The organism is Mycobacterium sp. pUA109 (assembly GCF_041287095.1).
Classification (GTDB): Bacteria; Actinomycetota; Actinomycetes; order Mycobacteriales; family Mycobacteriaceae; genus Mycobacterium.
In genome coordinates this window covers 1-57,437 of sequence record NZ_JBGGKS010000003.1, presented here as the reverse complement: position 1 = coordinate 57,437, position 57,437 = coordinate 1, and the positions used below count along the sequence as shown (strand labels likewise).

General features: G+C 67.7%; 51 protein-coding genes, 2 tRNA genes and 2 pseudogenes. 29 read left to right on the top strand and 26 right to left on the bottom strand.

All coding sequences use genetic code 11. The features are described 5' to 3' along the window. Positions 1–112 precede the first annotated feature (112 nt). From ACAG26_RS04260 to ACAG26_RS04240, 5 genes are read left to right on the top strand one after another with little or no spacing between them, the layout of a single operon-like run. Positions 113–4,015 (top strand): Pls/PosA family non-ribosomal peptide synthetase, encoded by a 3,903-nt coding sequence (locus ACAG26_RS04260; protein ID WP_370479776.1) that lies wholly within the window; start codon positions 113–115, stop codon positions 4,013–4,015. Next, positions 4,012–5,361, top strand: coding sequence for a M1 family metallopeptidase (locus tag ACAG26_RS04255; RefSeq protein ID WP_370479774.1), 1,350 nt, complete (start codon positions 4,012–4,014; stop codon positions 5,359–5,361). Before ACAG26_RS04260 ends, ACAG26_RS04255 begins: the two co-directional genes overlap by 4 nt. Next, positions 5,358–6,599 carry a hypothetical protein gene (locus ACAG26_RS04250; RefSeq protein WP_370479771.1) on the top strand — a complete coding sequence of 414 codons (1,242 nt, stop codon included), beginning with the start codon at positions 5,358–5,360 and terminating at the stop codon, positions 6,597–6,599. The genes ACAG26_RS04255 and ACAG26_RS04250 overlap by 4 nt, the downstream gene beginning before the upstream one ends. Before the next feature lie 23 nt (positions 6,600–6,622). Further along, positions 6,623–7,333: a glycosyltransferase family 2 protein gene (locus ACAG26_RS04245; RefSeq protein ID WP_370479768.1), complete on the top strand. Its 711-nt coding sequence runs from the start codon at positions 6,623–6,625 to the stop codon at positions 7,331–7,333. Between the two features lie 2 nt (positions 7,334–7,335). Beyond that, positions 7,336–7,674: a DUF2304 domain-containing protein gene (locus tag ACAG26_RS04240; RefSeq protein ID WP_370480382.1), complete on the top strand. Its 339-nt coding sequence runs from the start codon at positions 7,336–7,338 to the stop codon at positions 7,672–7,674. Positions 7,675–7,783: 109 nt separating this feature from the next. On the opposite strand, the gene ACAG26_RS04235 is transcribed toward ACAG26_RS04240, so the two are convergent. Next, positions 7,784–8,731 (bottom strand): GDP-mannose 4,6-dehydratase, encoded by a 948-nt coding sequence (locus ACAG26_RS04235; RefSeq protein WP_370479766.1) that lies wholly within the window; start codon positions 8,729–8,731, stop codon positions 7,784–7,786. Between the two features lie 32 nt (positions 8,732–8,763). On the opposite strand from ACAG26_RS04235, the gene ACAG26_RS04230 reads away from it, so the two are divergent. From ACAG26_RS04230 to ACAG26_RS04220, 3 genes are all read left to right on the top strand, one after another. After that, the gene (locus ACAG26_RS04230; RefSeq protein WP_370479763.1) at positions 8,764–10,551 is read left to right on the top strand and encodes a hypothetical protein; all 1,788 of its coding nucleotides are present in this window, start codon (positions 8,764–8,766) and stop codon (positions 10,549–10,551) included. Positions 10,552–10,654: 103 nt separating this feature from the next. Continuing rightward, a complete protein-coding gene (locus ACAG26_RS04225; protein WP_370479761.1) occupies positions 10,655–10,945 on the top strand; it encodes a YiaA/YiaB family inner membrane protein in 291 nt (96 codons plus the stop codon). A gap of 154 nt (positions 10,946–11,099) precedes the next feature. Next, positions 11,100–12,278 carry a Fic family protein gene (locus ACAG26_RS04220; protein ID WP_370479759.1) on the top strand — a complete coding sequence of 393 codons (1,179 nt, stop codon included), beginning with the start codon at positions 11,100–11,102 and terminating at the stop codon, positions 12,276–12,278. 109 nt (positions 12,279–12,387) lie between these two features. Here the strand turns inward: ACAG26_RS04220 and ACAG26_RS04215 are convergent. Both ACAG26_RS04215 and ACAG26_RS04210 read right to left on the bottom strand, forming a co-directional pair. Continuing rightward, positions 12,388–12,463: transfer RNA gene (locus ACAG26_RS04215), tRNA-Thr, on the bottom strand. 56 nt (positions 12,464–12,519) lie between these two features. Continuing rightward, complete coding sequence (locus tag ACAG26_RS04210; RefSeq protein ID WP_370479757.1) at positions 12,520–13,734, bottom strand: DNA polymerase III subunit delta'; 1,215 nt, start codon at positions 13,732–13,734, stop codon at positions 12,520–12,522. A 49-nt stretch (positions 13,735–13,783) separates the two neighbouring features. Between ACAG26_RS04210 and ACAG26_RS04205 the strand changes: the two genes are divergently transcribed. Beyond that, on the top strand, positions 13,784–15,439 hold the full coding sequence (locus tag ACAG26_RS04205; protein WP_370479755.1) for an adenylate/guanylate cyclase domain-containing protein: 1,656 nt from the start codon (positions 13,784–13,786) through the stop codon (positions 15,437–15,439). Between the two features lie 23 nt (positions 15,440–15,462). Here ACAG26_RS04205 and ACAG26_RS04200 read toward each other — a convergent pair whose 3' ends face one another. The 4 genes from ACAG26_RS04200 to ACAG26_RS04185 all read right to left on the bottom strand — a co-directional run bounded on the left by ACAG26_RS04200 (position 15,463) and on the right by ACAG26_RS04185 (position 19,883). Further along, positions 15,463–15,816, bottom strand: a complete 354-nt coding sequence (locus ACAG26_RS04200) for a hypothetical protein (RefSeq protein ID WP_370479753.1) — start codon at positions 15,814–15,816, stop codon at positions 15,463–15,465. A 222-nt stretch (positions 15,817–16,038) separates the two neighbouring features. After that, entirely contained in the window at positions 16,039–18,831 is a 2,793-nt protein-coding gene (topA, locus tag ACAG26_RS04195) for a type I DNA topoisomerase (RefSeq protein WP_370479751.1), read from the bottom strand. Between the two features lie 150 nt (positions 18,832–18,981). Beyond that, the gene (locus ACAG26_RS04190; protein WP_370479748.1) at positions 18,982–19,560 is read right to left on the bottom strand and encodes a hypothetical protein; all 579 of its coding nucleotides are present in this window, start codon (positions 19,558–19,560) and stop codon (positions 18,982–18,984) included. A gap of 119 nt (positions 19,561–19,679) precedes the next feature. Then, positions 19,680–19,883, bottom strand: a complete 204-nt coding sequence (locus tag ACAG26_RS04185) for a cold-shock protein (RefSeq protein WP_003925183.1) — start codon at positions 19,881–19,883, stop codon at positions 19,680–19,682. A 315-nt stretch (positions 19,884–20,198) separates the two neighbouring features. Here ACAG26_RS04185 and ACAG26_RS04180 point away from each other — a divergent pair, with 315 nt between their 5' ends. Continuing rightward, on the top strand, positions 20,199–22,532 hold the full coding sequence (locus ACAG26_RS04180) for a DEAD/DEAH box helicase (RefSeq protein ID WP_370479744.1): 2,334 nt from the start codon (positions 20,199–20,201) through the stop codon (positions 22,530–22,532). 36 nt (positions 22,533–22,568) lie between these two features. Here the strand turns inward: ACAG26_RS04180 and ACAG26_RS04175 are convergent, their stop codons facing one another. Continuing rightward, positions 22,569–23,924, bottom strand: a complete 1,356-nt coding sequence (locus ACAG26_RS04175; protein ID WP_370479742.1) for a hypothetical protein — start codon at positions 23,922–23,924, stop codon at positions 22,569–22,571. A gap of 59 nt (positions 23,925–23,983) precedes the next feature. Then, a complete protein-coding gene (locus ACAG26_RS04170; RefSeq protein ID WP_370479740.1) occupies positions 23,984–24,196 on the bottom strand; it encodes a hypothetical protein in 213 nt (70 codons plus the stop codon). Positions 24,197–24,774: 578 nt separating this feature from the next. Between ACAG26_RS04170 and ACAG26_RS04165 the strand changes: the two genes are divergently transcribed. Further along, on the top strand, positions 24,775–25,815 hold the full coding sequence (locus ACAG26_RS04165) for a PAS domain-containing protein (protein WP_370479737.1): 1,041 nt from the start codon (positions 24,775–24,777) through the stop codon (positions 25,813–25,815). A 3-nt stretch (positions 25,816–25,818) separates the two neighbouring features. Here ACAG26_RS04165 and ACAG26_RS04160 read toward each other — a convergent pair whose 3' ends face one another. The 5 genes from ACAG26_RS04160 to ACAG26_RS04140 are packed head-to-tail and all read right to left on the bottom strand — an operon-like array spanning position 25,819 to position 28,061. Then, positions 25,819–26,121, bottom strand: a complete 303-nt coding sequence (locus ACAG26_RS04160) for an Rv3654c family TadE-like protein (RefSeq protein ID WP_370479735.1) — start codon at positions 26,119–26,121, stop codon at positions 25,819–25,821. Between the two features lie 16 nt (positions 26,122–26,137). Then, complete coding sequence (locus ACAG26_RS04155) at positions 26,138–26,428, bottom strand: TadE family type IV pilus minor pilin (protein ID WP_370480381.1); 291 nt, start codon at positions 26,426–26,428, stop codon at positions 26,138–26,140. Between the two features lie 35 nt (positions 26,429–26,463). Then, the gene (locus tag ACAG26_RS04150) at positions 26,464–26,670 is read right to left on the bottom strand and encodes a DUF4244 domain-containing protein (RefSeq protein ID WP_370479732.1); all 207 of its coding nucleotides are present in this window, start codon (positions 26,668–26,670) and stop codon (positions 26,464–26,466) included. 24 nt (positions 26,671–26,694) lie between these two features. After that, on the bottom strand, positions 26,695–27,276 hold the full coding sequence (locus ACAG26_RS04145) for a type II secretion system F family protein (RefSeq protein WP_370479730.1): 582 nt from the start codon (positions 27,274–27,276) through the stop codon (positions 26,695–26,697). Next, positions 27,273–28,061: a type II secretion system F family protein gene (locus tag ACAG26_RS04140; protein ID WP_370479728.1), complete on the bottom strand. Its 789-nt coding sequence runs from the start codon at positions 28,059–28,061 to the stop codon at positions 27,273–27,275. Before ACAG26_RS04140 ends, ACAG26_RS04145 begins: the two co-directional genes overlap by 4 nt. Before the next feature lie 26 nt (positions 28,062–28,087). Between ACAG26_RS04140 and ACAG26_RS04135 the strand changes: the two genes are divergently transcribed. The 6 genes from ACAG26_RS04135 to ACAG26_RS04110 all read left to right on the top strand — a co-directional run bounded on the left by ACAG26_RS04135 (position 28,088) and on the right by ACAG26_RS04110 (position 34,475). Further along, entirely contained in the window at positions 28,088–29,113 is a 1,026-nt protein-coding gene (locus tag ACAG26_RS04135) for a hypothetical protein (RefSeq protein ID WP_370479726.1), read from the top strand. 70 nt (positions 29,114–29,183) lie between these two features. After that, on the top strand, positions 29,184–30,416 hold the full coding sequence (locus ACAG26_RS04130) for an ImmA/IrrE family metallo-endopeptidase (RefSeq protein WP_370479723.1): 1,233 nt from the start codon (positions 29,184–29,186) through the stop codon (positions 30,414–30,416). Positions 30,417–30,432: 16 nt separating this feature from the next. Continuing rightward, complete coding sequence (locus tag ACAG26_RS04125; protein WP_370479721.1) at positions 30,433–31,638, top strand: tyrosine-type recombinase/integrase; 1,206 nt, start codon at positions 30,433–30,435, stop codon at positions 31,636–31,638. Beyond that, entirely contained in the window at positions 31,625–33,856 is a 2,232-nt protein-coding gene (locus ACAG26_RS04120) for a tyrosine-type recombinase/integrase (RefSeq protein WP_370479717.1), read from the top strand. Before ACAG26_RS04125 ends, ACAG26_RS04120 begins: the two co-directional genes overlap by 14 nt. Beyond that, positions 33,853–34,254 carry a DUF6262 family protein gene (locus tag ACAG26_RS04115; RefSeq protein ID WP_370479715.1) on the top strand — a complete coding sequence of 134 codons (402 nt, stop codon included), beginning with the start codon at positions 33,853–33,855 and terminating at the stop codon, positions 34,252–34,254. Before ACAG26_RS04120 ends, ACAG26_RS04115 begins: the two co-directional genes overlap by 4 nt. Positions 34,255–34,398: 144 nt before the next feature. Next, positions 34,399–34,475 (top strand) — tRNA-Ala (locus ACAG26_RS04110). Positions 34,476–34,660: 185 nt separating this feature from the next. Here ACAG26_RS04110 and ACAG26_RS04105 read toward each other — a convergent pair. Then, positions 34,661–35,530 carry a hypothetical protein gene (locus ACAG26_RS04105; protein WP_370479712.1) on the bottom strand — a complete coding sequence of 290 codons (870 nt, stop codon included), beginning with the start codon at positions 35,528–35,530 and terminating at the stop codon, positions 34,661–34,663. A 13-nt stretch (positions 35,531–35,543) separates the two neighbouring features. After that, positions 35,544–36,227 carry a hypothetical protein gene (locus ACAG26_RS04100; RefSeq protein ID WP_370479710.1) on the bottom strand — a complete coding sequence of 228 codons (684 nt, stop codon included), beginning with the start codon at positions 36,225–36,227 and terminating at the stop codon, positions 35,544–35,546. 363 nt (positions 36,228–36,590) lie between these two features. Here ACAG26_RS04100 and ACAG26_RS04095 point away from each other — a divergent pair. Further along, a pseudogene (locus ACAG26_RS04095) lies at positions 36,591–36,917 on the top strand (helix-turn-helix domain-containing protein); the annotation flags it as partial. Between the two features lie 178 nt (positions 36,918–37,095). On the opposite strand, the gene ACAG26_RS04090 reads toward ACAG26_RS04095, so the two are convergent. Both ACAG26_RS04090 and ACAG26_RS04085 read right to left on the bottom strand, forming a co-directional pair. Further along, complete coding sequence (locus ACAG26_RS04090; RefSeq protein ID WP_370479707.1) at positions 37,096–38,526, bottom strand: hypothetical protein; 1,431 nt, start codon at positions 38,524–38,526, stop codon at positions 37,096–37,098. 6 nt (positions 38,527–38,532) lie between these two features. Continuing rightward, entirely contained in the window at positions 38,533–39,420 is an 888-nt protein-coding gene (locus tag ACAG26_RS04085) for a tyrosine-type recombinase/integrase (protein WP_370479705.1), read from the bottom strand. A gap of 173 nt (positions 39,421–39,593) precedes the next feature. On the opposite strand from ACAG26_RS04085, the gene ACAG26_RS04080 reads away from it, so the two are divergent. The 4 genes from ACAG26_RS04080 (at position 39,594) to ACAG26_RS04065 (ending at position 42,222) form a co-directional block, all read left to right on the top strand. Then, a complete protein-coding gene (locus ACAG26_RS04080; RefSeq protein WP_370479702.1) occupies positions 39,594–39,923 on the top strand; it encodes a helix-turn-helix domain-containing protein in 330 nt (109 codons plus the stop codon). Positions 39,924–40,058: 135 nt separating this feature from the next. Next, positions 40,059–40,652 (top strand): hypothetical protein, encoded by a 594-nt coding sequence (locus ACAG26_RS04075; RefSeq protein WP_370479699.1) that lies wholly within the window; start codon positions 40,059–40,061, stop codon positions 40,650–40,652. A gap of 102 nt (positions 40,653–40,754) precedes the next feature. Beyond that, positions 40,755–41,249: a hypothetical protein gene (locus ACAG26_RS04070; protein ID WP_370479697.1), complete on the top strand. Its 495-nt coding sequence runs from the start codon at positions 40,755–40,757 to the stop codon at positions 41,247–41,249. Next, entirely contained in the window at positions 41,236–42,222 is a 987-nt protein-coding gene (locus ACAG26_RS04065; protein WP_370479695.1) for a hypothetical protein, read from the top strand. The genes ACAG26_RS04070 and ACAG26_RS04065 overlap by 14 nt, the downstream gene beginning before the upstream one ends. 35 nt (positions 42,223–42,257) lie before the next feature. On the opposite strand, the gene ACAG26_RS04060 is transcribed toward ACAG26_RS04065, so the two are convergent. Next, the gene (locus tag ACAG26_RS04060) at positions 42,258–42,521 is read right to left on the bottom strand and encodes a hypothetical protein (protein ID WP_370479692.1); all 264 of its coding nucleotides are present in this window, start codon (positions 42,519–42,521) and stop codon (positions 42,258–42,260) included. A gap of 288 nt (positions 42,522–42,809) precedes the next feature. Between ACAG26_RS04060 and ACAG26_RS04055 the strand changes: the two genes are divergently transcribed. From ACAG26_RS04055 to ACAG26_RS04030, 6 genes are all read left to right on the top strand, one after another. Then, the gene (locus ACAG26_RS04055) at positions 42,810–43,991 is read left to right on the top strand and encodes an AAA family ATPase (RefSeq protein ID WP_370479690.1); all 1,182 of its coding nucleotides are present in this window, start codon (positions 42,810–42,812) and stop codon (positions 43,989–43,991) included. Positions 43,992–44,019: 28 nt separating this feature from the next. Next, the gene (locus ACAG26_RS04050) at positions 44,020–46,347 is read left to right on the top strand and encodes a S8 family serine peptidase (protein ID WP_370479688.1); all 2,328 of its coding nucleotides are present in this window, start codon (positions 44,020–44,022) and stop codon (positions 46,345–46,347) included. Positions 46,348–46,350: 3 nt separating this feature from the next. Next, positions 46,351–47,583, top strand: coding sequence for an SIR2 family protein (locus ACAG26_RS04045; RefSeq protein WP_370479685.1), 1,233 nt, complete (start codon positions 46,351–46,353; stop codon positions 47,581–47,583). A 444-nt stretch (positions 47,584–48,027) separates the two neighbouring features. Further along, positions 48,028–48,561 carry a hypothetical protein gene (locus ACAG26_RS04040; protein ID WP_370479683.1) on the top strand — a complete coding sequence of 178 codons (534 nt, stop codon included), beginning with the start codon at positions 48,028–48,030 and terminating at the stop codon, positions 48,559–48,561. 45 nt (positions 48,562–48,606) lie between these two features. Continuing rightward, positions 48,607–49,866 carry an IS21 family transposase gene (gene istA, locus ACAG26_RS04035; protein ID WP_105369391.1) on the top strand — a complete coding sequence of 420 codons (1,260 nt, stop codon included), beginning with the start codon at positions 48,607–48,609 and terminating at the stop codon, positions 49,864–49,866. A gap of 135 nt (positions 49,867–50,001) precedes the next feature. Then, positions 50,002–50,496, top strand: a complete 495-nt coding sequence (locus tag ACAG26_RS04030; protein ID WP_370479679.1) for a hypothetical protein — start codon at positions 50,002–50,004, stop codon at positions 50,494–50,496. Here the strand turns inward: ACAG26_RS04030 and ACAG26_RS04025 are convergent. Continuing rightward, positions 50,490–50,816: a hypothetical protein gene (locus tag ACAG26_RS04025; RefSeq protein ID WP_370479677.1), complete on the bottom strand. Its 327-nt coding sequence runs from the start codon at positions 50,814–50,816 to the stop codon at positions 50,490–50,492. The genes ACAG26_RS04030 and ACAG26_RS04025 overlap by 7 nt on opposite strands. 91 nt (positions 50,817–50,907) lie before the next feature. On the opposite strand from ACAG26_RS04025, the gene ACAG26_RS04020 reads away from it, so the two are divergent. Beyond that, complete coding sequence (locus tag ACAG26_RS04020) at positions 50,908–52,218, top strand: site-specific DNA-methyltransferase (protein WP_370479674.1); 1,311 nt, start codon at positions 50,908–50,910, stop codon at positions 52,216–52,218. 237 nt (positions 52,219–52,455) lie between these two features. Here ACAG26_RS04020 and ACAG26_RS04015 read toward each other — a convergent pair. The 6 genes and pseudogenes from ACAG26_RS04015 to ACAG26_RS03990 form a co-directional block, all read right to left on the bottom strand. Continuing rightward, positions 52,456–52,677: pseudogene (locus ACAG26_RS04015) on the bottom strand (transposase); the annotation flags it as partial. A gap of 54 nt (positions 52,678–52,731) precedes the next feature. After that, a complete protein-coding gene (gene add / locus ACAG26_RS04010; protein ID WP_370479672.1) occupies positions 52,732–53,712 on the bottom strand; it encodes an adenosine deaminase in 981 nt (326 codons plus the stop codon). 1,059 nt (positions 53,713–54,771) lie between these two features. Next, on the bottom strand, positions 54,772–55,128 hold the full coding sequence (locus ACAG26_RS04005) for an HIT domain-containing protein (RefSeq protein ID WP_370479669.1): 357 nt from the start codon (positions 55,126–55,128) through the stop codon (positions 54,772–54,774). Positions 55,129–55,149: 21 nt separating this feature from the next. Continuing rightward, positions 55,150–55,986, bottom strand: a complete 837-nt coding sequence (locus ACAG26_RS04000) for a class I SAM-dependent methyltransferase (protein ID WP_370479667.1) — start codon at positions 55,984–55,986, stop codon at positions 55,150–55,152. Further along, positions 55,983–56,756 carry a maleylpyruvate isomerase family mycothiol-dependent enzyme gene (locus ACAG26_RS03995; RefSeq protein WP_370479664.1) on the bottom strand — a complete coding sequence of 258 codons (774 nt, stop codon included), beginning with the start codon at positions 56,754–56,756 and terminating at the stop codon, positions 55,983–55,985. The genes ACAG26_RS04000 and ACAG26_RS03995 overlap by 4 nt, the downstream gene beginning before the upstream one ends. Then, positions 56,746–57,303 (bottom strand): hypothetical protein, encoded by a 558-nt coding sequence (locus tag ACAG26_RS03990; RefSeq protein ID WP_370479662.1) that lies wholly within the window; start codon positions 57,301–57,303, stop codon positions 56,746–56,748. The genes ACAG26_RS03995 and ACAG26_RS03990 overlap by 11 nt, the downstream gene beginning before the upstream one ends. Between the last annotated feature and the right edge of the window lie 134 nt (positions 57,304–57,437).

Sequence of the window (57,437 nt, the reverse complement as noted above, 5' to 3'; positions counted from 1 at the left end):
TGATGACGACACCGCGGCGAAGGAATACTCCCCTCCGCCCGTCGAGTCTGCCATATCGCGGCGCGGCGTGCTGTTGGGCCGACTCCCCGTCTGCTGGGTAGTTTCTACAGGCGTGCCGATACCGGAGGTCCCCGCGCAGTACCTGCGCTCGTCATCGGCTCCGCAGCCGCGCACCCTGGTCGACATCCTGCACGCCACCGCGGCCCGCTACCCCGACGCCGCCGCGATCGACGACGGCACCGTGGTGTTGACCTACGCCGAGTTGATCGCCGACATCGAGGAGAGCGTGGCGTGGCTGGCCGCCCGCGGCATCGGCCGCGGCGACCGGATCGGCATCCGGATGCCGTCGGGCAGCTACGCGCTGTACATGGCGATCCTGGCGGTGCTGGCGACCGGCGCGGCCTATGTGCCCGTCGACGCCGACGACCCGATCGAGCGGGCCGAGCTGGTGTTCAACGAGGCGCTGGTGACGGCGGTGATCACCGAGCAGGGGCTGGTGCGCGGGCCCGGCTCGTCGCGGGGCTGGCGCGCCGCGGCGCCGCTGAGCCGCGACGACGCCTGGATCATCTTCACCTCCGGCTCCACCGGCACCCCCAAAGGGGTGGCCATCACCCACCGCAACGCGGCCGCGTTCGTCGACGCCGAAGCGCAGCTGTTCGTGCAGCACCAGCCGATCGGGCCGGGCGACCGGGTGCTGGCCGGCCTGTCGGTGGCCTTCGACGCGTCCTGTGAGGAGATGTGGCTGGCGTGGCGGCACGGCGCCTGCCTGGTGCCGGCCCCGCGGTCGCTGGTGCGCAGCGGCGTGGACCTGGGTCCGTGGCTGGTGGCCCGGGACGTGACCGTGGTGTCGACGGTGCCGACGCTGGCGGCGCTGTGGCCGGCCGAGGCGCTGGAAGCGGTGCGGCTGCTGATCTTCGGCGGTGAGGCCTGCCCACCCGAGCTGGCCGAGCGGCTGGCGGTCGACGGTCGGGAGGTGTGGAACACCTACGGGCCCACCGAGACCACCGTGGTGGCTTGCGCGGCCAAGCTGGGCGGAACCGGGCCGGTGCGCATCGGGATGCCGCTGCCCGGCTGGGATCTGGCCGTCGTCGACGCCGACGGGGCGCCGGTGGGCTACGGCGAGGTCGGTGAGCTGGTGATCGGCGGCGTCGGCCTGGGCCGCTACCTCGACGCCGCCAAGGACAGCGACAAATACGCCCCGCTGCCGACGCTGGGCTGGCGGCGCGCCTACCGCAGCGGGGATTTGGTGCGGCTGGAACCCGGCGGGCTGCTGTTCTGCGGCCGCGCCGACGACCAGGTCAAGGTCGGCGGCCGCCGCATCGAGCTCGGTGAGGTGGATGCCGCGCTGATGGCCCTGCCCGGGGTCGGCGGCGGCGCGACCGCGGTGCGCCGCACCGCGCGCGGCACCCCGCTGCTGGTCGGCTACATCGTCAGCGCCGACCCGGGGTTCGACCTGGCCGCCGCGCGCGCCGCGCTGGCCCATACGCTGCCGCCGGCGCTGGTGCCGCGGCTGGTGCTGGTCGACGAGCTGCCCACCCGCACGTCGGGCAAGGTGGACCGCGACGCGCTGCCCTGGCCGCTGGCCGAGGAGCCGGCCGCCGAGTTGTCCGGCACCCTGGGCTGGCTGGCCGGGCTGTGGACTGAGGTGCTGGCCGCGCCGGTCGACGGACCGCAGGCCGACTTTTTCGCGCTCGGCGGCGGCTCGTTGCAGGCCGCGCAGCTGGTGGCCGCGCTGCGGGGGCGCTACCCGCAGCTCACCGTGGCCCAGCTCTACGACCATCCCCGGCTCGGCTCGCTGGCCGGGTTCCTCGACGACGTCGCCGAACTCGACCCGCCGCTGGAGGTGGCCCCGCGCGCGGTGCGGCCCACCCCGCGGCGCACCCAGGCCGCGCAGCTGCTGGCGGCGCTGCCGCTGGCCACCCTGACCGGTCTGCAGTGGGTGACCTGGCTGGCCGTGCTCAACAACACCGCGGCGGCGCTGCACCCGGTTCCGTGGCTGGTCCGCGTGGACTGGTGGTGGGTGGTCGGGGCGTTCCTGCTGTTCGTCACCCCGCCGGGGCGGATGGGGATCGCGGTGCTGGGGGCGCGGCTGTTGCTGTCCGGCCTGCGGCCGGGCAGCTATCCGCGCGGCGGCGGCGAGCACCTGCGGGTGTGGCTGGCTGAACGGCTGGCCGCGGCCAGCGGCGCGGAGAACCTGGCCGGCGCGCCGTGGCTGGTCTACTACGCCCGGGCGCTGGGCAACCGGGTCGGCAAGGGGGTGGACCTGCACTCCACCCCGCCGGTGACCGGGATGCTGACGTTGGGGCACCGCTGCGCGATCGAACCGGAGGTCGACCTGTGCGGGCATTGGATTGACGGCGACGTGTTTCACGTCGGGCCGATCACGGTCGGCAACGACGCCACCATCGGGGCCCGCACCACGCTGCTGCCCGGGGCGTCGGTGGGCAAGGACGCCGACATCGCCCCGGGCTCCGGGGTGATCGGCAAGGTGAAAAACGGCCAGTACTGGAGCGGCTCGCCGGCGGTGAAGTCGGGCAAGGCGCGCCATCCCTGGCCGCAGCAGCGGCCGCCGCGGCGACCGGCGTGGGTGGCGATGTACGGGTTGACGTCGCTGCTGCTGGGCGGGCTGCCGTTGGTGGCGCTGGGGGTCGGGCTGGCGGTGCTGGGCTGGGCGGTGCGCGACACCGCCACGCTGACCGCCGCGATCGGCCCGGCGGCGGCCTGGACGCCGGTGGCGGCGCTGGCCGCCGTGGCGACCTACGCGGTGCTGACCGTGCTGGGGGTGCGGGCGCTGTCGGTCGGGCTGCGCGCCGGGTATCACCCGGTGCGCAGCCGGGTCGGCTGGCAACTGTGGGCGACCGAACGGCTGATGGATTCGGCCCGCAACTACCTGTTCCCGCTGTACGCCAGCCTGCTCACCCCGGGGTGGCTGCGGCTGCTGGGCGCCCAGGTGGGCCGCGGCACCGAGATCTCCACCGTGCTGCAAACCCCGAAGTTCACCGTGGTCGCCGACGGGGCGTTCCTGGCCGATGACACCATGGTCGCCTCCTACGAGCTGGGCGGCGGCTGGATCCACGTCGCCCAGGCCACCATCGGCAAGCGGGCGTTCCTGGGCAACTCGGGGATCACCCAGCCCGGCCGGCGGGTGCCGGACGACGCGCTGGTGGCGGTGCTCTCGGCGGCGCCGCACAAGGCCAAAACCGGGTCGTCGTGGCTGGGCAGCCCGCCGGTGCGGCTGCGCCGGCAGGCCAGCGACGCCGACACCAACCGCACCTTTGACCCGCCGCTGCGGCTGAAGCTGATGCGCGCGCTGGTCGAGACCGCTCGATTGATCCCGGTTTTGGCGACCTTCGCGATCGGGGTCAGCGTGCTGGGTGTGTTGCAGTGGCTGGCAACCGAATTCGGTTACCGCGGGGCGGCGCTGGGCTGCGGGGTGGTGCTGCTGGGCGCGGGCGCGGTGGCCGGCGCTGCCGCCGTGGTGGCGAAATGGCTGGTGGTCGGCCGCATCCGGGCGACGGACCGGCCGCTGTGGTCGTCGTTCGTGTGGCGCAACGAGGTGTCGGACACCTTCGTCGAAACCGTGGCCGCACCGTGGTTCGCCCGCGCGGCGACCGGCACCCCGGTGATGAACCTGTGGCTGCGCGCCCTGGGCGCCGCGATCGGCCGCGGCGTGTGGTGCGAAACGTATTGGCTGCCCGAGGCCGATCTGGTGCGCCTGGGCGACGGCGCCACGGTGAACCGGGGTTGTGTGGTGCAGACCCACCTGTTCCACGACCGGATCATGCGGATGGATGCGGTGGTCCTGGACGCCGGCGCCACCTTGGGCCCCAACTGTGTGGCGCTGCCGGCGTCGCGGCTCGGGGCGGGCGCCACCGTCGGGCCGGCGTCGCTGGTGATGCGCGGCGATCAAGTGCCGGCCTCGACTCGGTGGCAGGGCAACCCGATCGCCCCGTGGCCGGTGTCGCGCAAGAAGCGTCGCCGCGCCGACAAGGGGCCGGAGGAGTCGGCGGCATGAGCAGCCCGGCCAAGAAATCCGCGAAGAAATCGGCGCGCGAGGTGGCGGCGCCGGTGGTGGACCCGTACGTGCCGACCACCGGCAACGTCGGCTACCGGGTGTCCCGCTATGAACTGGATTTGACGTACAAGATCGCGTCGAACCGGCTGACCGGCACCGCCGCCATCACCGCCGTCACCCTGGCGCCGCTGCGCAGCTTCACCCTGGACCTCGCCGACACACTGTCGGTGACCAAGGTGTGGGTGGGCGGGCGGCGTCCGGCGCGGTTCGCGGCGTCGGGCGGCAAGCTGCGCATCACGTTGGCCGCTGAACTGCCCGCCGGGGCCGCCCTGCCGATCACCATCCGCTACGGCGGTTCGCCCAGGCCGATCCAAAGCCTTTGGGGTGAAGTGGGTTTCGAGGAACTGTCGGATGGCGTGCTGGTCGCCGGGCAGCCCAACGGCGCGGCGTCGTGGTTTCCCTGCGACGACCGTCCCAGCGCCAAGGCCAGTTACCGCATCCAGATCAGCACCGACAACGCCTACGCCGCGATCGCCAACGGGGAATTGGTGTCGCGGCGGGCCCGGGCCGGCTACACCACCTGGACCTACGAACAGGCCGAGCCGACCGCGAGCTACCTGATCACCCTGCAGATCGGCCGGTACGCGACCCATCGGCTGGCCGACAGCACGGTGCCGATGCTGGCCGCGCTGCCGCCGCGGCTGCGGCACCACTTCGACCACGACTTCGCCCGGCAACCCGAGATGATGCAGCTGTTTGCCCGGTTGTTCGGGCCGTATCCGCTGGCCGGCGGCTACACCGTGGTGGTGACCGACGACGACCTGGAGATCCCGCTGGAGGCGCAGGGGATATCGATCTTCGGGGCCAACCACTGCGACGGCGCGGGCAAATCGGAGCGGCTGATCGCCCACGAGCTGGCCCACCAGTGGTTCGGCAACTCGGTGACCGCCCGGCGGTGGCGCGACATCTGGTTACACGAGGGTTTCGCCTGCTACGCCGAATGGCTGTGGTCCGAGCACTCCGGCGGGCCCAGCGCCGCCGAGCTAGCCCGCGGCTACCACCGGCGGCTGGCCGGGTCGCCGCAGGATCTGCTGCTGGCCGACCCGGGGCCGGCCGATATGTTCGACGACCGCGTGTACAAGCGCGGTGCGCTGACCTTGCATGTGCTGCGCGGCGAACTCGGTGACACGAATTTCTTTGCGCTGCTGCGGGACTGGACCACCCGCTACCGGCACGGCAGCGCCGACACCGACGACTTCACCGGGCTGGCCGCCAACTATGCGTCGGTGTCGCTGCAGCCGCTGTGGCAAGCGTGGCTGTATTCAACGGCGGTCCCGCCGTTATGACGACCACCGGTTCGACGCTGGGCCCGGTCACCCGCAGCAGCGTGGCCCGGGTCGCCACCGCGACCGCGGTCACCGCGCTGTGCGGCTACGCGGTGGTGTATCTGGCCGCGCGCGACCTGGCCCCGGACGGGTTCTCGGTGTTCGCGGTGTTTTGGGGGGCGTTCGGCTTGGTCACCGGCGCCGCGAACGGCTTGCTGCAGGAGACCACCCGGGAGATCCGGTCCATCCAGTTCGGCGTGCCGGCACCCGGGCGGGTCACCCGACCGCTGCGGGTGGCCGCGCTGCTGGGGCTGGCCGCCGCGGTGGTGATCACCGGCACGTCGCCGCTGTGGAGCGGCCCAGTGTTCGCCGACGCACGCTGGCTGTCGGTGGGGCTGCTCAGCGTCGGGCTGGCCGGGTTCTGCCTGCACGCCACCCTGCTGGGGATGCTGGCCGGCGCCAACCGGTGGACCCAGTACGGGGCGTTGATGGTCACCGACGCCGTCATCCGGGTGGGGGTCGCCGCCGCCACTTTCGTGATCGGCTGGGGTCTGGTCGGGTTTTTGTGGGCCACCGTGGCCGGGGCGGTGGCCTGGCTGCTGCTGCTGCTCGGCTCCCCGGTGACCAGGGCGGCCGCCCGACTGCTCACCCCGGTGAGCACCGTGACCTTCCTGCGCGGGGCCGCGCATTCGATCACCGCGGCCGGGGCCAGCGCGATCCTGGTGATGGGTTTCCCGGTGCTGCTGAAGGCCACCTCCGGCGAGCTCGGCGCCGAGGGCGGCGTGGTCATCTTGGCGGTGACGCTGACCCGGGCGCCGCTGCTGGTGCCGCTGACCGCCATGCAGGGCAACCTGATCGCCCACTTCGTGGACCAGCGCAGCCGGCGGCTGCGGGCGCTGCTGTCGCCGGCGGTGGTGATCGCCGGGGTCGGCGCGGTGGGGGTGCTGGCCGCCGGGCTGCTGGGCCCGTGGTTGCTGCGGGCCGCGTTCGGCGCCGACTATCAGGCCTCGGGCGTGTTGCTGGCCGGGCTGACCGGCGCGGCGGTGGTGATGGCCATGTTGACGTTGACCGGCGCCGCCGCGGTGGCAGCCGCGCTGCACCGCGCCTACGCGCTGGGCTGGGTCGGTGCGACGGTGGCGTCGACGCTGCTGCTGCTGGTGCCGCTGGATCTGCAGACCCGTACCGTGGTCGCCCTGATGACCGGTCCGTTGGCGGGAATCGCCGTCCACCTGGCCGCGCTGACCCGGACCGACCGCTGATCAGCGTGTAGCTTGTTGGCGTAATGGACCCGAAGGACACGGCCGCCCACTACCCCAACGTGTGGATCGTCATACCGGCATTCAACGAAGCCACCGTCATCGGCGAGGTCGTCTCCGAGGTCCGCTCGGTGTTCCGTAACGTCGTCTGCGTCGACGACGGCAGCGCCGACGGCACCGGCGAGATCGCCCACCGCGCCGGGGCACACCTGGTGCGCCACCCGGTCAACCTGGGGCAAGGCGCCGCGATTCAGACCGGTGTCGAATACGCCCGCCGCCAGCCCGGCGCCCAGGTCTTCGCCACCTTCGACGCCGACGGTCAGCACCGGGTCACCGACGTGGTGGCGATGGTGCAGCGGCTGGCCGCCGGCGGGGCCGACATCGTCATCGGCACCCGCTTCGCCCGCCCGGGCGGCAGCCGCCCGCCGCTGGCCAAACGCATCGTGCTGCAGACCGCGGCCCGGCTGAGCCGACGCAGCCGACGGCTGGGGTTGACCGACGCCCACAACGGCCTGCGGGTGTTCAACAAGACCGTCGCCGACGGGCTCAACATCACCATGAACGGGATGAGCCACGCCAGCGAATTCATCATGCTCATCGACGAAAACCGGTGGCGGGTGGTCGAAGAACCGATCGAAATCCTCTACACCGCGTACTCGAAGTCCAAAGGCCAGCCGCTGCTCAACGGCGTCAACATCATCTTCGACGAATTGCTGCGGGGAAGGATGCCGCGATGACCATCCACTGGATCCAGGTGCTGCTGATCGTGGCGATCCTCGCGTTGTTCGGGTTGTTGCGGTCGCGCACCAGCGCGAAGTCGCGGGCCTGGGTCAAGGTCGGCTACGTGGCGTTCGTGTTCGCCGGCGTGTACGCGGTGCTGCGACCGGACGACACCACCGTGGTGGCGCACCTGCTGGGGGTCAAACGCGGCACCGACCTGATGCTGTACGCGCTGATCATCGCGTTCATCTTCACCACCTTGAGCACCTACATGCGGTTCAAGGATTTGGAGTTGCGCTACGCCCGGCTGGCCCGGGCGATCGCCCTGGAAAGCGCCCAGCCCCCCGAACAGAGCTAACCCGGAAAAACCGCGCCGACTGTGCGGTTTCGTACGCGACACGCCGGACGGGGCGTATGGCACCGCACAGTCGCGCACACTGGTTCGCGGAGCCCCCGGTGATCGACCGCTAACCCGCGGCGTGCACCTGGCGGAAGTAGGCCACCGTGCGGCGCAGGCCCTCGTCCAGGCTGGTTTGGGGACGCCACCCCAGCACCCGCTCGGCGCGGCTGATGTCCAGGCAGGACCGCTTGAGATCACCCAGCCGCGGCGGGTGGAACTCCGGATCGTCGGGCGCGCCGACCGCGGCCGCGATCGCGCGGTGCAGTTGCCGCACCGAGGTTTCCGCCCCGGTGCCGATGTTGAACCGCTGCCCGCCGCCGGCCGGCCCGGACGCCTTGACGAAGGCGTCGACCACGTCGTCGACGAACACGTAGTCGCGGGTGTCGGAGCCATCACCGAAGATCTTGGTGGGTTTGCCGGACAACAGCGCCTGGCTGAAGATCGCCACCACCCCGGCTTCGCCGTGCGGGTCCTGGCGCGGCCCGTACACGTTGCCGGGTGCGACGTGGCTGCACTGCAGCCCGTACATGTTGCGGAAGGTGTTGAGGTAGATCTCGCCGCCGACCTTGCCCGCCGCGTACGGCGAGGCCGGATCGGTGGGAACGTCTTCGCCGGTCGGATACGACGGCGGGGTGCCGTAAATGGAGCCGCCCGAGGAGGTGTGCACGATCTTGCGAACCTGCGCGCGCCGCGCCGCCTCGGCCAGCCGCACCGTGCCGATGACGTTGACCGACGCGTCGAAGGCCGGGTCGGCCACCGAGTGCCGCACATCGATCTGCGCGGCCAGGTGAAACACCACCTCGGGCCGATGCTCGTCGAGGATCGCGGCCAGATCCGCGGTCACGATATCGGCCTCGACGAAGACGAACTCGGGGTCGTCGCTGAGGTGCTCGAGGTTGGTGGCCCGCCCGCTGGCGAAGTTGTCCAGGCCGAGGACGCTGTGCCCGTCGGCCCGCAAACGGTCGACCAGCGTGGACCCGATGAACCCGGCCGCGCCGGTGACCAGTGCACGCACCGGCCCACCATACCGACCGGTAAGAAAGAGCTATGACCGCCCGGACGACTCGCCTCCCGTGGGTCGCCGCCACCGCGGCGGTCCTGATCATCGCCCAACTGGTGGTCCGGGCGGTGCTGGCGTTCGACGGCTACTTCTACTGGGACGACCTGATCCTGGTCGGCCGGGCCGGCACCCAGGACCTGCTGTCGTCGTCGTATCTGCTCGACGACCACGACGGGCACGTGATGCCGGCCGCGTTCCTGCTCGCCGGCGCGATCACCCGGTGCTGGCCGCTGGTGTGGGCCGGTCCGGCGGTCAGCTTGGTGGTGCTGCAACTGCTGGCGTCGCTGGCGCTGCTGCGGGCGCTGTGGGTGATCTTGGGGTGGCGGCCGATGCTGCTCATCCCGCTGACCTTCGCGCTGTTTTGCCCGCTGGGGTTGCCGGCCTTCGCGTGGTGGTCGGCGGCGCTCAACGCGCTGCCGATGCTGGCCGCACTGGCCTGGGTGTGCGCCGACGCGATACTGCTGGTGCGCACCGGCCGGCAGCGCTACGCGCTGACCGGGGTGCTGGCGTACCTGAGCGGTCTGCTGTTTTTCGAGAAGGCCGCGGTGATCCCGTTCGTCGCGTTCGCGGTGGCCGCGTTGCTGGCCCATGTGCAGGGTGATCGGGCCGCGGTAGGAACCGTGTGGCGGGCCGGGCGCCGGTTGTGGACGGCGTCGCTGGCGCTGACCGCGGCCTGGATCGCGCTGTATCTGGCGGTGGTCAATCAGCGGCGGTGGAGTTTCGACCTAGCGATGACGTGGGATCTGTTGCGCCGCTCAGTCACCCACGGCATCGTGCCCGCGCTGGCCGGCGGGCCGTGGACCTGGGACCGGTGGGCGCCGGCGTCGCCGTGGGCCGCGCCCGGCGCGGCGGTGATGGTGCTCGGCTGGTTGGTGCTGGCCGGCGTGGCGCTGGTCTCACTGCTGCGCAAGCGTCGCCTCGGTGCGGTGTGGCTGGCCGCGGTCGGCTACGCGGCGGCCTGCCAGGTGCCGATCTATTTGATGCGCTCGTCGGCGTTCACCGCACTGGAACTCGCCCAGACGCTGCGTTATCTGGCCGACCTTCTGGTGGTGCTGGCCGTGCTGGCGGGCGTGGGATTGTGTGCGCCGAACCGGGATTCGTCGCGGTGGCTGAACGCCTCCGTAGCGCGCACGGTGGTGACAATCGCGTTGGCGGCGGCGTTCGTGGCCAGCAGCCTGTATTCCACCGCGACGTTTCTGGCGTCGTGGCGGGACAACCCGGCCGAGCCCTATCTGCGGCACGCCCGGCAAGCCCTGGCCGCCGCCCGCGCCGACTCCGATGCGCCGCTGCTCGATCAGGAGGTCGACCCGATGGTGCTGCAGCGGGTGGTCGGGCCGGAGAACCGGGCCAGCCACCTGTTCGCGCTGCTGCGGGATCGTCCCGAATTCGCGTCGACGACAACGCTGTTGCGGATGCTGGACAGCACCGGCCGGCTGGTCGACGCACAGGTCACCTGGGTCCGCACCATCGTGCCGGGGCCGGTGCCGCGGTGCGGATACTTTGCGCAGCCCGACATTCCGACGCGGCTGGTGCTGGACGGCCCGCTGCTGCCGGCGGACTGGACCGCCGAGATCAACTACCTGGCCAACGTCGACGGCTCGATGACGTTGGCGCTGTCCGAAGGTCCCGCCACCAAGGTCCCGGTGCATCCCGGCCTGAACCGGGTCTACGTGCGGCTGCCCGGCGCCGGCAACGACATCAGCGTGCGCGCCGACACCGCGGCCCTGTCGGTGTGCATCGCCTCGGGCCCGGTCGGGTACGTGGCGCCACGGTAGGTGGGGGCGTGTCCCTCGGGGCCGTTTGCGCCGGGGCGCGCCGGCCAAAGTTGAGTAGAATTGCGTATCCCCGCGGCCCGGCGGTGGTGCGAATATTTCTGGCATGGAAACACCACAACCACTTCTCCGCTCCACCAGCGCCTTCTTCACCCAATCCGCCATCGCGTTCGGGGTGTCGCTGAGCTCCCTGGCCATCGGGATCACCTTCCTGCCAATGTCGGTCTGGCAGCGGGGTTTTCTGGCGGTGTGCGGGCTGTTCTTGGTGACCAGTTGCTTCAACCTCGCCAAGGTGATCCGCGACCAGCACGAAGTCCAACAGATCCGCAACCGGGTGGATGAAGCCCGCATGGAACAGATGTATGTCGGACACAACCCGCTCAAGGGCGTCGTCTAAGCGATCGATCGCTCGACAGATCCCCCGTCGGGCTCAGCACCCGGCGGGGATCTGTGGCGCCAGAAGCGCCGTTTGCGAACCGGGTAGGCAAGAAGTGAGGTCAACCGGCGTCGTTAACTTCACTTAATGGAATAAGTGAAGTTAAACTGGTTCCGTGACTTCACTTCGTCCTGTCACCTACGAGAACGTGCGTTGGGAACCACAGGGGGTGCGGTACGCGAGCACGGCGTTGCCGAAGTACGGCACCTACCGTCCCGTACTGCCGGCCCGCATTGCCGACCTGGTCCTGGACCTTCCGCCGTCCGTAGTCGCGGAAGCCGAAGCCGCGAGCTACGAGATCGCGCGCTTCGACGCCGAACTCGGAGGCGAGATCGCACCGTTTGCCGCCGTGCTGTTGCGGTCGGAGTCCGCGGCCAGCTCGCAGATCGAGAACCTGACGGCATCGGCCCGCGCTATCGCCGAGGCGGAGCTCGCCGGTGTCAGGGCCAAGCGCAACGCCGAGATGATCGTCGCCAACACCGCTGCAATGCGCGCGGCGGTCACCTTGTCCGACACCGTGGACGCCGACGCCATCCTGGAGATGCACCGCGCGTTGATGGTGAAAGAGCCGCACCACACCCCCGGCGAATTCCGTACCGAGCCGGTGTGGATCGGCGGTGGCTCCACCCCCGTCGGTGCAACATTCGTCGGCCCGCGCCACCAGCTAATCCCCGGCGCGATCAACGACCTGATCGCTTTCGTCCAGCGCTCCGACGTACCCGCACTGCCACAGATCGCCGTGGCCCATGCACAGTTCGAGACTATTCACCCGTTCACCGACGGGAACGGACGCACGGGTCGTGCACTGGTGCAGGCCATGTTGCGCAACAAAGGCATGATTCGCCAGGTGACGGTGCCGGTCTCGGCGGGGCTACTGGCTGACACGGGCGCATACTTCGCCGCACTGACCACCTACCGCGACGGTGACGCCGCCCCGATCGTCGAGCGCTTTGCGCGGGCCAGCGTCCTGTCCATCGCGAATGGACGTGAACTGGTCGCCGACCTTCGCGGCATCCGGGAGAACTGGAATCACGTGGTTACCGCGCGGTCCGATTCGGCGGTGTGGAGGCTCGCCGATCTGTTGACCCGACGCCCGGTCGTCAACGCGGCGTTACTGGCGCGGGAGCTGGGCATCGAGTCCACCAACGCTCACCGCTACCTCAACCCGCTCGCCGAGGCGGGGATCCTCGTCGAGACGAGTAGCGGCCCCCGCAACCGGGTGTGGCGTTCCCCTGAAGTGCTCGCCGCGCTCGACGCATTCGCCGAACGCGCCGGACGGCGAAGCCAACTGTAGTTGCGATACAACACCTTTGGTTGGCGATAAAAGAGGCTGGTCCGCCGGCTCAACAAGCAGGCAGCCCAACACGAACGGGCGGGGAGGCATATCCGCTGACCTGCAAAAATGGAGCCGCCTAGGAGAATCGAACTCCTGACCTATTCATTACGAGTGAATCGCTCTACCGACTGAGCTAAGGCGGCATGCCCGGTGCGGCCGGGCGGCACGAGTCTACGGCAGGCCCTGCGGGCCGCCCAAACTACAGGTCCGAACGCAAGGCCTGCCCAACGGTGGCGACCATGGCGTCGACGGCGAACTTCGGTTTGACATTGATGGTCAGCGCTTCGCGGCAGGCCAGCACCGCCTCGATGCAGCGCAGCAGCCGGTCCGGGCTGGCATGGGCGGCCAGCGCCGCCACCTTCTCGGCCATGTCCGGGTGGTTGGCCTGCACCGCAGCCGCCCCGGACGCCACCAGCAGCGCATCCCGGAAATAGGTGGCCAAATCGATCAACGCCCGGTCCAGCGCATCCCGCGACGCCCGGGTGTGGCGGGACTTCTGCCGCCGCTCCAGCTCCTTGATCGCCCCGGTGGCCCCGCGCAGCGCCCCCGCGGTGCCCTTGCCGGTGCCCCCGGCCCCCAACGCGGTGCGCAACTCCTCGGTCTCGGCCTCGGCCCGCTCGACGGTGAGATCCTTGGCCTCGGCCTCGGCGGCGGCTACCAGTTCCTCGGCCGCCGCGTAGGCCCGCGACGGGGTCGCCGCGTCCCGGGCCAGTCCCAACGCCTGCTGGCGCCGCTGCCGCGCCTGCGGATCGGTGGCCAGCCGCCGGGCCCGCCCCACATGCCCACCACTGACCGACGCCGCCCAGTCCGCCTCCTCGGCCGACAGCCCGTCGACCTCGGCCAGCACCCGCGCGATCGCGGTGGCCGACGGGGTGACCAGCGCGATGTGCCGACATCGTGAGCGCAGCGTCACCGCGATGTCCTCGGGGTCCACCGACGGCGCGCACAGCAAAAACACCGTCGACGGCGGCGGTTCTTCGACGACCTTGAGCAGCGCGTTGGCCGCACCCTCGGTGAGCCGGTCGGCGTCCTCGATCACCACGATCTGCCAGCGGCCGGTGCTCGGCCGCCGGGCCGCGGTCTGCACGATCGCCCGCATCTCGTCCACCCCGATGGACAGCCCCTCGGGGATGACGCGGCGCACATCGGCGTGGGTGCCGGCCATCGTCGTCGTGCAGGCCCGGCACTGCCCGCAGCCCGGGACGTCCGGCGAGGTGCACTGCAGCGCGGCGGCGAAACACAGCGCGGCCACCGACCGTCCCGACCCGGGCGGGCCGGTCACCAGCCAGGCGTGGGTCATGGTTCCGCCGCCCGAGCGGGTGTGAGACGAATCACTGCGGGCGGCCTGCGCGGCGGCCAGCAGCTCGGCTTCCACCGACTCCTGGCCCACCAGCCGCATAAAAACCCCGGACATCACCGGCAACAGTAATCCGCGTGTCCGACGCCACCGAGGATCGGCGGTTGTGCTGCGGGTTTTAAGCTACGTTTTGGTCGGCGCCGACCGATACGGTGGGCTGGTGAACACCACCGCGGCCCTGCCAGGACGGATCAGCGCATTCGTCCGCTGGCTGGCGCGCACCCCGTGGCCGGTGTTCACGCTGAGCATGCTGCAAGCCGACATCATCGGCGGCCTGTTCGTGCTGGGGTTCCTGCGTTTTGGGCTGCCGCCCGAGGACCGCATCGAACTGCAGGATCTGCCCCGCACCAACTTGGCGATCTTCGTGATCGTGATCGCGCTGCTGTTCCTGACCGGGGTGTCGGTGAGCGTGCGGCTGCTGGTGCCGGTGTTCCGCTGGCAGCGCCGCGACAGCCTGCTCACCGACACCGATCCGGCGACCACCGAGCTGGCCCGCTCCCGTGCGCTGCGGATGCCGTTCTACCGCACGCTGATCAGCCTGGGGTACTGGTCGGTCGGCGGCATCGTCTTCACCGGCGCCACCTGGCCGGTGGCCAAGCACGCGGTGCCGGTGGTCGCGGTCGCCACCGCCCTGGGTGCCGCCGCCACCGCGATCATCGGCTACCTGCAGTCCGAGCGGGTGCTGCGGCCGGTGGCCGTGTCCGCGCTGCGCGCCGGCCTGCCGGAGAATGTTCAAGCGCCCGGCGTCATTTGGCGTCAACTGCTGACCTGGACGCTGTCCACCGGGGTGCCGCTGCTGGCAATCGTGCTGGCGGTGGTGGCCGACAAGACCGCGCTGCTGCAAGCCTCCCCGGAGAAGCTGTTCACCCCGATCCTGTTGATGGCGTTGGTGGCCTTGGCCATCGGGCTGGCCAGCACCGTGCTGGTGGCCATGTCGATCGCCGACCCGCTGCGGCAGCTGCGCTGGGCCCTCGGTGAGGTGCAGCGCGGTAACTACAACGCGCACATGCAGATCTACGACGCCAGCGAGCTGGGCCTACTGCAGGCCGGCTTCAACGACATGGTGCGCGACCTGGCCGAGCGGCAGCGGCTGCGGGACCTGTTCGGCCGCTACGTCGGCGAGGACGTAGCCCGGCGCGCCCTGGAGCGGGGCACCGAGCTGGGCGGGCAGGAACGCGACGTCGCCGTGCTGTTCGTCGACATGGTCGGCTCCACCCAGCTGGCGGCCACCCGGCCGCCCAGCGAAGTCGTCAACCTGCTCAACGAGTTCTTCCGGGTCGTGGTGGACACCGTCGGGCGGCACGGCGGATTCGTTAACAAGTTTCAGGGGGACGCCGCGCTGGCCATCTTCGGTGCCCCGATCGAGCATCCCGACGCCGCCGGGGCGGCGTTGGCCGCCGCCCGCGAGTTGCACGACGAGCTGCTGCCGGTGCTGGGGGCCACCGAGTTCGGGATCGGGGTGTCGTCGGGCCGGGCCATCGCCGGCCATATCGGCGCCCAGGCGCGGTTCGAGTACACCGTGATCGGCGACCCGGTCAACGAGGCGGCCCGGCTCACCGAGCTGGCCAAGCTGGAAATCGGTCACGTGCTGGCGTCGGCGATCGCGGTCAGCGGTGCGCTGGATGCCGAGGCGTTGCGCTGGGACGTCGGCGAGATCGTGGAGCTGCGCGGACGCACGGTGCCCACCCAGTTGGCCCGGCCGCTGAATCTCGCGGTGACCGCCGAGGCGCCCCGTGAAACAGGCACCAGCGCCGCCCAATAGTCTGAGAAGACTCTAAGGACGTGTTAGCCCGATTGCCGGAAGACGTCGCGCCACAGCGACGGCGGGATGCTGAATTGACCGGGGTCGGTGAGGTTGGGCATCAGGCTGTCCGGGTCCAATCCGTCCACGCCCGCACCGCCGATGGTCACCGGCTCCGGCAGATCCACGGTGCCGCTCACCAGGTTGTCGGCGTCCGGGCCGAGCAATTGCAGCAGGTTGAGGAATTCCTGGTCCATGTCCTGGCTGGAGCCGGCGGAGAGTTGAATCGCGGGCACCTCGACGTCGGGCAGGGCCGGGTGGACCGGGGTAGCGGCGATCACGCCGGCACCCGCGAGGGCGACGGCGGCGGCGATGCCGCAACACACGGTCAGCCGCATAGCTCCCCTTGGTAGTCGCCCCCGTGACAACTGTCACATTCCAACATCCGACAGCTTACCTGAGAACAGGCTGAGCAACAACCGGTTTTGCAGTTAAGAACAATCAGCTGAGGCTGAGAACGTGCGCGGGAATGCAAGTTGACCAGGACTTATGCCCCACGCCCCGGGCGCCGCCGAGTCGGCCACGGCGCGGGTCCGGCGAAATCCCGGCAAGGGACCGCGTTAGCGTTTGGCGGCTTTTTTGGCCGCGGTTTTGCGCGCGGTTTTCTTGGCGGGCCGTTTGACCGGCCCCCGAGCCCGGCGCTCGGCCAGCAGTTCGGCCGCGCGCTCATCGGTGATCGACACCACGTCGTCGCCCTTGCGCAGGCTGGCGTTGGTCTCACCGTCGGTGACGTAGGGCCCGAACCGGCCATCCTTGATCAGCATCGGCTTACCCGTCGCCGGGTCATTGCCCAGTTCCCGCAACGGCGGCGCCGCCGCGGCTTGCCGACCACGCCGTTTCGGCTCGGCGTACAGCTTCAACGCTTCGTCGAGGGTGACGGTGAACAGCTGGTCCTCGGTGGCCAGCGACCGGGAGTCGGTGCCGCGCTTGAGGTACGGCCCGTAGCGGCCGTTCTGCGCGGTGATCTCCTCACCGGAGGCCGGGTCCACCCCGACCACCCGAGGCAGCGACAGCAGCTTGAGTGCGTCTTCCAGCGTCACCGTCTCCAGGTCCATGCTGCGCAGCAGCGACCCGGTGCGCGGCTTGGGGCCGGTGGGTTTCTTGCCCTTCTTGGCGGCGCCCTGACCGGGTTCGTCCTCGGGAGGCTCCGGCAGGATCTCGCTGACATACGGCCCGTACCGGCCGTCTTTGGCGACGATCTCGTGTCCGGTCTGCGGGTCCACCCCCAACACCCGGCCCTCCTGGGGGGTGGCGAACCGCTTTTCGGCGACGTCGAGAGTCAGTTCGTCGGGGGTCAGGGTGCCGTTGAGGTTGGCCCGCTGCGGGGTGGGTTCACCGTCGTCGCCGGCGACCATCCGTTCCAAATAGGGCCCGTTCTTGCCCACCCGCACATACACCGGACGGCCTTCGGCGTCGTCGAACAGCTTGATGGAGTTGACTTCCCGGGCGTCGATACCCTCCAGGTTGACGCCCACCAGCTTCTTGAGGCCGCCGGAACGCGCGATCGAATCCTCCACCCCGTGGTCGCCGCCGAAGTAGAAGTTGTTCAGCCAGTTGGTGCGGTGCTCGTGGCCGGCGGCGATCTCGTCGAGCTCGTCTTCCATCGCGGCGGTGAACCCGTAGTCGACGAGCCGGCCGAAGTGCTGCTCCAGCAGCCCGGTGACCGCGAACGCCACCCACGACGGCACCAGGGCGCTGCCCTTCTTGTGCACATAACCGCGGTCCTGGATGGTCTTGATGATCGACGAGTACGTCGACGGCCGGCCGATGCCGAGCTCTTCGAGCGCCTTGACCAGCGACGCCTCGGTGTAGCGGGGCGGCGGGTTGGTGGCGTGCCCGTCCGGGGTCAACTCGCTGGCGTCGACTCGCTGGCCCTGGGTCAGGTGCGGCAGCCGCCGCTCGGCGTCGTCCGCCTCGCCGCCGGCCAGCTCGTCCACGGTCTCCACGTACGCCTTGAGGAAGCCGGGGAAGGTGATGGTGCGCCCGCTGGCGGCGAACACCACCTGCTGGTCACCGGAGGCCCCGGCGATCCGCAGGCTCAGCGTGGTGCCGCGGGCGTCGGCCATCTGCGAGGCCACGGTGCGCTGCCAGATCAGCTCGTAGAGCCGGAAGTCGTCGCCGTCGAGCTCGCGGCGCAGCGCGTCGGGGGTGGCGAACGTCTCACCGGCGGGCCGGATGGCCTCGTGGGCTTCCTGGGCATTTTTCACCTTGCGGGTGTACTGCCGCGGTGACCCGGACACGTACTCGTCGCCGTAGAGCTGCCGCGCCTGGGTGCGGGCCGCCTCGATCGCCGAGGCCGACAGCGTCGTCGAGTCGGTCCGCATGTAGGTGATGTAGCCGTTCTCGTAGAGCCGCTGCGCGATGCTCATCGTCCGCTCGGCGGAGAACCGCAGTTTGCGGCCGGCTTCCTGCTGCAGCGTCGAGGTCATAAACGGCGCGTACGGACGCCGGGTGTAGGGCTTTTCCTCCACCGACGCCACCGACAGCTGCGCGCCGGCCAGCCCGGCGGCCAGCCCGCCCGCGGCGGCCTCGTCGAGCACCACCACCTCGTCGGGTTTTTTCAGCGCACCCAGCGAGTCGAAATCCCGCCCGGTGGCCACCCGCATGCCGTCGACGCTGGTCAGCCGGGCGGTGAAGGTGGGTGGGGCCGCGTTCGGGTCGGACACACTGGCGTCCAGCTCGGCGACCACATCCCAGTAGCTGGCGCTGCGGAACGCCATCCGGTCGCGTTCGCGCTGCACGATGATGCGGGTCGCCACCGACTGCACCCGGCCGGCCGACAGCTTGGGCGCGACCTTCTTCCACAGCACCGGGCTGACCTCGTAGCCGTACAGCCGGTCCAGGATGCGGCGGGTCTCCTGCGCGTCGACCAGGTCGAGGTCCAGGTCGCGGGGCTGTTCGGCGGCGGCGCGGATCGCCGGTTCGGTGATCTCATGGAAGACCATCCGCCGGACCGGGATCTTGGGCTTCAGGGTCTCCAGCAGATGCCAGGCGATGGCTTCGCCTTCGCGGTCACCGTCGGTGGCCAGATACAGTTCGTCAACGTCCTTGAGCAGGCCTTTGAGCTCGGTGACGGTGCTCTTTTTATCCGGGCTGATGATGTAGAGCGGTTCGAAGTCGGCGTCGACGTTGACCCCCAGCCGCGACCACGGCTCACTCTTGTACTTCGCGGGCACGTCGGCGGCGTTGCGGGGCAGGTCGCGGATGTGTCCCCGCGACGACTCGACGATGTAGTTCGAGCCCAGGTAACCAGCGATTTTGCGCGCCTTGGTGGGCGACTCGACAATGACGAGTCGCCGCACGCTTCCGTTTCCGCCGCTGCCGCGGGCGCTCACCGTCTTGGGGTCAGCCACCTTGCGCTTACGCTCCACTTCTTTCCGCCCCGACAGGTCGAGCGACCGTGCGCCTTCCACCTGTGGACAACTGACAATTTCGCACCTTGGGCGGGCCGACGCAAACCGCCTCCCCGTGCGACCGCCATCCGGATGTCCGGAAAGCGGCCGCTAAACACTCGGCCAGCACGCCTTCGCCGCAGCAGTGTCAGGTGGCTCCCCCACGTTCTCTAACAGGCGCAACAGTCTACGTCGCCCGCTGATCCGCAGCGCCGGTCGGGCACCGCGGGTACCGATCAGGGTAGGGGCGATACCGACACGCATCAACGCCGACGCCAGCGGCGAATGGGTGTCCGGGGCGTGCGGGTCCAGGCCCAGCAGGTAGCGGTCGGCCTCGGGGGCACCAGCCGCCAGCGTCCACGCCCGCAGTTCCCGCGGCCCGGGGAGCCACTGGCCAGGCACGGTCTTGACCGCCCCCCGCGTCCATTGGGCGGCCAGCGGGCGCAGCCGCGCATCGACGGCCGTGCGCACCAGCGGGGTGCCTTCGTCGGTGTGGCCGATCTCGGGCGACAGACCCGCCTCCAGCATCATGTCCGCCAGCGCCGCGGCACGCCACGGGTGCTCGACCACCACCGACAGCCGGGCCCCGTCACCAACCACCACGATCTGGCCGGTGGCCGCCAACACCCCGGTGAGGTCGGCGACGGTGGGCGGCACCGACTCAGCCGAGAAGAAGGACAGCTGGCTCACGTCACCGACAGTAGGCCAGTCCGTCGACGATTCAGCCGCTTACCGGGCCCGTATGACAGGAAACCCCCCGGCTGGCCCGTGAGGGACTGCGCGGGGGGTTTGCCGTCGGCGGTGATTACTCAGATGGAGCGAACGCCCGTGGCCTGCGGGCCCTTGGGGCTCTGGCCGACCTCGAACTCGACCCTCTGGTTTTCCTCAAGGGTGCGGAACCCGGATCCCTGGATCTCCGTGTAGTGGACAAACACGTCGGCCGATCCATCCTCGGGAGCGATGAAACCGAAGCCCTTCTCCGCGTTGAACCACTTCACAGTTCCCTGTGGCATTTGTCGATCTTTCCTTCTCTTCGTACCCGGTGCGGTGCACCGTAGTTCGGTGCACCGTGTTTCGGTGCCCCGGGCCCGTCCCGGCCGCCCTACCTTTGTGGTGTCGCCGGACTGCACCGACCTACGCCCTCACAGGAACTGCGGCCGCAACAAAAGATCCTGCGAAAGTGTGGACACGAACACAGAAGCTACGACCGTCATCAGTCAACCATGTTCGGCGCTTCAGCGACAGTCTCTGGTAATCAGCTGAGTAACGGCTTGGTGAACAATTCAGTCCGCGGGCTCCGGAAACGACGGTGAAGGACAGTAACGGTAATGGCGAATTTCGGCACCGAGCTGCTGGCCGCCGCGCTCGCCGGCACCGATTCGGCCGAGCGTCCGCTGCGCCATGTCGCGGAGTTCCCGGCGCGGCGCGGTACGCCGCAGCGCTGGCCGCAGTGGGCCGAACCCGACGTGGTTGCCGCGTTCGTCGACCGCGGCATCGGCCTGCCGTGGTCACACCAAGTCGACGCCGCCGAGCTGGCTCACCGCGGCCGGCACGTCGTGGTGAGCACCGGCACCGCCTCGGGTAAATCCCTGGCCTACCAACTGCCGGTCCTCAACGCGCTGGCCACCGATGCCCGCGCCCGGGTGCTTTACCTGTCGCCCACCAAGGCGCTGGGCCATGACCAGTTGCGCACCGCGGCGGCACTGACCACCGCGATTCCGCGGCTGCGCGACGTGGCGCCCACCGCCTACGACGGCGACAGCCCCGCCGAGGTGCGCCGCTTCGCCCGGGAACGCTCCCGATGGGTGTTCACCAACCCCGACATGCTGCACCTGTCGCTGTTGCGCAACCACGCCCGCTGGGCGGTGTTCCTGCGCGGCCTGCGGTTCGTGGTCGTCGACGAATGCCACTACTACCGCGGGATTTTCGGTTCGAACGTGGCGATGGTGCTACGTCGCCTACTGCGGCTATGCGCACGTTACGCCGCGGCGCCGGCGGTGACGCCCACGGTGATCTTCGCCAGCGCCACCACCGCGGCACCGGGTGCCACCGCCGCGGCGCTGATCGGTGCACCGGTCACCGAGATCACCGAGGACGGGTCCCCGCAGGGCACCCGCACGGTGGCGATGTGGGAACCGGCGCTGCGCGCCGACATCGGCGGCGAGAACGGCGCCCCGGTGCGGCGGTCGGCCGGCGCCGAAGCCGCCCGGGTGATGGCCGATCTGATCGCCGAAGGTGCGCGCACGTTGACCTTCGTGCGGTCCCGCCGCGGTGCGGAATTGACCGCGCTGGGCGCCCGGGCCCGGTTGCACGACATCGCCCCCGAACTGGCTGACAAGGTGGCGTCGTACCGCGCCGGTTACCTCGCCGAGGACCGTCGCGCCCTCGAGCAGGCGTTGGCCGACGGTGAGCTGCGCGGCTTGGCCACCACCAGCGCACTGGAATTGGGTGTTGACATCGCCGGACTGGACGCGGTGGTGCTGGCCGGCTTTCCCGGCACGGTCACCTCGTTTTGGCAACAGGCCGGCCGGTCGGGGCGACGCGGTCAGGGCGCGCTGATCGTGTTGGTCGCCCGCGACGACCCGCTGGACACCTACCTGGTCCACCACCCGGAGGCCTTGCTGGACAAACCGATCGAGCAGGTGGTCATCGACCCCGCCAACCCCTACGTGCTGGGGCCGCAGTTGCTGTGCGCAGCGACCGAACTCCCGCTCGACGAGGGCGAGGTCGATCAGCTGGGCGCCACCGAGGTGGCCGCGGCGCTGGTCGACGACGGGATGCTGCGCCGCCGGTCCGGCAGATACTTCCCGGCTCCCGAGGTTGATCCGCACCCCGGGGTCGACATCCGCGGCTCGACCGGCGGCCAAATCGCCATCGTGGAGGCCGACACCGGACGACTGCTGGGCGGCGTGGGCGCCGGGCAGGCCCCGGCAGCCGTGCATCCCGGCGCGGTGTACCTGCACCAGGGCGAGGTGTACCTGGTCGACTCGCTGGACTTGCCCGGCGGGGTCGCCTTCGTGCACAGCGAGGATCCCGGCTACGCCACGTTCGCGCGCGAACTCACCGACATCACCGTGACCGGCGACGGGCAACGCGCGACGTTCGGGTCGGTGGGCCTGGGCCTGGTTCCGGTGAGCGTGACCAATCAGGTCGTCGGGTATCTGCGCCGCCGACTCGACGGGGAGGTGCTGGACTTCGTCGAGTTGGACATGCCGGCGTCCACGCTGGCCACCACCGCGGTCGTGTACACGGTCACTCCGGACGCGCTGGCAGAGCGCGGTGTGGAGCTGCCCCGAATCCCGGGGGCGTTGCACGCCGCCGAACACGCGGCGATCGGGTTGCTGCCGCTGGTCGCCAGCTGCGACCGCGGCGATATCGGCGGCCTGTCCACCGCCGTCGGTCCGGCCGCACTAGGCGGGTTGCCCAGCGTCTTCGTCTACGACGGCTATCCGGGCGGGGCGGGATTCGCCGAACGCGGATTCCGTTCGGCGACTACCTGGCTGGCGGCGACGGCGGCGGCCATCGAATCCTGCGAATGCCCCCGCGGCTGCCCGTCGTGTGTGCAATCCCCCAAGTGCGGCAACGGCAACGAGCCGCTGGACAAGACCGGCGCCATCCGGGTGCTGCGGCTGGTGCTCAGGGAACTGAGGCAGCACAGCTGACACATTTCGCCGCACCAGACGACCGACCGTTCCTGGTTACTGGTCAGGAGGGTGTCCTGTGCGGCCCGAACGGTGTTGGCCGCTGGCGGTGGGTGTTGTCCGGTGGACCGGCGCGCCTCGGTGTGGGTGTGGCGGTGGGCCGGGACTGCGGCACCGTCGTGGTGTGGCGGTCGGCTGGGGGTCGGGCCTGGTCGGTGGAGTGCCCGCGCTCGTCCGCTGTCGGGTGCGGGGTCCTGCCGGCCGTCGCCTGATCCTCATGCCGAGGCCACGTCTACCGATCGCGACCGCCGCACCGTGATGTGCGGTGACGGCGGCCGGATCGGAAGTCTGCTGCTGCAGGGGTGCGCGCCAGTGTTGGGTGCCCCAGCGGCTGGTATAAGCGGGATCGACACCGATGACCGCGATCCCCCGCCGCGCCGCCATGGACGTGAGCCGGGTACGGAAACGTCGAGTGGGGATGCCGGCTACCGCCCGGCGCAGGCGTTTGCCCCGCTGCCCGCGGCCCAGGGCTTCGCGACCGGCGGCCCGGGCGTCGGCGAAGTTGAGGTTTTCCACCACGACCGCCGAGCAGCCGGTGTGTTCGGCGCGGTCGAGCAACGTGGTGATAGCTGCGCGGACCCGCCCGTCACGGCGCGACGCGACCATCCCGGCGGTATCGACGGCGATGCTGGTCGGCTCCCCGACCGGGCTCCCGCAGGCATCGAGCACGCAGCATGCCAGATGGTCGGCGTTGAGATCGGCGGCCAACACCCGTCCAGCGCGTAGCTCGGCCAGCGGGGGTGGTAGTTCGGGGCTGGTTTTCCAAGAGGCGTGCAGATACCAGCGGCCCCGTTGTGGGTCGTAGCCGATGTCGTAGCGCACCGCGCGGCGGGCCGCGACCCGAGTCGCCCATTCGTGGCCGCGGTAACTAAAGCGCACCGGCGTGCCGATCACCACATGGGTGCCGAGTGTGTCGACAAGGGCGGCAGGAACCTTGATCCGCAGCTGGCCCGTCTCGTCGACGCGGATGGTCTCGTTGCCGCCCGTTTTACCGGATTCACCGTCGGCGGTGACAAATAAGCGAGCGGCATCCCAGCAGTCCCGCCACTGGCCGACCGTCATCTCGGCCGCATCCAGATGCTGGCAGTGTCGCCACAACCGTTTACCGCCGACCACTATCGACGGATGCCCGGCCGCGAGTGTCGCCTCCGCGGCGGCCAGCCGGTTCCGCAGGGCAGCGAGCCGCCGGGTTTTGGAAAACCGCTCAGCCGCACTGCGATACCCCCGCCACCGACGCTGACGACCCCGGTGCTCATCGGCGGCAGCGACCTCGCCGGGGTGCAGCGCACACCGGGCCTCGAGCATCGTGATCGCTTGCCGCAGATCGGCGATATGGGCGGTCAAAGCGCGCATGCCCAGCTGGTATTGGTCTTCGACGGCGCGGGTGATCGCGCCGGCCCATCGGCTCGACGTCAGTCCGGTGATCCGTGATCCAACACCCCTAAACCGATCCGGTGGGCGAGTTCGCTGCGATACACCGATCCCAGAAAAGTCCCCATCGCGCTCAGTGCCGCCGCCTCAGCCCCGCTGACGTGGATCCGGGTGCGGATCCGTACTCCCACCGGCGCCGCGGCCACGATCGGATCCGCGATCCGCCGCAACCCCGAACCAGTACGCGCTGCCATATCCAACATGCTGACAGCCACCACCGACAAGCCCACCGCACCACACCAGCACCGCTCACTCCTGCGCGGTATCGCTCAATTCCACTCGCTACCCGGCCACTAGGCGTAACCCTTTGACCGCAGGGCAAAAGCTAAAAGCGGCCTACAGCAGGCCCAAAACGACTTGAGCCCCCCGCATGCACGCATCGGATCATCGGTAGTTGCACCGAAATCGAACACCCCGTCGCCGGTGTGCACCGACGACACCGCCTCTACCAACTCTGAGTTAATCGACCGACCCCTCGAACGGTCGACTCCCACGGACCAGTGCCCTCGGCCGCCCGCAACGCCTTCTTGACTGGTGCAGAAGAGCGGGCATGCCGAACACGCGACACAGCTCAACGAACGGTCGGACAACGCGATCCGTTCCCAATCCCGGAACTCGGGTGCACCGAAAACTACCGGGCCAGCGGGGTCGGCGCAACTCGTCAGCTAACACCGGACGGTGGTCGCCGGCTGGACGGGCGTCAACAATCCCGCGGTAAGCCTGGCGCCGACCGGGCCAACCGCGCGGCGTCGGGCCGGTAAAATCCTCGGGTATGGCCCACGACTGGCTGCTCGTGGAAACGCTGGGCAACGAACCCGCCGTGGTCGCCCAAGGGCGCCAGTTGAAAAACCTCGTCCCGATCTCGGTGTTTCTGCGTCGCAACCCGCATCTGGCCGCCATCCAGACCGCCATCGCCGAGTCGGTGCAGACCGGTCAAAGCCTGGCCAGCATCACCGCCAAGAGCGACCGGGTAATCCGCACCGAGCCGGTGCGGATGTCCGACGGCCGGGTGCACGGGGTCCATGTCTGGAGCGGGCCCGCGAGCACCGAGCCGCCCGACCGGCCGATCCCGGGTCCGCTGAAGTGGGATCTGACCCTCGGGGTGGCCACCGACACCACCGAATCGCTGGCCAACAGCGGCAAGAACCCCGAGGTCGAAGTCACCCACGGCCGGGCCTTCGCCGAGGATTTGCCGACCCGCGACTTCAACCCGAACGAAAGCAAGATCCTGGCCTTGGCGATCAACGCCCAACCGGGTCAAACACTGTGCAGCAGCTGGGATGTCACCGACTGGCAGGGCAACACCATCCGGGTGGGTTTCGTGGCGCGCAATGCCCTGGAGCCGGGACCCGGCGGCGGTGAGCATCTGATCTCGCGCGGGATGAACTGGCGCGGCGAACTCGACGGCGGCGCGCTGCCGCCCGACCAGCTAGCGCAGCGCATCCTCAACGGGTTGGCGCAACCCGGAGTGCATCGGGCGCTGGTCGACCTGCAGCGATGGACACTGCTGAAATGGCTCGACGAGCCGTGCCCGTTCTACGACTGGCGGGCCACCGAGACCAGCGCGCAACGGATCCATCCCGACGATGAGCATCTGATGCGGCCGATGACGGCGGAATTCGCGGTCGGGGCCACCGCCCGGGTGCTGCGGCTGCGTGGCCATGACGGGTCCTGGGTGCCGTTGCACGTCACCGTCAACCGCGTCGAACTCGACGACAACACCTTCGCCGGGCTGGTCGCGTTGCGTCTGCCGACCGCCGACGAACTCGCCGCGGCGCAGCTGCGCGAGGCCGACACGCCGGCGTCGTCGTAGCCCCTACGCGGGGCCGGCCCGCGCGGCGGCCCGCGCCGATCCGACACCCGCGACCGGCACCTCGACGGTGACCACGACATCCAGTCCCCGCACCACGCACCCGGCGGGTCGCGCGGCCATCCGGTCCACCACCCCCGTGGCGCGGGCGCACGCCGCCTGGGCTCCGCCGGGCAACGCGGCGGCCGCGGCCAGCGCGGCCAAATCGGCGGTGGCCTGCGCCGTATGCCGAGCCCGCACCGCCGCACCAAGGTAGGCGCCGCCGCCGGTGAGGCACACCAGCACGGCCACCATCGCCGCCGCCAGCACAGTGGCCGAACCCCGGTCACCGTCCGGGTTCGACGGCCGACACCCCGCTTCCCGTGATGGCCAGGGCGGGCAGCAGGTTCGACCGAGCGGTGACTGTCGCGACGACAAACCCGCCGTCGCGTCGCAGCCCCACCGTCGCCCCGCCGGGCGCGATCTGCCGGGCCACCGCGACCGCGGCGCGGTCATCGCCGCGGGCGGCCAGCCGGGCGGCTTCCCGGGCGGCGTCGATACAGCGGACCTGCATGGCCACCGCGGTGACGCCGGCCACGCACAGCGCCAGCACCGCGACCAATGCGGCGATGGCCAGCGCGCCCTCGACGGTGCTGGTGCCGACATCGTCGACTACACCTTGGTGTTCAGGGCGCGGCCGATGATGCGGGTCAGCGCCGCCACGATGGAATCGCCGGTGACCACCGTGTACAGGATCGCGCCGAACGCGGCCGCCGCAACGGTGCCGATCGCATATTCGACGGTCGACATCCCCGACTCGTCGACGGCCAACCAGGCCAGCCGGGTCTGCAGCGCCCGAAACGTGTTGAGTCCCTTCATCGTGTCCTCCTCGGTGGATTTCCGTCACAGCAGGCCCGCCTGCAGCACGCGGCCGGCCAGCCCGGCCACCGTCGGCACGATGCCCACACAGACGAACGCCGGCAGGAAGCACAACCCGAGCGGCCCGGCGATCAGCACCCCGGCGCGTTCGGCGGCCGCGACCGCTGACTGGCTCGCGTCGTGGCGGCACTGGGCGGCCAGATCGGCCACGCCGTCGGCCAGCGCCGCGCCCGAGCGGGCCGAGCGCCGGGCCAGCCCAAGCAGCGCCTCGGTGTGCGGGTCGTCCGCCTCGGCGGTCCCGGGCGGCGTTGACCAGGCGACGCCCGGATCCGCACCCACCGCGAGCAGGGCGGCGGCGCGCTGCAGCACCCGTGCCAGCCGCGGCGGCGCGGCGGGCGCGGTCGCGGCGGCGGCGGCCGACACCGCCATGCCGGCGGCCAGGCAGACGGCCAGCAGGTCCAGGCTGGAGGCCAGTGCCAGCGGGTCGGCCGCGGCGTGCGGCCGTTGCGGCCGCGGGGCGCCGGTGTACCGGCCGGCCCGGGCCCGCGGCGACGCTGGCCCGGTCCATAACGCCAGGGCCAACAACACCGCCGCGGTGCTGCTCATGCCCGGGCGCCCGTCACCCGGTCGGTGATCCGGTCCGACCACAGCAATCCGGCACAGGTCAGCGTCACCCCCGCCACCAGCAACCCGCCGCCGGTGTGCCCGCCCAACAAGAACCGCAGCGGGGCTGCCCCGATCAGCTGGCCCAGCAGCACACCGAGCACCGGTAGGGCGGCCAGGATGGCCGCGGTGGCGCGGGCACCAGCCAGGCTGGCCGTCACGGCCGTCGAAAACCGTTGCCGCTCAGTGAGGTCACGCTGCGCGGTGCGCAGCAGCGTGACCATCGCCAGGCCGTGGTGCTCGGCGAGCTGCCAACACATCGCCAGCCGCTCCCAGTGGGCGGCGAGCGTCGACGACGCGGCCGTGTCGCGCAGCCCGGCGGGTACGTCGGCGCCCAGGCGGGCGCGGGCGGCCACCCCGCGCAGCGCCGCCCCGACCTCCGGGGTCTCGGTTTCGGCGGCCGCAACCGCGACGGCCCGCACCGGCTGGGCACCGACGCCCAACTCGCCAACCAGCACCTCCAACGCGGATGCCAGCGCCGAGCTCTCGTCGCGGTTGCGCTGCAGGCGCCGCCGGCGGCGGTAGCGCACGGTCGCGGTCGCCCCCGCCAACGCCGCGGCGAGCAGCACCGCCGCCGGCAGCACGGCCACCGCGGCGGCCGCGGCGCAGCTGACGACCCACCCGGCGGGCCACCGGCGGCGTGGCACCCCGACCCGCCGCCGCACCGACGATGGCGCCACCAGCAGCGCCCCCGCCAATACCAGCGCCGCGGCCACCGGCCCGGTCACGTCGGTGCCCGGTTGCGCAACAGCCGATGCAGCGTCTCGTCGACCGTCCCGTGATCGGCTCGCCAGACGGTCACCGCCCGGACCGGCCCGGCATCGGTTCGGCGCAGCACGGCGATCTCGGCAAGCCGACGCCGCCCGGCCCGGTCGCGCCCGAGGTGCACCAACACCTGGTCATCTTATCAGTAGTTGAAGCAAAATTTCGCAGCAAAAATGCGTGTTTATCTGCGGTGTTTATCGTGGACTACTGTAGCCTACGATTGTGGGGATACCTAGAAAATTGGGCCGACGACACACCGGGCGGGTTGCTTGCCCGGGCTGCTTTGGCGTGCGAAATTCGCCGCATGAACCTACAGGGTTGGTTGGATCGGGTGGTGTCCGATCATCGGCCGTCGTTTGCGACGCTGCGCTACGACATCGAGCGGGCGATTCCCAAGGTGGGCGAGAAGTGGAAGCCGGAGTTCGACGCTCCGCGGGACATTCATGGGCAGGCGTTTTGCACGGATGTCCGGTTGATGGTGTTGCGGATGCGGGAGCTGCGGGGGCCCAACCCGTGGGACACGTTGGTGTCGCGGTGCGGCAGCGGGCTCTCGGTGCAGCTGTCGAACGGCCGAGGAATGGGTCTGCGGGTGCGGCGCTGGCCCTCGAAGGTGCTGCATGGCGACCGGGTGCGTATCGTCACTACGCCCGGCGGGGGTGGGCAAGAGCTGGTACGGGCATCGACCGAGCCGAACAAGCAGATGCCTCTCGACGAGGGTTCCGATACGGAGCTGTTCCCGGCTCCGAAGACGACTGCGGCGGGCAAGCCGGACATCTTTTCGTTGTGGTGGCCCACCGAGGATGGGTGTGGTCTCGCGGAGGCCGAGTTGGCAGCAGTCATCGACGCGGACAGTGCCTCCCGGGTGCAGATCTTGGCGACGTCGCCGTTGCCGCCGGTGACGGAGTCTCCGCTGCTGGCCTTGCCGAAGCGGACTGCCGGGCCGGCAAGCACTTTCGGCGATTTGGAGCCGCCGGTGGCGGGGTCGGGCACCCACGATCCCGACGAGCCGGCTTAGTTGGCGGGTTGAGCTGTGCGGGTGAGTCGCGGGGGTCATGTCGTGGGGTCGTTGTTGAATCGGGGCTGCGATGAAGACGACGGTGCAAGTTTATGGGCTGCGAGTCAATCAGGCCCGGGTGATGCGGTCGATGACGGTGACCGCGGTGATGGAGGCGTTGGGCTGGAAGCATTCTCGGCTCAACCGGTTGGAGAAGTCGACTACTACTTCGGTGCCGGTCGAGGATTTCGAACGGCTCGTTGAGGTGTTGCGTTTCCCGGCGAAGTTTTTCATCACCGCGCCGTCCTCGCGTGTGCATCCGTCGGATTTGTTGTTTCGGGCGCCGCGCTCGATCACGGTGACCGAGCGGGAGTATCTTGCCCAGTTCGCTGCGCTGGCGGGGGAATTCCTCGACTTTCTGGATAGTCGTGCGCAGTTGCCGCCGGTGCGGCTTCCGGTTCAGGCTTCGCATACCCCGGTGGCCCAGGCGGCCGAGGTGGTGCGCCAGGCGTTGGGGTTTGACGCCGATGTGCCGATCGAATATTTGACGCATGAGATCGAGCGGGCCGGTGTGGTGATCGTGGTGCGCCGGTTGCTGACGTCCTCGTCGCGTCGGGTCCTTGGTGATGAGGATTCGACTGGCAAGTTAGATAAGCATCTGGGGTATTCGGTGCGGGTGGGTGAGTTCAACACTCGGCCGTTGATTGTGGTGCGCCAGTCGAATTCCTGGGAGCGGACCCGGTGGACGCTGGCCCATGAGCTCGGACATTTGTCGTTGCACGCCTCGGGCAGTGTTACCGAGGAACGTGAGGAGCAGGCCTCGGCGTTCGCTTCGGAGTTGCTGGCGCCGGCGGCGGTGTTGGCGCAGGAGGTTTCGCGTGCGCCTTCGCTGGCCGAGTTGTTGCCGGTGAAGGCCAAGTGGGGCATCTCGCTGGGAGCGCTGTTGCGGCATTTGCATGTTTCCGGGCTGTTGACCGAAGACCGGTTCGAGGCGTTGCGCCGTCAGTTGTATACCCGGGTCAACACCGAAACCGACACCACGTGGGGTCGGGTGGAGCCGGGGTGGAATGACCGTGACGTGGAGCGGCCGTTGTTGATCAGTAGGTGGCTGGAGATCGCGTTTTCGGCCCGCAGCGCAGCGATGCTGGCCCCTTACGACCTGATGTGGCCTCAGGATGTGCTGGAAGATTTCATGGCCGGGCAGCGCAACGGTACCGGCGCCGGGGATCGCGATGATGAGCCGGTCCCGGTGATGGCCGGTGGCCGCGGCCGCGTCAGCGACAATGTGATCGTGTTGTCCCAGCACGGGCCCAGGCGCGGGTAACCACGAGGGGGCAGTGGTGGCGCGGGCGCAGCGAGTCAGCTTTGACGCAGAACCCGACACCTACACCGTGGTCGGCGATGATGGGCTGCCGATCGGGCCGGCTGCGGAGTATCTGCGGTTCTTACGTGAGGGCGGAGCTTCCCCGCACACGGTGCGCGCTTACGCCGCGGGCATCGCCGACTGGTTTTCGGTGCTCGATCACACCGGCCATCCCTGGGACGACTTCCCCACCACAGTGTTTGGGCAGTTCCTGCAGTTTTTGCGGACCGGGGATCTGCCCGGCGCAGCCCGGATCGGGCCGCCGCAGCAGCGGCTGGCAGCCTCCTCGCTGCAACCGCGGGCCGCAGCGGTGTTGTCGATGTACCGCTACCACGCCGACGCCCACCATCTTGATACGCCGTACCGCAGGTTGTTCACCTCCCGTGGTAGCTGGCGGCGCTATCGCCGCTACGTCGGCTTCCTCGATGGCGTCGGGCCGCAGCGCCACGGCGATCACCCGATCTATCGGATGCGCGCCGGCAACCGCGCCACGACCCCGGTGTTGACCCCACCACAGGTCAACACCATCTTGGATGCCTGCTCGACGCAGAACGCCGAGGGCAACTGGTCGGGCGGGGCTGCCGCGGTGCGCAACCGGCTGCTGTTCGCCGTGCTGGCCGAGACCGGCATGCGGCTCGGGGAGGCACTGTCATTGCGCCACCATGACTTCCATATCGGTGCCGGTGCCACCCCGTTCATCGAGGTCGTCGACCGCCAGGACCACCCGCACGGGGTCCGGGTCAAAACCGGGTCACGACGCGTCTATGTCGGCGACGACCTGGAAGCCTTGTACTCCGAATACGTGTGGCAGCTCGTGGCGATGGCCGCTGATATCGAGGTGCCGGATCTGGCCCGCCACTTCGTGTTCGTCAACCTCGTTCACGGGACCCGGTTCGCCGCCATGCGGGTCGAGACCGTGTACGACAAAGTGCGGGCCATCAAACGGGCTCAGCCCAGTCTGCCTGAAGGGTGGACGCCGCACTGGCTTCGGCACACCCATGCCACCGCGCTGCTGCTGGCCGGGGTCCCCGAGCACGTGGTGATGCGCCGGCTCGGCCACGCCGATGTGCAGACCACCTTGTCCACGTACGGCTGGGTCACCCAAGACGCTGAAATGCGGTCGCTGGCCAGCTGGAAAAACTATGTCGCCGGCTGGAAAGGACTCCACGATGCCCAGCCGTGACAACCCCACCGGATGTCCAGCGCAGGCAGTGTTGCCGGGCTGGGATGCCCAGTGGGCCACCGTCCCCGAGGGGTGGCGGCGACCGGTGTACCGCATCGATACCGCTCCAGCCAATGCGGTGTTCATGCAGAACCGCTACTACCTGCGTGAGCATCGCGGATCACTCGAGCATGATTTCAGCCCGGTCGGGGCGCCGCCGCGCTTCGCCCAGGAGTTGGCATGGTGGGTGTGGCTGTGTCACCACGAAGGCCTACGCAAAATCGAACCCGCGGTGCTCAAGTGGGCCAGCCAAGCCCTCGTCGCGGCCGCAGCCGAGTATCGCACCCAGCATGGGAGCCCGCCAGCGAGCATCACTGACCTGGCCGCGGCGGCGATCGTGCGCCACGCGGTGCTGGCGTTCGAAAAGCGCAATGCCCGGCTGCCTTCGCCTGGCACGCGGCGCAACGTCACCCACCTCATCGAGCACCTGCACCTGTACCTATCGGTGCGCACCACCGACACCGCCTGGTGGACCCATGACATCTGGGATCTGCGCGCTGATCCGCGCATCCCGCAACGCGAACACGAACCCGGTCACGACCAGTCGGTGAAGATCGGCGCGATCACCCCGGCCTGGCTGCGTGAGGGCGTGCGGTTTTGGCTGCGCACCGCCCTGGATGCGGAATTGTTGCGCTGGTCCTCCGCCGTCGAGCGGGCCCGCGACATGGCCCGACACTTCGGCGCGTTCGCCACCGAACGCGGCTACACCGATCCGGCGCTGGCCGATGACCCCGCGAGGTTGCGGCTGATCTTCACCGAGTTCAGTGAATATCTGCGCTCCCCGGCTGCGGCCGCCAGCCCGGACAAGCCGTTGACCTCCAGCGCCATCGATGCCACCCAGTCCTACACCCAGGTGTTCTACACCTTCATGGTGGACCATGCCCCCGAAGCCGCCGCGGCCACCGGGGAGCCGCGCTGGCTGGCACTGACCGACGCGCACACCCGGTTGTGGGGGCCGGCGTTTCGGACGCGGCGCGCCAACCGCGTCCGCGAGCTGAGCTGGTATTCCACCGGCGAACTGCAGCAGATGCTGACCTACCTCGACGTGCTCGCCGCCGACCGCGGCACCCTGGTCGCCCTGACCCATCCCGACGGCACCGCCTCCATCATCAAGGGCCTCGGTGATCCCCAAGCCGCCCGGATCTGGCTGCTGCAAGCCCTGACCGGGCGGCGGGCCTCAGAAATCCTGATGCTCGACCACCAGCCGCTGCAGCCCATCCCCGGCGCTGAACGTCCGACCGATTCCGATGACCCGGATGCGTTCGTCGCCAAGCTGCGTTATCAGCAGACCAAGGTCGACGGTGTCACCCCGACAATCCTGGTTGAACAAGCCGTGGTCAACGTGATCACCGAACAGCAACGCTGGCTGGCCGCCGCCCACCCCAACCTGACACCGAAGTATCTGTTCATCGGAGTCAAACAAAACCTGGCGGGCCGCCGGCCGCGGCCGTATGCGAGCTACAACTTGTCATTGGCCAAACTGGACAAACTGCACGGCCTGACCGATGCCGCCGGTAACCCGTTGCGGTTCACCCAGACCCATCGCCTGAGGCATACCCGTGCAACAGAGTTGCTCAATGATGGGGTACCCATCCATGTGGTGCAGCGCTATCTCGGGCACAAGAGCCCGGAGATGACGATGCGCTATGCCGCTACATTGGCCGCGACTGCCGAGGCCGAGTTCCTCAAGCACAAAAAGATCGGCGCCCACGGCGTCGAGATCGCGATCAGCCCCGCTGACATCCTCGACATGACTCAGCTGTCAGCACGAACTGACCGGGTGCTGCCGAATGGAGTTTGCCTGCTTCCGCCATTGAAGACGTGCGACAAAGGCAATGCCTGCCTGTCGTGCGGGCATTTCGCCACCGACGTCACCCACGCCGCCGAGCTGCGCGATCAGCACACCAAAACTCGCGCGCTGATCGAACTGCGGCGCCAGCAATATCGGCAACGCACCGGTCGTGAGCTCACCGACGATAACGTCTGGGTCCGCGAACGGCTGCGCGAGTTGAACTCCCTGCAAGCCATCCTCAAACGGCTGGCGGCTGATGAAGCCGCCCACAACGCCGCGGTCGCCGGCGCCGGCACCGCCCGGCGGCTGCCCTTGGAGCCGATCGCCACCCGCGGCGCCCACGATTCGGCGCTACGCAAAGCCGACCCGCGTCCGGAGCAACCGTGACGGTCACACGAGCCTCCCTGGCCGCCTTGGAGGCCGCCACGCAGATAAGGCGAGATTCGGTCGACACCCGGGCGTTGAAGGCCCTCAAAGAGCTGCGCCGTGAGAAGGCCCCGATCAGCATCAGCAGTGTGGCCCGCCGAGCCAGGGTCACCCGCAAAAGCATCCACCGCCGGCCCGCCCTGCTGGCCAAGATCGAAACCCACCGAACCGTCACGGCGACCCCCGCCCAAGACCCGCCGGCATCCGGCAGCGGCGAATCGAGCATCATCGCCGCGCTACGCAACCGGCTGGTCGCCAAAGACACCCAAATCGCCGAACTACGAGCCGCGCTGCGCGAGCGCGACCGCACCATAGCGGTCCTGCACGGAGAACTCGAAAGATACAGCGCCGGCGGCTAACGACGCCGCCGGCGCCCCGCACCCAACCTTTCTGTAATGGTGTCACCGACGTGGCGCGGGTCTGGAAGCGGGCTTATTCGCGCCTTATCTGAGGAGAGGGAAGGGGCTGTGACCCGCGGATGCTGTCGCGGTCATGTCCACGACGGGGCCATAGTTCAACGGTAGAACGGAACGGAGCCTTTGCGGGGCTCAGATCGGGGTTCGATTCCCCGTGTTCCACGGTAACTCTCCTGCATTGACGAGCGTGTCGAGCAGCAATGCAGGGGCGCGGCGCTCCCGCGCGGCCGCCGGCGGTGCCTCCCATGACGGCCTCGTGTAGTGCCAGCTCGGGTCTGCTCACCGAGGTGTGCGATGCTGGCAGTCATCGCGCAGCGGCGACACGCTGCTATGGATCGCGGCGCACCTTTTAATCGCCACAAAATGATTCGTAGGCCGCGGGCCAGATCAGGCCCGGCCCTTTGCCTCTGATGTCGAGTTTGGCCGTGACATGCATCCGCAGTTTTTGGCAGATGAAGAAGCTGGATTTGTCGTTGATTCGCAGTACTCCGCCACGGTTGATGGTCACCACTCCGTAGGTGAATAAAGCGAAGGTCCAGGCTTCGTTGAAGATGGTGTTGTTGATGTGGTTTTTCCACTCTGAGACGGTTTCCGAGTTCCCGAAGATGTATTCCTTGGCGGCCCGCTCCGCCGATGCCGCGGGGGTGAAGGGGTACGCGGCCGTGCCGTAGCGGGCGGTATCGACGCCCCACGTGGCGTTGGAGATTCCGATGACCCGTTTGGCGTCATCGACGTTGGCGAGGGTGACGGGCTGCCAATCCGACTTATAGACCGGATGATCCGAGGTCAGCACCACAGTCTGCCCGGCGGGCACGGTGAGATCGCGGGGATCAACGCCGAGTTCGCCAACTTGCAGTTCGTGCAGGATGTCATGCAGTGTCGGGGCCGGCGCCGACGCCTTCACCAACTCGGGACGTACCTGAGCTTGTTGCCCGGACACCACCTGGACCACACTGCGGAACGGTTCATGTCCAACGAGATTGACCGCTACCCGGTAGCGTCCAGGGATTAGCCAAAAGCACGGATCGGCGAAGTGGGCCAGGTCGATTCGCTGCTGGGCGGCGGTGTCCAAATTGGTGAACGTCATCACACCGCCTGCCAGCGACTCGGCGGCAATGTGTCCCAAATCCAGCGAGATCCATCCCGGCGCCGGTGGGGCCGGCGGCGGGCACTCACACTCGCCGACCACAAGCATGTCTTGCTTTTTTGCTGTTCTCATCAAACCTCTCCAATCAGATCAAGTGAAATTGGCCGATAAACCCGTCGTGACCCCGTGGTCCCTGCGGGCCCTTCGGTCCGGGAAATCCGCCTGGTGCCTGCGGGCCGCTGTTGCCGCCGAAACCACCCGGCCCGGGATCACCGCCATCCCCGCCATCACCCGAGCGGCCACCGAGCCCTTGATGAGTTTGCTGGGTGATCGAGGTGAACTTCACATCCGGTGAGATGATCACCTGCACGTCGTAGCTGTTTCCGCCATCTCCGCCTGGACCTCCCGGCCCGCCCGGGCCGCCGGCGCCGCCACGTCCCCCATTCCCGGGAGGCTGCTCGTCGTCGCCGTCACCGCCGTCTTGGCCTTCCCCGCCGGCGCCGCCCTTCCCGCCGGTACCGCCCGGCTGTCCATTGCCTCCCGCCATCACCAGCGTCAGCGTGGTGTCGGTACCTGGGGGCAGGATCAGCTTGTAGCCCTGGGGTGTGTCACCACCATTGAGCCCCTGGAGACCTGGCGCTCCAACGGCGCCGCCGATTCCGTCGGCGCCAGCGCCGCCCGGGTCGTCGTGGTCCCACCACAGCGCCCCGCTGTCATTTCCGTTTGGCGCTTTAGTCGGATTCACCTTCGGCATCGGCCCAGGCACATAATCCTCTGCTGGAGGAGGATTCGACGGCGCGTCGTCACCCTGAAACACCCACGTGCCCATCGCATAACCTTTCTAAGTGTCACAGAACCAATGGACTGACGACAAGCATCACTGGTCCCCTTACTTGCGCACACGCGTAGTGGACTACCTGTTTGCGCGTCGAAGGGTCTCCACAGCCGCCGCGGGTCGCGCACCCGATTCCGCCCCCGCTCACGAACACGCCCCTCGGCGAAGCGACCGGCGGGCCGCTTGCGAGACAGAGCTTTCGGCGAATACCGATAGATAACTTGACCGCGACAAGCGAATAGGCGTCATAGCCACCACTGCATCAGCTGTAGATAACGCAAGACCTGAAATCCTGTGAATGGGGAGGTAGCTAGTGTCGTGCGTCATTAATTAGTTTACAGTGTGGGATGATGGTGTATGCCGTCATCCGTACTGGTGATCAGTCCTGAAGATCGTGTGACGTTGGAGTCGTGGACTCGGTCCTCGACGGTGTCTGCCGGTCATGCCGAGCGGGCACGGATCGTGTTGGCTGTTGCCGACGGCGCTGGCACCTCGGGCGCGGCGCGGCAAGTGGGGGTCTCGCGGCCGACGGTGATTAAGTGGCGGGACCGGTTCGCCGCATTCGGGGTTGACGGACTTGCCGACGAGCCGCGCAGTGGCCGGCCCAAGACGGTCGATGATGCGGCGATCTTGGCGGCGACGTTGGAGCCGCCACCGGAATCGTTGGCGGTCACGCACTGGTCGAGGGGACCTGTGTGAATAGGTGTTGAAAACTCTAGTGGATGGCCGGCCGTGGGCGGCGTGCGGCCGAACGGGCATGTCGACAGGTTTCTGGGGCGGTGCTGGTGATATCTGTGCGCTTGCCGTGCTATGTGAGGCGCATGAGGTTGGGCGGAGGGCAGACGGGTCCCTTGGGGGGTGTTCAGGCCGCGGCGGGTTGGTGTTGTCGTTGGTGGAGGTAGGCGGCGATTGCGTTGCGGCCCAGGGCGAAACCGATCATGACGCTGTGTTGTCGGGTGGCGGTGTGTGCGGTCATGCGTCCTCCGTAGAGGGTGCGGTCGAGGGTGTTGTTGAGCGATTCGGCGTCTTCGCGCCAGCCGTAGCAGCGGTCGTAGACGCTGTCGCCTTCTTCGGTTTTTGTGTACTGACGGAGGTGTTCGGCGCGGTTGTAGCCCCTGGCTGTGTCGTCGTCGGTGGTGTCGATGCGTTGGTGGTGCACTGTGCCGCAGGTGGCGGCGAAGTCGAGGTACCAGCGGTAAGTACCTGTGCGGTTGCGGCGTGAGTAGACCTTGGCGACCGGTAAGGGCTGGAGGTGGGTTTCGCCGGTGTCGAGGATGGTGCGTTCGTGGAGGCGTCCCTCGTTGGTCCATAGCGCGTGGGTGTCGCCGCAGGGGCAGTCGATGGTGGTCAGTGGCGTGGGTTTGGCGGTGCCGGCGTGCGGCGGGGCCAGGACGGTCAGGCCGGCTTTCATGGCGTGGTCGATGTGGGTGCCTCGGAAGGCGCCGTCGTAGCAGATTCCGTCGATGCGTAGTTCTGGGCGGGCGGTGAGGCGATCGAGGATGGCCAGGGCGACACCGGCTTCGCCCTTGTAGCCTTTGCCGGGTGGAACGGGCATGGTGTCGAGGACGACGCGCAGGTTGCGGGTGTTGTCGGGGCGGGTGCTCATGATGGCGAATTTAGTGCCGTAGCGGAATTCTGGTGTGTCGTCGCCGTTTTGGACTTCGAGGTGGGCGTTGACGGTGGATGTGCCGTTGGCTGCTTTCTTCTCGATGGTGGATTTGCGTTCGGGTGCGGCGACGACGGTGCCGTCGCCGACGATGAATTGTCCGCGAGCTGGATCGGTCCGTGAGACGGGGTTGTGTGGGTTGAGGCAGTTGAGTTCGCGGGCGAGTGTGGCGGCGGTGTCGATCAGCCCTTGGTGCAGGGCGTCGATGTGGGTGTCGAGGCGGTCCTGGGCGTAGGTGTGGTGATGCCGTCGCGGCGGCGTGGTGCGGGCGGTTTTTCCGTGGGTGGCGGCCTGGCGGCAGATGATCTGCCAGTACTCGGGGTTGGCCATGATGCGGCTGGCGTGGCTGGCGCTGCCGAACGCGCCATGCAGGACTTTGTGGATGACCGCTACCCATGCGGGGTAGTGCGCTGGGCGCCCGGGTGAGTTGGGTGCGCGATCCGGGATCAGGTCGCTGATCGCGTACAACGCCGAATAGGAGGCGACGGCCCGGACTTTCTCGATTTCGAGCAGCGTGCCGTCGAACGGTGTGTCCAGCGCTTCACGTTTACGCTGGTCGACGCGGCGAGCACCGTAGGCGTCGTCGGCGCGGGGGCGCTGCTGCGACGAACGGTGCTTCGACGACATGTCAGATCAGTTGTCCTGGCTCCACTGATAGCCGATGAGGGCGGCGGTGCCGTCCAGTGAGCCCGAGCCGGTGAGTTGGGCGGCGGCTTCGATGCGGCCGGTGTCCTCGAAGGCCCGTCGCGCGGCGTGGGCGGTCAGCGAGGACGGTTTGATCCCGGTAGTTCCGGTCAGTCCGGCGCGGGTCAGGACATCGCGGACGGTGACGCAGACGCGGGCCTGGCGCTGGGCATCGGACCCGTCTGAGCCGGTGCAGATGATGGTGTCGGTGGTGGCGCCCTGTTCGGTCAGATGGCTGATTCGTTGGTAGATCACTCGGCGGGCCCACGTGTCCAGGGGTAGGAGGCGGGCGCGGTGTTTGGTTGAGCCGTGCGCCCACGCGGTGTGGGCGGCGGTGTCGATGTCGCCGATGCGGATGTAGCCGAGTTCGCTGGTGTGCGCGCCGGCGAGCAGTAGCGCGGTGGTGGCGGCATGTCGGGTGGGGGTGGCGTGCTCGGAGAACAGCCGCACCAGCGCGGCCTCTTCATCATCTAGGGGCCGCATGGCCGAGGCTTCGCGATCGGGGACGGTGATGTCGGTGGTCGGGTCATCCAGGGTCAGCCCGAGGCGCCGGGCGGTGCGGAAAAAGGCGCGTAGCGCGGCGCGGCGGTTGTGCATGGTCGCCACCGCTGCGGGGGCTACCACGCCGTGCCGGGAGCGGCCTTTAGCGGCAACAAATTTGGTGACCAGTTCGTGATCGGCACCCGCCAAGGTGGTGACGTCGTGCGCGGCGGCGAACCGGGTGAACCGCCGGGCGAGCAGAGCAAACTTGTCCAAGGTCTGGGATGACATCGCGCCGTCGACGGCCCAGGCCGCGACCACGGTGTCCACGGCGGTCACCAGGCTGCCGTCAGCCATGGCGGGCTCCCACGGCAACGGCAGCGTAAGCTGCGCGGCGTTCACCGGTGCCCCACGGCACGTCGCGAGTTGGCATGGCAGAACCTTCCATAGTGGTGCGTATATGCACCAGAATGGTAGGGGTGCGGCTCGGCGTGGGTGCCGGGGTGGCCTGCGGGCGATATCGTCGGGTGATGCCGCGCAGTCACGGCGATCAGCCGCCGGTTGTGTATCTGGCCGCCGGGGGGTGGCCCGAGGGGAAGTTGACTCCTGACGCGCCGCCGTCGGCGTCGGCCGCCCAGCAGGTGGCGCGTGCGCTTCAGGTGGCGATGGCAGAGACCGGGACCGGTCAACGCGCACTGGCCGCGGCCACCGGCATCGCCCACACGACGATCGGCCGGATCCTGGCCGGCACCGTGTTGTGCGATATCGGGACGCTGGCCAATCTCGAACATGCGTTGGGCCGCTCCCTGTGGCCACCCGCTCCGGCGAATGGATCTAACGCGACAACGCTTGGAACGTGACACATGTGGCAGAATACAAAGCATGGAAGCGTTTGCGGTGAACCGCGGACGGCGTGTTGCTCTTGACTCGCGTTACATGTGGCAGAACACTAAGAGACGTGCGCGTAACCCCCAGCGAGATGAAGGCGTACGGCGATGAGTAGAGCCAGTCGATCGTTGATGGATCTGATCGAAACCGCGGTGAAGCGCCACGACGGCGCGTCGGGGCGACGCCTGGCCGAGCTTGCCCAGCACGCCGGTCACGACATTTCCCATGCAACACTCAACCGCCTGCGGCAAGGCACCTACGCATCCCGGCCCACGGACGCCTCGATCCGGGCCATCGCGTATCTGGCCGAAGTTCCCGAAACCGTGGCGTTCGCCGCCGTGGGCGTGCGTCCTCCCGCCGCCGAGCAGTACAAGTTGCCGGCCGAAGCGCAGCGGATGAGCACCCGTCAGCGCCGGGCCCTCGATGAGTTGCTGCGGGCATTCGTCATCGAACAGGCACCACCGGCGGCCCCGAGTTTCGGTGCATTATTGACCGCACGCGATGAGTTGGCGGCGGCACTGCACGCCGAGGGTACCGAACACGGCTCCCTGGCCGAGGCGGCGCGCGCGGTGATCGCGGCGATCGATGACGCCACGGCCGCGCTGTTCAGCGACGTTGAGGACGATCCGGGCGCGTTAGCCGGCGATGAGCAATGGCCACCGGCTGACGGTGCGCCGCCGTCGGTGTGCGCTGTGGGCTAAACGCGGGAGGATCCCGTCGGATGCGGGCCGAGGGAGGGAAAGGCGTTGGTCGTGATACCGGAACTCGGGCCCGACGGAATGTTGCCACCCGGGCGGTATCGGGTGACGCGAGAACAACTGCGGGCCCGCTTTGTTGACGGCCGGGGCCCCACGCGAGCCGAACTGTGGCGGGACTGGGAGGCGGCGACCAACCTGCTGGCGCGCCATGTCCACCTCAACGCCGCCTGGGTGCACGGCCCGTTCCTGTCGCAGGACACCGACCCGCCCGCGGTGCACTGCGTGTACTGGGCCGAAGATTTGGAACTGGACAAAGCGCGCCTCGACGTCGCGGCCGCCAAGTTGTTGCGCGCCTTCTCGCGACCGGGTTATGTTCGACGCCTTCTTGGCATGAAGGTCGATACTGCGCTTGCGGGCTGGCATTGCCAACCAGACCCGCGCAACACCGATGACTACTATGCGCAGTACTGCACGCGCCGTGGCGAGGTCGACGACCTGCTGCAGCGCTTGGCGCTCGGCTCGGCGGGGGCCGCGCCGGCGCGGGCGGATGCGTGGCCGCGGCGCGGCTATGTGGAGGTGATCATCGATGACTACACCTGACGACGAGCTCGATCGGCTGGAGGCGGCGATCCTGGCCGCCATGGATGCCCCCGACATCGATGAACAGATACCGGACTGGACCACCGCCGACGACCTGTCCCGCATCGGCATCCAGGCGTTGATCGATGCCGACCCGTTCGGGCGCACCCTGGCCTCACACGGCAGCATCCGCATCACCGGCGACGGCGTCACCGGCTCCTCAGCCAAGGTCAACGACGTCGCCCGCGTCATGACCGGATTCCAGCGGGTCGCAACAGCGGTCGGTGCCGCACAAATCGGCGACAAAGCGCTGGGCAAACAACCCAACGCCGACGTGCGGCGCCGCACCGACCTGCTGCTGACAGCCGCGCCCGCCGTCGGATCGATCATTTTGACCTTCACCCCGGCCCTGGCCGCGATCGATGAGACCGGCGACCCCGGAATGTTCGCCGAACTCGAATCCGAGGACCAGATGCTCGACACCGCCGTCGGCGCGGCCATCGATGTGTTTACCGCCGGCAACGATATCGGCCCCAGCCCCGACGAATCAGCGTTCGTGCACCAGCTCGGCGCTATGGGCCCGCGCACCGCCTCGGCCGTGCGGGACCTGGCAAAGACTCTGGACCGTGCCGGGTTTGACATCGATATCGACTGGCAACAACCCTCCCGCACTACCCGACGCGTCCGGGTCACCGCCACGGCGGCGGCCTACATGGCCGACGTGGTCGAACATGCCAACCTCGACGAACAGTCGGTGTCCATCGTCGGTGAATACCTCACCGTCAGCGCGGTGAGTTCCTGGCTGGTCCAGCAAGACGGCGGCGACACCGTCACCGTCAAACTCGGCCGCGTCGACCCCAAGCAAACCCGCGGCCTTGCCGTCGGTGATCGCATTCGCATCGGGGCCATCATGAAAATCGAAACCACCCCCGGCGGTAACGCCAAAACCACCTACACCGCACAAACCGTCGAGAAACTCGGCCCGCCTACCTAGCTCAAACCAACGCCGCCAGGTTCATCGCCGAGCGGTCATCGTGCGTCGCCGTTGCGCCCACGCCGCTTGGCCACTATCTGCAGCACGTCCTTAATGTCGTCCTCATTCTCCCGTCGCGCTACAAGGTCGGCGACCGCCCGACGGACGACTTCGGCTTCGGAAGTGCCATCGACAAACGCGATGGCGCGCACAACGTCATGAGCACGTTGCTCAAGCCTGGCATTGACCTGAGGTCTGCGACCAGGGTCGCTCACCACACCAACCGACTCTCCCATGACACGGGGTTGCAGCCCCATCACGACCTGTAGATTATATGCTGTAGCAGGATAGGCCCATTTATCCGTAGCTGGGGGCTATATGGTGACGCGCAAGCGGCCCTGCCATGCAGCGGCAAGCGGTGCGGTGGTGATGGCACCCAGCGCGATCAGGGGTTCTTGCGGGGCACCCAGCACGGTAAACCAGGACTTGTCGGACCTTAGGTCCATCATTTACCCAACAGCGATCCCACCACGGTGGCAAGATCGGCTGATACTTCACCGAGACTTGCCGGGTTCACGATCGATATCGACACATGTCAGGATGGGTCTGTGGCAACTGCACAGGTAGGCGGCATCAGAGCTTTCCGCGCAGAACTGGACCCCCAGTCCGCGGAATTCGTTGATGCCGTCACCGCTGGCCTGCATGGACACCCGGCGCGGATGCAACAGATGCTCGGCCGGGTTTTGCGCCGCCCACCCACGGCGCTGACCACCAACCCCGCCCTGCTGGAAAGTTTGCTTGCCGTGGTATCGACGATTACCGCGCCAGCCGAACCGGCGGCAGTGCGAGACGACGGTAGCCTGTCGCAGTGGTCAGGTCCGCGCCGCGTGCCGGGTCAGCGGTTCATACTGCCGCAAACTGAACCGGACCTGGAACTGCCGGACAGTCTGACCTGGGACAGTGTCGATCCGGTGGATCCCGTGCTGGATCCACCGGTCCACCGGTTGCTGACCGCCGTCATCGAGGAGTACCGCAGCGAATCCCTGAAAACTCTCGGTATCCCTGCCACGCGCACGCTGTTGCTGACCGGTGATCCGGGAACCGGTAAGACCATGACCGCCCGCTGGATCGCCGCGCAGCTGGGCCGTCCACTGCTTCGGCTGGACTTGGCCGCGGTAATGAACAAACAACTCGGTCGAAGCAGCCAAAACCTTGTTGCTGCATTGGAAACAGCCGCTGACACCGATGCTGTACTGTTCATCGACGAGTTCGACGCGGTCGGAAGCGCGCGATCGAGTAGCTCCGATATCGGTGAGGTCCGGCGTCTGGTCAACGTTTTGTTGCTCGCGTTGGAAAGCTGGCCCGAAAACCACTTGCTGATCGGCGCCACCAATCACCCGCAGCTTCTGGATGCGGCGGTGCACCGGCGATTCGAGGTCACAGTGCGCCTGCCCAAACCCGGCAGGGCCGCACGTGAACAAATCTGGCAGAGCCTCGTGCCATCTCTGTCGGATGCGGACGCGGCGATTCTGGCCTCGATGTCCAACGATTGGTCCGGTTCGGATATCGCGACATACGCGCTGCGGATCCGGCGGGCAGCGGGGATGCAAAACCGGGCACCCAAGTTCGACGACGTCCTTGAACTGTTCAGCCAGAACGGTCTCGATTGCGCAGACCAGCCCGGCGTCATCGAGGCACTCGCCGGCCGAGGCTACTCGCAACGCAAGATCGCCTCGGTCGTCGGCGTCAGCCACACCACCGTGCAAAACAAGATCAAAAACCGGCGGTGAACCTAGCGCTGCACCCTAGGCTGGGTCAATGAGCTCCGGGGTGGACGGTGCCTTCGACAATCCACGGATTGAACCGGCGGCCGGGCGCCCACTGCTCGTGCGGGGAGAGACCCTCAAGCTTGCCGTCGACGTGACATCGTCAGCTCGCCGGCAAAAGACGTGGCGGGTATCTATTGAGGATGCCGCGGCCCGCGTTCTCGCCCAAACAGTCACTGCTGCAGAAGCTCTGGCCTCAACACCTGATCGGTACATCGGTGAGCATCCCATTTTGGAGGTCGTGCTCCACGACTACGCGCTGGCCGCGTCGGTGTACCCCCAACGTCTCTTCCGTGACTGCGGATTTGTTCACGTTGGCTCGGCGGTCCAGGACAATGCTCGCACGGTGTACGTCGCTGTCCCCAAGGACGGTCTGGCGACCTTGCAGCAGATCGCGCAAGGTGCTCCCCACGCCATCCAGGAGATCCAGGATGGAATCCAGGCGCTCGACACGATCGCGCTCGCCCATGCTGCGCCGCGCGAACCGTTCGAGTCCCCAGGTGCGGACGGCAGTCTGGTCGAAATTGTCTTGCACGGCCAACCCGACGTCGACGGTGCACCCGCGGCGGCCGGCGCGGCCACCATCGACAGCGTCACCGCTGTGGTTTCCTCGTCAGGAGGGACGATCGAGAATGAGTGGATACGGCGCAACGACACGGCGACCTTCGTACCCGCCAGAATCGATGGGGGCGGTTTGGCAGAAGTGCTCCAACACAACTCGGTCCGGATTTGCCAGCCGATGCCGCGGCTGCGGCAAATACCGGCCCCGATCCCGTCGGGCCAATTGCCGCTCACATTCACTTTGTCTGGTCGCCCACCGCGTAGCGGTGTTCCACCGTTGAAAGTCGCGGTCTTCGACGGGGGCGTCGATGCCGACCGCGACGTGTGGCAGGGCCGGGTCGTCGGATGTGAAATTGGTAGCCCCGTCGCACACGGGAATAGTCGTGCCCACGGCGCACTGGTGACCAGCGCCATGCTCTACGGGCATCTGACGGGCCAGGTGCTGCCACCGCCGGCCAACCTGGACATCACCCACTACGCCGCGATCCCGCAAGAGGGCCGCGAACACGACCTTCAGATGTACTGGTTACTCGACACCATGGAAAAAGTAATCCGCAGCAACGACTTCGACATCGTTCTGGTCTGTATCGGCCCTGACCTAATCGTGACGGACGACCACGTCGACCGTTGGACTTCCACCATAGACCAGCTCTCGTTCGAAGAAGATGTCCTGTTCGTCGTCGCCGCCGGCAACAACGGCGAACTCGACGCCACCACGCGGATGAACCGGGTTCTTGTCCCCGCGGACACCGTCAACGGCATCGCTGTCGGCGCCACTGACAATCCGACCGGGACGACCCGCGCCTCGTACAGTCCCACTGGCCCAGGTCGCACCTCCGCCCAAATCCTGCCTACCGGTGTGGCTTTCGGCGGCGCCGAGTCCGAGCCCTTCATCGCAGTCGACAACGACGCAACCCCACTGCTTTTCCAGGGAACTAGTTGCGCAGCGCCGCTGGTCGTGCACGGATTAGCCAACGCTGCGACACGTCTTGGTCTCGAATACCGCACGCCCACGGTGCTGCGTTGTTGTGCCATTCATTTCGCTGACCGGGCCCGAGGACAGGATCCCGACCATGTCGGGTACGGCCACTTGCCGTCGGATTACCCGGAAATCGACTACACGGCCGCCCATGTCGTGCACGTGCTGTACGAAGGGCAAACCACCCGAGGCGAGGTGGACGTCATGGCCATCCCCATGCCCGACGGGATGGCGGCCCCGGTCAATCTGCGGATCACCGTGGTGTCCACATCGGAAGTGAACCCCAGCGACGCCGGCGACTATGTCGGTGCCGGCCTGAACATCACGTTGCGCCCCGACACGACCGTGTATACGTTTACCTCTCCCATTGACGACAAAGAGAGAAAGTCGCTGAGCCTGACCCGCGATATGCACAAGGTCGCCGAACTGGAGGCGGTCGGGTGGAAGCGATCCGCGCAGCCGGATACGAAAAGCTGGACCGTTCAAAGCAAGACGGAAGCCAATCGCCGTGCCAGTGGCAAGTGGGAGTCGGTGCAAGTCATCAACCACAAGCTCACCACTGCGATGGTGGGGCCACGCATCGAACTGCAGCACCTCTCACGGCAGAGGGCGGTGCTGACCAGGGGAACCCCTCCTCTGAAATGGACGATGCTCGTCACACTCGAGTGCCCGCCCGGCACCGAGCTCTACCAGTCTGTCCGGGCCCAGTTCCCCACGCTGCAACCACATGTCATCACCATCGAACCCGAAACCGGAACCGACATTGAAGCCACTGAGTAACCGATGAACGACAACCGCGTCGCCACAGCCGTCAACGCGATCCGCACCGCGCTGTCTAAGAAGCAACTGGTGCTGATCCTCGGTGCGGGTGTCTCCGCCGCCGCCACGAATGGTCACCGCCTGAGCATGTGGCAGGGGTTGGTAAACGATGCCATCGACCGCTGCGTCGAACTCGGCGAGCGAGACCAAATGTGGGCTGACCGCGCCAAAGCCGACGTCACCAGCCCCTATGACGATGACCTGATCGCCGCGGCGGAGAAAGCGACCAGCGGCCTGGGCGGGCGTACCAACCCGCAGTACCGCCGATGGCTGCGCGATACTGTTGGGGCCCTGCACATCGAAGACACCACCCTGACCGACGTCATCAAGCTCTACGCTGAGCGTGGATCGCTCATCGCGACAACGAACTACGATGACATACCGTCAGAGGCAACGGGATGGCCCGCCGTCGCCTGGCGCGATAACACCACGATCCAGCGGGTCTTTCGTGGTGATGATCACGCGATCATTCACATCCACGGCCACTGGAGGGAACCCGCCTCCGTGGTGTTCGGTTCGTCCTCCTACGCTGACGTTCTCAGCGATCAACACGCCGCTGAGTTCCTCCGATTTTTGGTTTGGGGTAAGACCGTCGTCTTTTGTGGCTTCGGCGCCGGTATGCGTGATCCCAACTTCACCGCTCTGCGCAACTGGCTGCGCACTTACCCGAACAGCGAATACTCACACTACCGACTGGCGCGCAGCTCTGAAGTCCAGACCGCCGAGAGCGAGCACCACGCCGACGAACACATCACAGTGGTGCCATTCGGAGCGACCCACACGGACCTGCCAACGTTCCTCGACGCCATGCTGACCGCCGGCCCATTTCGCGCCATCGACGACACCCAACCACAACGACCGACACCTGCGCCCACGACCAGCGGCGAGACCATCCCGATCGTCATACCGCTCGCGAGCCAGGAAACTCGAAACGAACTGGCCGAGATGGCCGCCCGACTCGCCGCAGTCGCAGCCGTCGCCGTCGATACGTCCAACCCGCTGATTGGCCCTGCGGGGGAAGTCATCGACCCCGCAGTCCGCGACGTATACATCCGATTCCAAAACCTGTTCGCAGACGAAGCCGCGTTCGTCACCAGCGCCGCAGCCGCCTCCGAACTGACCCATGTTCAAGCCGACAGGGCTCTGGGCATCGGCCGGCGACTCACAGCCCTGATCGACGATCCTCCGCCGCGCTGATCTCCGCCGCGCAGACATAGTGGATCTCAGCTTAAAGAACTGTTCCCGGCTAAGCCGGGAGGAGTGATCTGGCCAATCGGTAACGGTCTGCCCGTTCGCGCGCCGCGGCCGGTGGGGGACGTCCTCGAATACCTGACTAAGACCCCGCCGATTGGCGTGACCAGCGGATTTTAGCGGTGTCCTGGACGTCCTCCTGCCACTCTGGACGAGCCGATAGGAGGTGTCGGCCGGTCAGGGAGTGGCGGGTGTGAGTTTAGTTGTCAGCGGTCACGTAATTCCCCAGGTCTGAGGGGTTGTCCGTCACGTAATTCCCCACCTGCCGTCACGTAATTCCCCACCCTGGGGCGTGTCGGGCGGGGGTTGGGGTGCTGCTCAGGTTCGCTCCGTTCAGGTGCCCACCGGGGGGCCTGGAAGGGGCCTGAGGTGGCAAGGAGATCGTGGAACGTGACCGACTTCGTGGAGATGTTCCGACACTGGAACGCGGGCCGATCGCAGGTGCAGATTTATGAGGCACTGGGCATCGACCGTAAGACCATCCGCAAATATTTGGCCCCGGCGCTGGCCGAGGGGCTGCAACCAGCCCCCAACGGGTCGTTCGACGAGGACCTGTGGCGGGCGCGGATCGCGCGTTGGTTCCCTGAACTGGTCGATCCGGCGCTGCGGGCGTTGACCTGGCCGCAGATCGCGGTGCATCACCAGTGGATCGCCGATCAGCTGGCGGTGCCGGTGACGGTGGCCACCATCGCCCAACGGTTGCGCGACGACCGCCACGTCGAAGTGTCGGAATCGACGGTACGCCGTTACATAACAACAACATTCACCGACAGACGCCTCGAAGGAAAGGTCACCGTGCCGCGAGGTGGGGTCGAACCCGGAAGCGAAGCCCAGATTGACTACGGCAAGCTGGGCATGTGGTTGGACCCTGACTCGTGTCGGCGACGTATGAAAACTGACCCCGTGTCGACGCCTGAATTTTGACCCCCTTCGACGGACTCTCGGCTTTGAGCCGAGAGGAGAAGGGAGTTGTTGTCAGTGGAGGACTGGGCTGAGATCCGCAGGTTGCATCGAGCGGAGGGGTTGCCGATCAAGACGATCGCGCGGACGTTGAAGATCTCGAAGAACACGGTGCGTTCAGCGCTGGCGTCGGAGGCGCCGCCGAAGTATGTGCGTAAGCCGATGGGGTCGGCGGTGGATGCGTTCGAGGACGCGATCCGTGAGCAGCTCAAGGCAGTGCCGACGATGCCGGCCACGGTGATCGCCGAGCGGGTCGGCTGGACGCGCGGGATGACGGTGTTCAAAGAACGCGTGCGTGAGTTGCGGCCGGCGTATTTGCCGCCGGACCCGGCCAGCCGCACGACGTATGAGGTTGGCGATATCGCGCAGTGTGACCTGTGGTTCCCGCCGGTCACGATCCCGGTCGGATACGGCCAGAGGCGCTCGCCGATGCAGTTGCCGGTGCTGACGATGGTGTGCGGTTATTCGCGGTGGCTTTCAGCGCTGCTGATCCCCAGCCGGGGCGCTGAGGATCTGTTCGCCGGCTGGTGGCAACTGATCAGCGGGCTGGGCGCGGTCCCGCGCACCCTGGTCTGGGACGGCGAAGGGGCGATTGGGCGGTGGCGATCCGGGCGGATCGAACTCACCGGGGATTGCCAGGCATTCCGCGGGGTGTTGGGCGCCAAGGTGGTGGTGCTCAAACCTCGAGAGCCCGAGCACAAGGGCATCATCGAGCGAGCCCACGACTATTTGGAGCGGTCATTTCTGCCCGGCCGGTCTTTTAGCGGGCCGGGGGATTTCAACCACCAACTGCAGCAATGGCTGGCGCTGGTCAACAACCGGACCCGCCGGGTATTGGGGTGCGCTCCGACCGACCGCATCGGCGCCGATCGCCAAGCCATGCTCACGCTGCCGCCGGTGGCACCGGCCACCGGATGGCGCTCAGGCACCCGGCTGGCGCGCGATCACTACATCCGGTTGGACTCCAACGATTACTCGGTGCATCCAGGCGTGATCGGGCGGCGCATCGAGGTCGTCGCCGACCTCGATCGTGTCCGGGTGTTCTGCGGGGGCAAGGTGGTCGCTGACCACGAGCGGGTGTGGGCTAGGCATCAGACGATCACCGACCCCGAGCACCGCGACGCAGCCGATATGTTGCGCCGCCACCGCATCGGCGCCCTGCGCCCGGTGCGCGAGTCCGATAACCACACGGCAGTCGAGCAACGGTCGTTGACCGACTACGACACCGCGTTGGGGATCGACCTGGGCGAAGGCGGGCTGGTGTCATGACCACCAAAACCACCTCGAGTACTGCGCGGACCTCGTCGACCAACCGCGACCTGACCGCCGAGATCAGTTTCCTCACCCGGGACCGTCACCGGTCTCGAAGTCGCCGTGGAACCGTGGCCCCTGCTGGAGACGCTTTTGGAACGCACGCTGCGGGCCTTCGCGCATGTCAACAACGGCGGGTACGAGTTCGCGCCAAAACAAAAGCATCCCGTTCTGACACACCAAAATCCTGCCGACCCAGCAAGCGCGGTGCACGACCGGTCAGTTGAGCCCGATGGGCTACTGATGCGCAACTTTCTCCCCGCGATCTCCTTTGAGGCCAAGTACACGGCCAGCACATCGCTGCCAGAGCGCGCGCACATGTTTCAAGCGTTGACGACTGCCGCGGCGTTGGGGACCTCGCTGGCAGTGCTGGTTTACCCGGGCGACGAGCCGCCACGGATTTATGACGTCCGTGGGTTCATGGGAGCCCCCAGGCACCTCGCCACAATCGGGCTATCAATGTTCACCTACTCCCGTCCGGGCGGAGACATCGACCGTGCCGGACAGATCGCCGCCCTGCTGGATGAAGTCGCCAGGCGAGGCGGACCCGCCCACATTGGGACGCTACAAGGTGTAGTCAGTCACTGACTGCGGCGGCGCCGTGGCCCCGGTCCGTGCTCGACCAGCCTGATTTCGGCGACGTCCTCTTGCCCGGTCGCCTTACGGAGGGTCACGGTCCGGTAGTGCTTGAGCAAGCGGGCCAGCGTTGAGGGGTTGTCGGAGTGACCCGTCACAATCGCAGCCATGAGCTCTCGACGATTCGTGTTCAGCCCGGCGTCATTGGCGACCTCGACAAGACGGTCAAGCATGTTGTCCACCGCGATCGGCCACCGCAGACCCGGCTGCTTGTCGCGGCTGTCACACAGCTTTTCCCCAGGTGAAACGGTGTGTCGGTGCCGCTGAGTCATAGCCATCACCTAGCATCTAACATATGTTTGTCATACGTATTTTGGGTTCATTCACCCGGTCGAGCCATACCGGGCCGGCTCAGGGACGAGCATGACAGACACCGGGGTCATCCTCAACTGGCCCAACAAGGACAAGACGCTCATCGCTCATGGCGAACGGGCCTACACATGGACCGACAAGCCTGTCGATTCCAAACCGCTCACCGAAATCGCGGTCCTCGGAGAACCCTCGCCGCAACCGAACATGGTGGTGTGCGGCGACGGCCTCGATGCGCTCAACGCCATGGCGGCCGCAGGCGCCATCGCGCCTGACACGGTTCGGCTGGTTTACATCGACCCACCGTTCAACACGGGGCACACCTTCGGTGACTACGCCGATGCACTCGACAGTGCCATGTGGTTATCGCTGCTGCGCGACCGGCTCGAAGCGCTCAAACCATTCCTCGCCGCGGACGCCAGCATCTGGGTCCACCTTGACGATAGTGAGAACCACCGCGCCAGATGTGTGATGGACGAGGTGTTTGGCACCGACGCGTTCGTCACGAGCATTGTGTGGCAGAAGCGAACCACCAGGGAATCCCGCGCTGCATTCTCAACCAACCACGACCACCTGATGGTGTATGCGCCAGCGGGTCCCCGCGCATGGAAAAAGCGGCGCAATCTCCTCACCAAAGATGCCTCCCAGTTATCCAACCGGGACCAAGACCCACGCGGTCCCTGGGCCGACGCGCCATTTACCGCTCCCGGCTATCGTGCGAACCAACAGTACGAAATCATTAACCCAGCCGGCCGCGTGCTACGGCCACCACGCGGCCGTAGCTGGTATGCGACCGAACCTACCTATCTTCAACTCCTCGAGGAGGATCGGATTTGGTTCTCGCGTGGCGGCGCTGGAAACCCGCGCCTGAAGCTCTTCGCGCACCAGATCCGAGGCCTCGTACCGTTCTCCGTCTGGGGCGCCGCCGAAACCGGCACTAATGACGACGCCAAACGACACCTACAGACGCTGTTCCCCGGTGCCGGGAATGTGTTCGCGACACCCAAACCAGAAGAGCTCCTCGAGCGAGTTATCCACATCAGTACCGACCCAGGCGAACTCGTCGTCGACCTGTTCGCGGGGTCAGGAACGACGGCCACCGCTGCTCATAAGATGGGTCGGCGATGGATCGCTGTGGAGCGCTCCATCGCCACCGCCCAAAACATCCTCGCCCCCCGTTTATCGATGGTCGTCCACGGTGACGACGCTGCGGGCATCACCGGTCAGTACCAGTGGTCCGGCGGTGGGGGATTCAAGGTGATGCAGGCAAAGCCCTCACGGGGCCGAGTACGCGCGGTGCGTATCGGGGCGAGTAACGCCCCTGCCGCGTCGCCGAGGCGACGCAAGCCCAGAAAAGCCTCTTAACCGCCCCGCCGTCCCCAGCATCCTGCTGTCACTTCTTTCGACGTCGCGCTGGCGCTGTTGGTAAGCCGCGTGGTGTGCCCGGCATCGGCTGGCAGCGGCATCATGTGCACTAGCCAGTGTCGCCGCCGTGCGCGATGACAGGGTGGGCGGGTGGGCATCGATGAGGGCATCGTCCAGACCCACAGCGAACACGAGGTCCCGGCGGCGATGAGCAGCCAGGCCGCCTGCGCGGTTTCCCTAGCCGCACCCGCCACCGGGCATAGATTCCGGGCTCATCCCAATCAACGGTGTACCGCCGGTCTCCGGCAGGGCACTGGCGATGTAGTTGGTGAGGTTGCGCAAACCGAATGCGCTGCCGCGGAGGTGTTCGAGGCGGCCGTTGAGGGCCTCGGTGGGTCCGTTGCTGGTGCCGGGTCGGTCGAAGTTAGGCCGGTACGTCGCGGCTCGCTTCTTCAGGGTGACGGGATGTCGGCCGTCTGTCGGCAGCCACCGGCGGCCTGAGAAGTCATCCGGTCAGGACGGGGTCCAGCAGGAGGTCAGTGAGTTCTCGGCCAGCCTGGTCAGCTCCGCTCGGGTCAGGTCCAGGGCGGCGGCGCTGGCCAGGTAGTTGTCGGCGACGTAGCCACCGAAGAACGGCGGGTCGTCGGAGTTGAGGGTGACCATCACACCGGCGTCGAGCAGGCGCTTGAGCGGGTGGGCGCCGAGCGCGGGCACGACCTTGAGCGCCACGTTGGACAGCGGGCACATGGTCAGCGGCACGCCGAGATCGGCCACCCGGCGTATGAGCGCCGGGTCGTCGGCCACCGCGACACCGTGGTCGATGCGCTCGACGCCGAGCTCCAACGCTTCCAGCACGTAGGAGGCGGGGCCGTCCTCGCCGGCGTGGATCGTGGTCCGGTAGCCGCGGCGCTGCGCCTCAGCGAAGAAGCGGGCGAACTTCGAAGGTGGGTTGCCTCGCTCGGCTGAGCCCATCCCGATGCCGATGACGTGCCCGCGCCACGGCTCGATCAGGTCGAGCAGTTCTAGGGCGGTGGACTCCGCTCGGTGGCGCTGGGCAGTGCAGATCAGCCGGGCATCGATGCCCCATTCCTCGCCGGCCTCGCGGAAGGCGGCGAGCACGCCGTCGAGGACGACGCCGATCGGCACGCCGGCGTCGAGGAAGGTCTGCGACCCCACGAAGACCTCTGCCCGGGTGACGCCGTCGGCATGGGCATGGCGCAGGTAGTCCATGGCGAGGTCAAAGAAGTCCTGCCGCTGCCGCAGCGTGCCCGCCACCCGGAATAGCACCTCGAGGAAGGCCGGCAGGTCAGCGAAGTCGTAGGCCGCCCGCAGCTGCTCTTCGCTTGCCCACGGCAGGTTCACCCCGTTGCGACGCGCACAGGCCAACGCGGTGGCGGGCTCTAGGGTGCCCTCGAGATGTACGTGGAGCTCGGCCTTCGGCAGCGATCGGATGAAGACCACGTCGATGTCGGGGTCCATGTCGGCGGTGCTCACCGCGGCAGCCTAGCCGGGAGACGCCGGCGCTATCGATGCCGGTCACGGCGTCCGGCATCGGCCACCACAGCAGCGCGGCAGCGCCCTCGGGTTGCGCAACTGACCAACCATCTCGCCCGATCCCTGCTGGAGACCGCCGGCCTCGGAGCGCAACTACACCCTCGTCTGGGAAGCCAGATTCCGTGCTTGCGGCGAGTAACGCGTCGCGAACCGCCCTGTTCAGCTAATCCAGGCGATGTCTTCGTGACCTTCCGATTCGCGCGCGGCCAGTCGCTTAAGGAGGTCACTGAGGTCGACATCATGGGGTTGCCGGGGCCGGCGATAATGGTGGCGGGCCTCGTCGTAGCTATCAGGACACCCGAACTTGTGTAACCGTAGGCACGATTTGGGCCAGCGTGACTCCAACACACAGTCCAGATCGATCACGTGATGAGTGCGCCGCTGGACCGCGAACCTGTTGCCCGCGAAGCTCTCATCGGTGGGGAACATGCCAACATCAAACAAGTGCCAGCCGCCGTAGACGGTGCGTAACCACACCGTGTCCTTGCCGCAGTGCTTACATGGAGCCACGGTCGATGGCCCCGCACTTGAGTACGCCACCCCCACATTATGAACACCTGGGGCGGCAGGGCTGCGAGGCTGTCGCTTGCTCCTTGCATTGCACCCAAACGTATTGACACTCATCGGGCATGGACTATTTGGACCAAGCCGGAATGATCCTGTATGCGCTCAAGAAGGTTCTGCAAGAGCGCCAAAAACTACATGGCAGCAGCTCCCCGACCGACGATGAGTAGTTGACCATCAACCGGGCGATCGCTGCAACCGGATTCAAGGTCGGCGAGCCGTGGTCGATGTCGGGTATGCACGAATGGCAAGCCACGCTTGAGCACGCACTCACCCCGCCGTACTAGCGTGACCGCGCAGGTCGGGCCAAAGAACCCAGCTGTGCGGAACTGCCGGCAATAGCGATATCGGATAGGGGCTTTGCCGACTGCACCGGACGCGCTGTTGTCGACGGCCCGAAGATCTTCGGCTGACGGACGTGGGGCTCTCGCCGGTTTAGCATTCGTCTTTCAGTTTGCGCCCGCCGATGCAGTGCAGATGGAAGTGGAGAACTGTCTGATTCGCGTCTGGTCCGGTGTTAGTAACTAGGCGAAATCCGGTGTCGGCGATGCTCTTCTCGCGTGCCAGTTTGGCCGCGATGGCGAAAAGTCGGCCAGCAAGAGCGGCGTCATCATCCGTGAGATGCAAGGCGCTTGGAACATGCTCGTTCGGGATGACCAGGAAGTGCACAGGGCCGAGGTAGAACGGCATCTGCGGTGGCACATCGATGGCAAACACGAGGTCGTCCTCGTAGAGCTTGGGGACGGCTAGGGTGCCATCGCGGATCCGGCAAAGGAGGCAGCTGTCGCTCATCGGTCACCTCTACGGCAGTGGTCAGCCGGGGTCAACGGTCTGTTGGGCTAGGCGGGCCAAATATTGCGTGGTGGGGAACAGCTCGACCGCGATGTCTGGGTCGGGAATGGCTCGACGCAGAAACGCTCGATGCCGCTCGATGTCGGCCGGGTTTGCGCCGGCATGCTCGAGATATCCGGGCACGCATTGCTCGAAGCCGAGCGCGGTCAGTGTCTTGGCTTCCGGAAGCGCCGAGACGGGCTGGACCCGGTCGCTACGTTCGATGGCGAAACCGGCGGCGCGAAGCAGGCTGGGGGTGTGATCGAAGATGTCGTAGGAAACGCCGCGGGCTCGGCCCAGCGCAAACCACCACTGCCGCCACAGGTCTGCTGCTGGATCGTCACCGGGCACAAACCGTAGAGCCCCGATATCTGACATCTCGAGCAGCAAGGCGCCCTCGGCGGTGAGCATGCGCCGCATCGCGTCGATCGCGGCTGCCGCGTCGGTGACGTGCATCAGCAGAAAGCGGCTATACACCCAGTCGACCGACCCGGCTTTCAGCGGCGCCTCCTCGATACGGGCGTGGACGAACCGCACCTGCGGCAGAGCGCCGAGAGCGCCGCGGGCGATATCGAGTTGCTCGGCCGAGGCATCAACCGCGTACACCACGCCGTCGGGTCCGACCCGCTCGGCCAGCCACCGGGTCATGCTGCCGTGTCCGCATCCGATTTCAGCGACGGTGTCGCCTAATGCGATGCCTGCCGATTCGCAGAACGCGCGTGAACTCGGGTTGTAGAACCGGTCCACCAAGGCCAGTCGGGCCGCGTCGTGGTCCCCGACCGCCATGCTGTAGGTCGTCATCGCTTCTTGTCCGATCATTCGACGAGGTCATCGTGTGGCGGTCGGATACCACCGTTGCTAAAGGTGGGCAGCCAGTGCGTGAAGGCGGGCAAGGAGTTTGTCGGGTCTCCCTGCCAGGGAAGCGCCAACAGTTGTGCGACACTGCGTCGTCCGCCCAGGGCGCGTAGTGCCTCGAAATCGGAGATGCTGAGTGCGACCTGGCCAGGCGCGGTGTGCGGGTCGCCGAGATGCACTGATCCGAGTGTGGGGGTGGTCAGCCGCAGCGCCGGCAACCCTGCTTCCCGGTTGATCAGGTCGCCCATCGTGGTCAAGAAGCCCAGGGCGGCTTCGAACGGGAGATCGCCTGCGCGCGATCCCGGTTGACCGAGTGCCCCGCGAATGTCGTGCTCGTGCGTGAGCGTATCGAAGACCAGCTGGCATGCCGATTCTTGGAAAGCGAGTCTGGCTGTCACCGGGTCGATCATCTGTCCCCACAGGTCAAGCAACTCGTCGACGCTGTTCCCACCGAGGCGATCGACCTGGGCCTGCACCCAGGAGTCGGCGGCCTTTCCCTCCATGTTGAGTGCAAGGATGTCTTGTGCAACCCCGGCGAGGTGGGCAACTATCTGGCGCACAGTCCAATCAGGACAGGCCGGCACCGGTAGCTCGGCGACCCCGGCGCGGCCACGTAGCGGCGCGTCGATGCGTTCGTAGACCAGGCGGTAGGCCGCCGCGGCGTCGGAGATCGGCAGCAGTCGGGGCGCTCGGGGGTCGTCAACTCGGGGGTCGTCAAATGGCCTATCGGTCATGGCGGCTGGTCCTTCCGTGTTTGGTCGCGGGTCCGGTTTCCAAGCCGTGCTCGCCCGAGAGCGCGCCACGCTGCTGCCCCCATTGATCACCGGCCTGAGCAGGTGGTTGAGTCCTGCGGTAGCGCACGTTGGCAGCCAGGATGCGCGGCAGCAGCCGGGGGTCTTGCAGCCGCGCCGGCGGGTCGATGAGATTTGTGACGCGCAAGAAGCGTTCGGCTACGGCGGTGTCATGTGCGGCGGCGTTCAACGCTGCCCCGGCGATGCGGTGGCGGAGTTTCTGCGGCATCGACTGATGGCGCGGAGGCGACAGGACGCGGTCACTGGCTCGGTTTGCGGCCCACGTCGAAGCCAGATAGGCGCTGGCTGCGCAGAAGAAGCGTTGCGCCAGCTCGGTGTCGCCGCCGCGCAGACAGTCGCGCAGCGTGAGCGCCTGAAGTGCCGCGATCGTCATCCCTTGTCCGTAGATCGGGTTGAGGCTGCACAGCGCATCACCCATCACCAGCAAACCGTTCGGAAACCTCGGCATCTGCTCATAGCGTCGCCACACCGCCGCCGGGTTGTGAAATACCGCGATCGGCTCCTGAGGTTGGGCACTGCGCAGCGGGACCTGTGTGAATAGGTGTTGAAAACTCTAGTGGATGGCCGGCCGTGGGCGGCGTGCGGCCGAACGGGCATGTCGAC

Coding starts and splice junctions, on each gene's coding strand:
- ACAG26_RS04255 (WP_370479774.1), top strand. CDS start 4,012: ATGAGCAGCCCGGCCAAGAAATCCGCGAAGAAATCGGCGCGCGAGGTG.
- ACAG26_RS04250 (WP_370479771.1), top strand. CDS start 5,358: ATGACGACCACCGGTTCGACGCTGGGCCCGGTCACCCGCAGCAGCGTG.
- ACAG26_RS04245 (WP_370479768.1), top strand. CDS start 6,623: ATGGACCCGAAGGACACGGCCGCCCACTACCCCAACGTGTGGATCGTC.
- ACAG26_RS04230 (WP_370479763.1), top strand. CDS start 8,764: ATGACCGCCCGGACGACTCGCCTCCCGTGGGTCGCCGCCACCGCGGCG.
- ACAG26_RS04225 (WP_370479761.1), top strand. CDS start 10,655: ATGGAAACACCACAACCACTTCTCCGCTCCACCAGCGCCTTCTTCACC.
- ACAG26_RS04210 (WP_370479757.1), bottom strand. CDS start 13,734: ATGTCCGGGGTTTTTATGCGGCTGGTGGGCCAGGAGTCGGTGGAAGCC.
- ACAG26_RS04200 (WP_370479753.1), bottom strand. CDS start 15,816: ATGCGGCTGACCGTGTGTTGCGGCATCGCCGCCGCCGTCGCCCTCGCG.
- ACAG26_RS04185 (WP_003925183.1), bottom strand. CDS start 19,883: ATGCCACAGGGAACTGTGAAGTGGTTCAACGCGGAGAAGGGCTTCGGT.
- ACAG26_RS04180 (WP_370479744.1), top strand. CDS start 20,199: ATGGCGAATTTCGGCACCGAGCTGCTGGCCGCCGCGCTCGCCGGCACC.
- ACAG26_RS04175 (WP_370479742.1), bottom strand. CDS start 23,924: ATGCGCGCTTTGACCGCCCATATCGCCGATCTGCGGCAAGCGATCACG.
- ACAG26_RS04170 (WP_370479740.1), bottom strand. CDS start 24,196: ATGGCAGCGCGTACTGGTTCGGGGTTGCGGCGGATCGCGGATCCGATC.
- ACAG26_RS04165 (WP_370479737.1), top strand. CDS start 24,775: ATGGCCCACGACTGGCTGCTCGTGGAAACGCTGGGCAACGAACCCGCC.
- ACAG26_RS04150 (WP_370479732.1), bottom strand. CDS start 26,670: ATGAAGGGACTCAACACGTTTCGGGCGCTGCAGACCCGGCTGGCCTGG.
- ACAG26_RS04145 (WP_370479730.1), bottom strand. CDS start 27,276: ATGAGCAGCACCGCGGCGGTGTTGTTGGCCCTGGCGTTATGGACCGGG.
- ACAG26_RS04135 (WP_370479726.1), top strand. CDS start 28,088: ATGCAGCGTCTCGTCGACCGTCCCGTGATCGGCTCGCCAGACGGTCAC.
- ACAG26_RS04130 (WP_370479723.1), top strand. CDS start 29,184: ATGAAGACGACGGTGCAAGTTTATGGGCTGCGAGTCAATCAGGCCCGG.
- ACAG26_RS04120 (WP_370479717.1), top strand. CDS start 31,625: ATGCCCAGCCGTGACAACCCCACCGGATGTCCAGCGCAGGCAGTGTTG.
- ACAG26_RS04105 (WP_370479712.1), bottom strand. CDS start 35,530: ATGAGAACAGCAAAAAAGCAAGACATGCTTGTGGTCGGCGAGTGTGAG.
- ACAG26_RS04100 (WP_370479710.1), bottom strand. CDS start 36,227: ATGGGCACGTGGGTGTTTCAGGGTGACGACGCGCCGTCGAATCCTCCT.
- ACAG26_RS04090 (WP_370479707.1), bottom strand. CDS start 38,526: ATGTCGTCGAAGCACCGTTCGTCGCAGCAGCGCCCCCGCGCCGACGAC.
- ACAG26_RS04085 (WP_370479705.1), bottom strand. CDS start 39,420: ATGGCTGACGGCAGCCTGGTGACCGCCGTGGACACCGTGGTCGCGGCC.
- ACAG26_RS04080 (WP_370479702.1), top strand. CDS start 39,594: ATGCCGCGCAGTCACGGCGATCAGCCGCCGGTTGTGTATCTGGCCGCC.
- ACAG26_RS04075 (WP_370479699.1), top strand. CDS start 40,059: ATGAGTAGAGCCAGTCGATCGTTGATGGATCTGATCGAAACCGCGGTG.
- ACAG26_RS04065 (WP_370479695.1), top strand. CDS start 41,236: ATGACTACACCTGACGACGAGCTCGATCGGCTGGAGGCGGCGATCCTG.
- ACAG26_RS04050 (WP_370479688.1), top strand. CDS start 44,020: ATGAGCTCCGGGGTGGACGGTGCCTTCGACAATCCACGGATTGAACCG.
- ACAG26_RS04045 (WP_370479685.1), top strand. CDS start 46,351: ATGAACGACAACCGCGTCGCCACAGCCGTCAACGCGATCCGCACCGCG.
- ACAG26_RS04025 (WP_370479677.1), bottom strand. CDS start 50,816: ATGACTCAGCGGCACCGACACACCGTTTCACCTGGGGAAAAGCTGTGT.
- ACAG26_RS04020 (WP_370479674.1), top strand. CDS start 50,908: ATGACAGACACCGGGGTCATCCTCAACTGGCCCAACAAGGACAAGACG.
- ACAG26_RS04005 (WP_370479669.1), bottom strand. CDS start 55,128: ATGAGCGACAGCTGCCTCCTTTGCCGGATCCGCGATGGCACCCTAGCC.
- ACAG26_RS04000 (WP_370479667.1), bottom strand. CDS start 55,986: ATGATCGGACAAGAAGCGATGACGACCTACAGCATGGCGGTCGGGGAC.
- ACAG26_RS03995 (WP_370479664.1), bottom strand. CDS start 56,756: ATGACCGATAGGCCATTTGACGACCCCCGAGTTGACGACCCCCGAGCG.